58 protein-coding genes are annotated in these 54,662 nt (G+C 60.9%); 37 read left to right on the forward strand and 21 right to left on the reverse strand.

Going from position 1 to position 54,662, the window contains the following annotated elements:
- Positions 1-245: 245 nt before the first annotated feature.
- Both M5B44_RS19860 and M5B44_RS19865 read right to left on the reverse strand, forming a co-directional pair.
- Positions 246-1,466 (reverse strand): CaiB/BaiF CoA transferase family protein, encoded by a 1,221-nt coding sequence (locus M5B44_RS19860; protein WP_192559427.1) that lies wholly within the window; start codon positions 1,464-1,466, stop codon positions 246-248.
- A gap of 13 nt (positions 1,467-1,479) precedes the next feature.
- The gene (locus tag M5B44_RS19865) at positions 1,480-2,661 is read right to left on the reverse strand and encodes an acyl-CoA dehydrogenase (protein WP_064379316.1); all 1,182 of its coding nucleotides are present in this window, start codon (positions 2,659-2,661) and stop codon (positions 1,480-1,482) included.
- A gap of 158 nt (positions 2,662-2,819) precedes the next feature.
- Between M5B44_RS19865 and M5B44_RS19870 the strand changes: the two genes are divergently transcribed.
- The 11 genes from M5B44_RS19870 to M5B44_RS19920 all read left to right on the forward strand — a co-directional run bounded on the left by M5B44_RS19870 (position 2,820) and on the right by M5B44_RS19920 (position 12,933).
- Complete coding sequence (locus M5B44_RS19870; RefSeq protein WP_248740264.1) at positions 2,820-3,719, forward strand: LysR family transcriptional regulator; 900 nt, start codon at positions 2,820-2,822, stop codon at positions 3,717-3,719.
- Between the two features lie 434 nt (positions 3,720-4,153).
- A complete protein-coding gene (locus M5B44_RS19875) occupies positions 4,154-5,275 on the forward strand; it encodes a Re/Si-specific NAD(P)(+) transhydrogenase subunit alpha (RefSeq protein ID WP_248740265.1) in 1,122 nt (373 codons plus the stop codon).
- A 15-nt stretch (positions 5,276-5,290) separates the two neighbouring features.
- Positions 5,291-5,611 carry an NAD(P) transhydrogenase subunit alpha gene (locus M5B44_RS19880; RefSeq protein ID WP_003220416.1) on the forward strand — a complete coding sequence of 107 codons (321 nt, stop codon included), beginning with the start codon at positions 5,291-5,293 and terminating at the stop codon, positions 5,609-5,611.
- A complete protein-coding gene (locus M5B44_RS19885; protein ID WP_134828664.1) occupies positions 5,611-7,044 on the forward strand; it encodes an NAD(P)(+) transhydrogenase (Re/Si-specific) subunit beta in 1,434 nt (477 codons plus the stop codon). The genes M5B44_RS19880 and M5B44_RS19885 overlap by 1 nt, the downstream gene beginning before the upstream one ends.
- 215 nt (positions 7,045-7,259) lie before the next feature.
- Positions 7,260-8,753, forward strand: a complete 1,494-nt coding sequence (locus M5B44_RS19890; RefSeq protein WP_248740266.1) for an acetyl-CoA hydrolase/transferase family protein — start codon at positions 7,260-7,262, stop codon at positions 8,751-8,753.
- A 321-nt stretch (positions 8,754-9,074) separates the two neighbouring features.
- Positions 9,075-9,290 carry a DUF1127 domain-containing protein gene (locus M5B44_RS19895; protein ID WP_003220409.1) on the forward strand — a complete coding sequence of 72 codons (216 nt, stop codon included), beginning with the start codon at positions 9,075-9,077 and terminating at the stop codon, positions 9,288-9,290.
- Between the two features lie 257 nt (positions 9,291-9,547).
- Positions 9,548-9,757 (forward strand): DUF1127 domain-containing protein, encoded by a 210-nt coding sequence (locus M5B44_RS19900; protein ID WP_248740267.1) that lies wholly within the window; start codon positions 9,548-9,550, stop codon positions 9,755-9,757.
- Between the two features lie 135 nt (positions 9,758-9,892).
- Positions 9,893-10,210: a DUF2388 domain-containing protein gene (locus M5B44_RS19905; RefSeq protein WP_085713004.1), complete on the forward strand. Its 318-nt coding sequence runs from the start codon at positions 9,893-9,895 to the stop codon at positions 10,208-10,210.
- Positions 10,211-10,317: 107 nt separating this feature from the next.
- On the forward strand, positions 10,318-10,626 hold the full coding sequence (locus M5B44_RS19910) for a DUF2388 domain-containing protein (protein ID WP_134828660.1): 309 nt from the start codon (positions 10,318-10,320) through the stop codon (positions 10,624-10,626).
- 28 nt (positions 10,627-10,654) lie between these two features.
- Positions 10,655-10,975, forward strand: coding sequence for a DUF2388 domain-containing protein (locus M5B44_RS19915; protein WP_248740268.1), 321 nt, complete (start codon positions 10,655-10,657; stop codon positions 10,973-10,975).
- On the forward strand, positions 10,972-12,933 hold the full coding sequence (locus M5B44_RS19920; protein ID WP_134828659.1) for a DUF4105 domain-containing protein: 1,962 nt from the start codon (positions 10,972-10,974) through the stop codon (positions 12,931-12,933). Before M5B44_RS19915 ends, M5B44_RS19920 begins: the two co-directional genes overlap by 4 nt.
- Before the next feature lie 69 nt (positions 12,934-13,002).
- Here the strand turns inward: M5B44_RS19920 and M5B44_RS19925 are convergent, their stop codons facing one another.
- The 3 genes from M5B44_RS19925 to trpB form a co-directional block, all read right to left on the reverse strand.
- Positions 13,003-13,446 (reverse strand): anti-virulence regulator CigR family protein, encoded by a 444-nt coding sequence (locus M5B44_RS19925; RefSeq protein WP_085713007.1) that lies wholly within the window; start codon positions 13,444-13,446, stop codon positions 13,003-13,005.
- A 120-nt stretch (positions 13,447-13,566) separates the two neighbouring features.
- Positions 13,567-14,379, reverse strand: coding sequence for a tryptophan synthase subunit alpha (trpA, locus tag M5B44_RS19930; RefSeq protein ID WP_085713008.1), 813 nt, complete (start codon positions 14,377-14,379; stop codon positions 13,567-13,569).
- The gene (gene trpB, locus M5B44_RS19935; RefSeq protein WP_248740269.1) at positions 14,379-15,611 is read right to left on the reverse strand and encodes a tryptophan synthase subunit beta; all 1,233 of its coding nucleotides are present in this window, start codon (positions 15,609-15,611) and stop codon (positions 14,379-14,381) included. Before trpB ends, trpA begins: the two co-directional genes overlap by 1 nt.
- A gap of 112 nt (positions 15,612-15,723) precedes the next feature.
- On the opposite strand from trpB, the gene M5B44_RS19940 reads away from it, so the two are divergent.
- The gene (locus M5B44_RS19940; RefSeq protein WP_248740270.1) at positions 15,724-16,641 is read left to right on the forward strand and encodes a LysR family transcriptional regulator; all 918 of its coding nucleotides are present in this window, start codon (positions 15,724-15,726) and stop codon (positions 16,639-16,641) included.
- Here M5B44_RS19940 and M5B44_RS19945 read toward each other — a convergent pair.
- Positions 16,614-16,940: a DUF883 family protein gene (locus M5B44_RS19945; RefSeq protein ID WP_007953918.1), complete on the reverse strand. Its 327-nt coding sequence runs from the start codon at positions 16,938-16,940 to the stop codon at positions 16,614-16,616. The two genes, M5B44_RS19940 and M5B44_RS19945, sit on opposite strands and share 28 nt — an antisense overlap.
- 156 nt (positions 16,941-17,096) lie before the next feature.
- On the opposite strand from M5B44_RS19945, the gene M5B44_RS19950 reads away from it, so the two are divergent.
- On the forward strand, positions 17,097-17,312 hold the full coding sequence (locus M5B44_RS19950) for a dodecin (RefSeq protein ID WP_003220389.1): 216 nt from the start codon (positions 17,097-17,099) through the stop codon (positions 17,310-17,312).
- Between the two features lie 125 nt (positions 17,313-17,437).
- Complete coding sequence (locus M5B44_RS19955; RefSeq protein ID WP_085713011.1) at positions 17,438-17,662, forward strand: DUF1161 domain-containing protein; 225 nt, start codon at positions 17,438-17,440, stop codon at positions 17,660-17,662.
- A 55-nt stretch (positions 17,663-17,717) separates the two neighbouring features.
- On the opposite strand, the gene M5B44_RS19960 is transcribed toward M5B44_RS19955, so the two are convergent.
- A complete protein-coding gene (locus M5B44_RS19960) occupies positions 17,718-18,719 on the reverse strand; it encodes an LLM class flavin-dependent oxidoreductase (protein WP_065260633.1) in 1,002 nt (333 codons plus the stop codon).
- A 243-nt stretch (positions 18,720-18,962) separates the two neighbouring features.
- On the opposite strand from M5B44_RS19960, the gene M5B44_RS19965 reads away from it, so the two are divergent.
- Together M5B44_RS19965 and M5B44_RS19970 are read left to right on the forward strand one after the other, a co-directional pair.
- The gene (locus M5B44_RS19965) at positions 18,963-19,394 is read left to right on the forward strand and encodes an OsmC family protein (RefSeq protein ID WP_011331817.1); all 432 of its coding nucleotides are present in this window, start codon (positions 18,963-18,965) and stop codon (positions 19,392-19,394) included.
- Between the two features lie 102 nt (positions 19,395-19,496).
- Positions 19,497-19,736: a DUF1161 domain-containing protein gene (locus tag M5B44_RS19970; protein WP_085713012.1), complete on the forward strand. Its 240-nt coding sequence runs from the start codon at positions 19,497-19,499 to the stop codon at positions 19,734-19,736.
- A 6-nt stretch (positions 19,737-19,742) separates the two neighbouring features.
- Here the strand turns inward: M5B44_RS19970 and M5B44_RS19975 are convergent, their stop codons facing one another.
- Both M5B44_RS19975 and M5B44_RS19980 read right to left on the reverse strand, forming a co-directional pair.
- On the reverse strand, positions 19,743-20,162 hold the full coding sequence (locus M5B44_RS19975; RefSeq protein ID WP_085713013.1) for a hypothetical protein: 420 nt from the start codon (positions 20,160-20,162) through the stop codon (positions 19,743-19,745).
- A gap of 40 nt (positions 20,163-20,202) precedes the next feature.
- On the reverse strand, positions 20,203-20,625 hold the full coding sequence (locus M5B44_RS19980; protein WP_248740271.1) for a hypothetical protein: 423 nt from the start codon (positions 20,623-20,625) through the stop codon (positions 20,203-20,205).
- Between the two features lie 59 nt (positions 20,626-20,684).
- On the opposite strand from M5B44_RS19980, the gene M5B44_RS19985 reads away from it, so the two are divergent.
- Positions 20,685-21,770, forward strand: a complete 1,086-nt coding sequence (locus tag M5B44_RS19985; RefSeq protein WP_248740272.1) for an aminopeptidase — start codon at positions 20,685-20,687, stop codon at positions 21,768-21,770.
- A gap of 3 nt (positions 21,771-21,773) precedes the next feature.
- Here the strand turns inward: M5B44_RS19985 and M5B44_RS19990 are convergent, their stop codons facing one another.
- Together M5B44_RS19990 and M5B44_RS19995 are read right to left on the reverse strand one after the other, a co-directional pair.
- Entirely contained in the window at positions 21,774-22,424 is a 651-nt protein-coding gene (locus M5B44_RS19990) for an HAD family hydrolase (protein ID WP_248740273.1), read from the reverse strand.
- A gap of 28 nt (positions 22,425-22,452) precedes the next feature.
- Positions 22,453-22,998, reverse strand: coding sequence for a gamma carbonic anhydrase family protein (locus M5B44_RS19995; RefSeq protein WP_064379538.1), 546 nt, complete (start codon positions 22,996-22,998; stop codon positions 22,453-22,455).
- Between the two features lie 88 nt (positions 22,999-23,086).
- Here M5B44_RS19995 and prlC point away from each other — a divergent pair, with 88 nt between their 5' ends.
- From prlC to M5B44_RS20010, 3 genes are all read left to right on the forward strand, one after another.
- Positions 23,087-25,138, forward strand: a complete 2,052-nt coding sequence (gene prlC / locus M5B44_RS20000) for an oligopeptidase A (protein WP_248740274.1) — start codon at positions 23,087-23,089, stop codon at positions 25,136-25,138.
- Positions 25,135-25,425, forward strand: coding sequence for a YheV family putative zinc ribbon protein (locus M5B44_RS20005; protein ID WP_007953955.1), 291 nt, complete (start codon positions 25,135-25,137; stop codon positions 25,423-25,425). The genes prlC and M5B44_RS20005 overlap by 4 nt, the downstream gene beginning before the upstream one ends.
- A gap of 112 nt (positions 25,426-25,537) precedes the next feature.
- Entirely contained in the window at positions 25,538-27,589 is a 2,052-nt protein-coding gene (locus M5B44_RS20010) for a M3 family metallopeptidase (RefSeq protein ID WP_248740275.1), read from the forward strand.
- Here the strand turns inward: M5B44_RS20010 and M5B44_RS20015 are convergent.
- Entirely contained in the window at positions 27,576-28,220 is a 645-nt protein-coding gene (locus M5B44_RS20015; RefSeq protein ID WP_248740276.1) for a dual specificity protein phosphatase family protein, read from the reverse strand. The genes M5B44_RS20010 and M5B44_RS20015 overlap by 14 nt on opposite strands.
- Before the next feature lie 298 nt (positions 28,221-28,518).
- Here M5B44_RS20015 and M5B44_RS20020 point away from each other — a divergent pair, with 298 nt between their 5' ends.
- The 6 genes from M5B44_RS20020 (at position 28,519) to M5B44_RS20045 (ending at position 36,063) form a co-directional block, all read left to right on the forward strand.
- Entirely contained in the window at positions 28,519-29,265 is a 747-nt protein-coding gene (locus M5B44_RS20020; RefSeq protein ID WP_248740277.1) for a gluconate 2-dehydrogenase subunit 3 family protein, read from the forward strand.
- Between the two features lie 2 nt (positions 29,266-29,267).
- Positions 29,268-31,052, forward strand: a complete 1,785-nt coding sequence (locus tag M5B44_RS20025; protein ID WP_248740278.1) for a GMC family oxidoreductase — start codon at positions 29,268-29,270, stop codon at positions 31,050-31,052.
- A gap of 12 nt (positions 31,053-31,064) precedes the next feature.
- On the forward strand, positions 31,065-32,366 hold the full coding sequence (locus M5B44_RS20030; RefSeq protein WP_248740279.1) for a c-type cytochrome: 1,302 nt from the start codon (positions 31,065-31,067) through the stop codon (positions 32,364-32,366).
- 74 nt (positions 32,367-32,440) lie between these two features.
- A complete protein-coding gene (locus M5B44_RS20035; RefSeq protein ID WP_248740280.1) occupies positions 32,441-33,499 on the forward strand; it encodes a PA0069 family radical SAM protein in 1,059 nt (352 codons plus the stop codon).
- A 215-nt stretch (positions 33,500-33,714) separates the two neighbouring features.
- Complete coding sequence (locus tag M5B44_RS20040) at positions 33,715-34,446, forward strand: carbonic anhydrase (RefSeq protein ID WP_114880899.1); 732 nt, start codon at positions 33,715-33,717, stop codon at positions 34,444-34,446.
- Between the two features lie 90 nt (positions 34,447-34,536).
- Positions 34,537-36,063, forward strand: a complete 1,527-nt coding sequence (locus tag M5B44_RS20045; protein WP_248740281.1) for a SulP family inorganic anion transporter — start codon at positions 34,537-34,539, stop codon at positions 36,061-36,063.
- Between the two features lie 52 nt (positions 36,064-36,115).
- On the opposite strand, the gene M5B44_RS20050 is transcribed toward M5B44_RS20045, so the two are convergent.
- The gene (locus tag M5B44_RS20050) at positions 36,116-36,748 is read right to left on the reverse strand and encodes a hypothetical protein (protein WP_065260651.1); all 633 of its coding nucleotides are present in this window, start codon (positions 36,746-36,748) and stop codon (positions 36,116-36,118) included.
- A gap of 369 nt (positions 36,749-37,117) precedes the next feature.
- Between M5B44_RS20050 and coxB the strand changes: the two genes are divergently transcribed.
- From coxB to M5B44_RS20070, 4 genes are all read left to right on the forward strand, one after another.
- Entirely contained in the window at positions 37,118-38,245 is a 1,128-nt protein-coding gene (gene coxB / locus M5B44_RS20055; RefSeq protein ID WP_248740282.1) for a cytochrome c oxidase subunit II, read from the forward strand.
- Positions 38,246-38,327: 82 nt separating this feature from the next.
- Positions 38,328-39,914, forward strand: a complete 1,587-nt coding sequence (ctaD, locus tag M5B44_RS20060; RefSeq protein ID WP_114880897.1) for a cytochrome c oxidase subunit I — start codon at positions 38,328-38,330, stop codon at positions 39,912-39,914.
- A 27-nt stretch (positions 39,915-39,941) separates the two neighbouring features.
- Complete coding sequence (locus M5B44_RS20065; RefSeq protein WP_085713029.1) at positions 39,942-40,493, forward strand: cytochrome c oxidase assembly protein; 552 nt, start codon at positions 39,942-39,944, stop codon at positions 40,491-40,493.
- Positions 40,494-40,518: 25 nt separating this feature from the next.
- The gene (locus tag M5B44_RS20070; protein WP_085713030.1) at positions 40,519-41,406 is read left to right on the forward strand and encodes a cytochrome c oxidase subunit 3; all 888 of its coding nucleotides are present in this window, start codon (positions 40,519-40,521) and stop codon (positions 41,404-41,406) included.
- Between the two features lie 9 nt (positions 41,407-41,415).
- On the opposite strand, the gene M5B44_RS20075 is transcribed toward M5B44_RS20070, so the two are convergent.
- The gene (locus tag M5B44_RS20075) at positions 41,416-41,619 is read right to left on the reverse strand and encodes a twin transmembrane helix small protein (protein WP_065260656.1); all 204 of its coding nucleotides are present in this window, start codon (positions 41,617-41,619) and stop codon (positions 41,416-41,418) included.
- 71 nt (positions 41,620-41,690) lie between these two features.
- Between M5B44_RS20075 and M5B44_RS20080 the strand changes: the two genes are divergently transcribed.
- The 5 genes from M5B44_RS20080 to M5B44_RS20100 are packed head-to-tail and all read left to right on the forward strand — an operon-like array spanning position 41,691 to position 45,599.
- On the forward strand, positions 41,691-42,431 hold the full coding sequence (locus M5B44_RS20080; RefSeq protein WP_248740283.1) for an SURF1 family protein: 741 nt from the start codon (positions 41,691-41,693) through the stop codon (positions 42,429-42,431).
- Positions 42,397-42,990: a hypothetical protein gene (locus M5B44_RS20085; protein ID WP_248740284.1), complete on the forward strand. Its 594-nt coding sequence runs from the start codon at positions 42,397-42,399 to the stop codon at positions 42,988-42,990. Before M5B44_RS20080 ends, M5B44_RS20085 begins: the two co-directional genes overlap by 35 nt.
- Before the next feature lie 10 nt (positions 42,991-43,000).
- The gene (locus M5B44_RS20090; protein ID WP_248740285.1) at positions 43,001-44,080 is read left to right on the forward strand and encodes a COX15/CtaA family protein; all 1,080 of its coding nucleotides are present in this window, start codon (positions 43,001-43,003) and stop codon (positions 44,078-44,080) included.
- A complete protein-coding gene (gene cyoE / locus M5B44_RS20095; RefSeq protein ID WP_085713033.1) occupies positions 44,068-44,967 on the forward strand; it encodes a heme o synthase in 900 nt (299 codons plus the stop codon). Before M5B44_RS20090 ends, cyoE begins: the two co-directional genes overlap by 13 nt.
- A complete protein-coding gene (locus M5B44_RS20100) occupies positions 44,964-45,599 on the forward strand; it encodes an SCO family protein (RefSeq protein ID WP_085733848.1) in 636 nt (211 codons plus the stop codon). The genes cyoE and M5B44_RS20100 overlap by 4 nt, the downstream gene beginning before the upstream one ends.
- A gap of 306 nt (positions 45,600-45,905) precedes the next feature.
- On the opposite strand, the gene M5B44_RS20105 is transcribed toward M5B44_RS20100, so the two are convergent.
- The 3 genes from M5B44_RS20105 to M5B44_RS20115 all read right to left on the reverse strand — a co-directional run bounded on the left by M5B44_RS20105 (position 45,906) and on the right by M5B44_RS20115 (position 48,435).
- Positions 45,906-46,676, reverse strand: a complete 771-nt coding sequence (locus M5B44_RS20105) for a MetQ/NlpA family ABC transporter substrate-binding protein (RefSeq protein WP_192552649.1) — start codon at positions 46,674-46,676, stop codon at positions 45,906-45,908.
- A gap of 77 nt (positions 46,677-46,753) precedes the next feature.
- Positions 46,754-47,428 (reverse strand): methionine ABC transporter permease, encoded by a 675-nt coding sequence (locus tag M5B44_RS20110; RefSeq protein ID WP_065260662.1) that lies wholly within the window; start codon positions 47,426-47,428, stop codon positions 46,754-46,756.
- Positions 47,428-48,435, reverse strand: coding sequence for a methionine ABC transporter ATP-binding protein (locus M5B44_RS20115; RefSeq protein WP_085713036.1), 1,008 nt, complete (start codon positions 48,433-48,435; stop codon positions 47,428-47,430). The genes M5B44_RS20110 and M5B44_RS20115 overlap by 1 nt, the downstream gene beginning before the upstream one ends.
- A 212-nt stretch (positions 48,436-48,647) precedes the next feature.
- Between M5B44_RS20115 and katE the strand changes: the two genes are divergently transcribed.
- Positions 48,648-50,837, forward strand: coding sequence for a catalase HPII (gene katE / locus M5B44_RS20120; RefSeq protein ID WP_318653950.1), 2,190 nt, complete (start codon positions 48,648-48,650; stop codon positions 50,835-50,837).
- A 38-nt stretch (positions 50,838-50,875) separates the two neighbouring features.
- Here the strand turns inward: katE and M5B44_RS20125 are convergent, their stop codons facing one another.
- Genes M5B44_RS20125 through zur form a run of 4 tightly spaced genes read right to left on the reverse strand, consistent with a single transcriptional unit; the run spans position 50,876 to position 53,675 of the window.
- The gene (locus M5B44_RS20125; RefSeq protein ID WP_114880890.1) at positions 50,876-51,589 is read right to left on the reverse strand and encodes a PA5502 family lipoprotein; all 714 of its coding nucleotides are present in this window, start codon (positions 51,587-51,589) and stop codon (positions 50,876-50,878) included.
- A 37-nt stretch (positions 51,590-51,626) separates the two neighbouring features.
- Entirely contained in the window at positions 51,627-52,415 is a 789-nt protein-coding gene (gene znuB, locus M5B44_RS20130; RefSeq protein ID WP_065260666.1) for a zinc ABC transporter permease subunit ZnuB, read from the reverse strand.
- Complete coding sequence (gene znuC / locus M5B44_RS20135; protein WP_065260667.1) at positions 52,408-53,193, reverse strand: zinc ABC transporter ATP-binding protein ZnuC; 786 nt, start codon at positions 53,191-53,193, stop codon at positions 52,408-52,410. The genes znuB and znuC overlap by 8 nt, the downstream gene beginning before the upstream one ends.
- Positions 53,193-53,675, reverse strand: a complete 483-nt coding sequence (gene zur / locus M5B44_RS20140) for a zinc uptake transcriptional repressor Zur (protein ID WP_011331783.1) — start codon at positions 53,673-53,675, stop codon at positions 53,193-53,195. Before zur ends, znuC begins: the two co-directional genes overlap by 1 nt.
- Positions 53,676-53,741: 66 nt before the next feature.
- Here zur and M5B44_RS20145 point away from each other — a divergent pair, with 66 nt between their 5' ends.
- Positions 53,742-54,662 (forward strand): zinc ABC transporter substrate-binding protein, encoded by a 921-nt coding sequence (locus M5B44_RS20145; RefSeq protein WP_248740287.1) that lies wholly within the window; start codon positions 53,742-53,744, stop codon positions 54,660-54,662.

Consider the following 54,662-nt stretch of genomic DNA (forward strand, 5'->3'; position numbering starts at 1 on the left):
TATTTCCAACTCCTTCCAGGCTTCGATGATCTGAAGCCACCCGCTATCGAAACTTACACAACTCGTTGAATCTCAAGGAGTTTTCCGTTTCGACTGCGCCGGAAGTGGGGCGAATTATAGAGACTCAGAATCTGCCGTCAACCCTTAATTTTGCTTTTCTTTCAATAACTTGCAGACAGGCCAAAAAATGTCCGACTCTCTATATAGAAGAAGGATCCACCCCCCTCTATATAGAGAGAGAAGATTCAGAGCACGCCATCCTCTTTCATCGCAGCCACCGCCCCCGCTCCCAGACCCAGCACCCGCTGCAAAACCTCCAGCGTATGTTCGCCCAACAAAGGAGGCGCACGACGATACTCGACAGGTGTCCGAGACAACCGAATCGGACTGGCCACCTGCGGCACCATCCCTGCCAACGCATGAGGCAGCTCAATCGCCAACCCGCGAGATTTCACCTGTGGATCCTCGAACACCTGCGACAGATCATTGATCGGCCCACACGGCACCCCCGCCTGCTCCAGCTGAGCCACCCACTCGGCGGTCGTCTTGAAAACTGTCGCCTGACGGATCAACGGAATCAGCACCGCCCGATTCGCTACACGCAGCTTATTGGTCGCGAAACGCGGATCGTCCGCCCACTGCGGCTGCCCCGCCACTTCGGCGAATTTGCGGAACTGCCCGTCATTACCCACCGTGAGAATGAAGTCACCATCAGCCGTAGGAAAGTCCTGGTACGGCACGATATTCGGATGCGCATTGCCCAGCCGCTTTGGCGCATTGCCCGTCGTCAGGTAGTTCATCGCCTGGTTAGCCAGACATGCCACCTGCACATCCAGCAGCGCCATATCAATGTGCTGACCGCCACCATCGTGATCACGGTGAGCCAGTGCCGCCAGGATCGCCACGGTCGAATACAGACCGGTCAGAATATCCGTGAGCGCCACACCCACCTTCACCGGCCCGGCACCCTCATCACCTTCAGGTCGCCCGGTCAGACTCATCAGCCCGCCGAGACCCTGGATCATGAAGTCATAGCCTGCGCGCTTCGCATACGGCCCGGTCTGACCGAAACCAGTGATCGAGCAATAAATCAGATCCGGATTGATCGCCTTCAGCGACTCATAGTCCAGACCATAAGCCGCCAGTCCACCGACCTTGAAGTTCTCGATCAGGATGTCGGACTTGGCTGCCAGCTCCCGCACAAGCTTCTGACCTTCAGGACGCGTGAAGTCGATCGTCACCGATTGCTTGTTGCGGTTGGCCGACAGGTAATAGGCCGCCTCGCTGGTGTTCTCGCCATAAGCGTCTTTCAGGAAGGGCGGCCCCCAGGCGCGGGTATCGTCACCATTACCCGGGCGTTCGACCTTGATCACTTCCGCCCCAAGGTCGGCAAGAATCTGCCCGGCCCATGGGCCGGCCAGCACTCGCGACAAATCCAGTACCCGCAGATGCGACAGCGCGCCCATGGTCGCTCTCCTGTTAATAGAACGCCTGCAGGCCGGTCTGCGCACGACCGAGGATCAGCGCGTGAACGTCGTGAGTACCTTCATAGGTATTCACCACTTCCAGGTTGACCAGATGACGGGCCACACCGAATTCATCGGAAATGCCGTTGCCACCCAGCATGTCACGGGCCATGCGAGCAATCTCGAGAGACTTGCCGCAAGAGTTACGCTTCATGATCGAAGTGATTTCAACCGCAGCAGTGCCTTCATCTTTCATGCGGCCCAGACGCAGGCAGCCTTGCAGTGCCAGAGTGATTTCGGTCTGCATGTCAGCCAGTTTTTTCTGGATCAACTGAGTAGCGGCCAACGGGCGACCGAACTGCTGGCGATCCAGGGTGTACTGGCGAGCGGTGTGCCAGCAGAACTCGGCCGCGCCCAGCGCGCCCCAGGAGATGCCATAACGTGCAGAATTGAGGCAGGTGAACGGACCTTTCAGACCACGCACGTCCGGGAAGATGTTTTCTTCCGGTACGAACACGTTGTCCATGACGATCTCACCAGTGATCGAAGCCCGCAGGCCGACCTTGCCGTGAATCGCCGGAGCGCTCAGGCCTTTCCAGCCCTTCTCCAATACAAAGCCGCGAATATCGCCGGCGTCGTCCTTGGCCCAGACCACGAACACATCGGCGATCGGGCTGTTGGTGATCCACATCTTGGCGCCGGTCAGGCTGTAGCCGCCTTCGACTTTGCGTGCACGCGTAATCATCGCGCCCGGGTCGGAACCGTGGTTCGGCTCAGTCAGACCGAAGCAGCCGATCCACTCGCCGGAAGCCAGTTTCGGCAGGTACTTCTGCTTCTGAGCTTCGGTACCGAATTCATTGATTGGCACCATCACCAGCGAAGACTGCACGCTCATCATCGAACGATAGCCAGAGTCGACACGCTCGACCTCACGGGCAATCAGGCCGTAGCTGACGTAGTTGAGGCCGCTGCCACCGTACTGCTCGGGAATGGTCGCACCCAACAGGCCAACTTCACCCATTTCACGGAAGATTGCCGGATCGGTCTTCTCATGGCGGAAGGCTTCCAGAACGCGTGGCGCGAGGCTCTGCTGGGCAAATTGCTCGGCAGTGTCGCGGATCATGCGTTCTTCTTCAGTCAGCTGTTGATCCAGCAGCAGTGGATCGATCCAGTTGAAGCTAGCTTTACCGCCCATGAGTGAGTCCTCGCAAATCGGGTGAATTAACGTGGCATTGATCCTAGGCGCGCTTCGCCCTCCCGGCAAACGAGGATTTCGCATCCTGTTGTGCTAATTTCTCACTCCGAAACGTCGCCAAGTGCCTTATATGCGGCGTATTAGTGAGGTTGACGTACATGCGCCGCAAGATACCCAGCACCACCGCCCTGATCAGCTTCGAGGCGGCCGCCCGCCACGAGAGTTTTACCAAGGCCGCCGAAGAACTTTCCCTCACCCAAGGCGCCATCTGCCGACAGATCGCCAGCCTTGAGGAGTTCCTCAGTGTCGAACTCTTCCGACGCTCGCGACGCGGGGTGAAGCTGACGGAAGCGGGGCTTTCCTATAGCCGCCGAGTAGCGACCCAGCTCGATGCCGTTGAGCGCGACACCCTGTCGGTGATGGGTCAGCAGGGCACCAACGTGATCGAGCTCGCTGTGGTGCCCACCTTCGGCACGCAATGGCTGCTACCAAGACTCAAGGACTTCCAGCTCAAACATCCGGAGGTCACGGTCAACCTGACCAACCGAACCCGTCCCTTCCTGTTTGCCGACACCGACTTCGATGCCGCCATCTACTTCGGCGATGCCGACTGGTCCGGTACCGAATCCCACAGGCTGATGGGTGAGAATCCGATGCCGGTGTGCAGCCCCGCCCTGCTCGGCAACGAGACGCATCTGACTCCCGATGAAATCGCCGATTTCCCTCTCCTCCAGCAAACCACCCGCCCCTACGCCTGGCGACAGTGGTTCAACTCGCAGCACCTGAACATCCCCCGCGACATGACAGGTCCGCGCTACGAGCTATTCTCCATGCTGGCCCAGGCAGCCATGCATGACATGGGGATCGCGTTGATCCCACCGTTCCTGATCCAGCGCGAATTGGCCGAGAAACGCCTGGTGATAGCCAACCCGAATGCACTTTCCAGCATCAAGGCGTATTACCTGATGATTCCGGAGCGAAAAGTCGAATCTGCATCACTGAAGGCATTTCGCGACTGGCTGGTAAATCAGGCACACAGCTACAACCTAGAAGGATGAAGGCCTTCAGCGATTGCTAACCCCGTAGTCAGGATATTCAAAGCCCTACAGATATAACTATTTGTCGCAAATCGACAGACTGTATCCGAAAGTCGTACAGACGTCCCACAAGCGCCTGCCAGCGTGGCTTTGCGCCCTAATTCGCGACTCATTGCGGCCTATTCACGTCACCGATGAGAAAATTCTTCAAATTCATCCAGACTCCTTGAAAGGCACGGCCTGCAAGGGATTCAACTGGCCATCTGCGACATTCGGTCACGGGATGACTTGTAGTTAATTTTCCGTCACCCGTCATAATCCCTTGAAGGGCATAAACTTCGCCTGCAAAATGCCGCGCCCCGCCCTGATTTGGCGGGATCGTGCTGATCGGCCGCCCCAGTCGCACCATCCGTAGTGCATGGGTTTACTCAATAAGATCACGCAGGAGATTTGACGTGCACATTGGTGTTCCTCTCGAAACCCAGACCGGTGAAACACGGGTTGCTGCAACCCCGGAAACCATTAAAAAGCTGATCAGCCAAGGTCATAAGGTCACTGTGCAAACCGGCGCCGGCGTTAAAGCCAGCGTTGTCGACAGTGCCTATGAAGCGGCAGGCGCAACCATTGGCAGTGCCAATGACGCGTTTGGCGCCGAGCTGATTCTCAAAGTGGTCGCGCCAAGCGATGCCGAACTGACGCTGATCAAGCGCGGCACGGTGCTGGTGGGCATGCTCAACCCGTTCAACAACGACACCATCGCGAAGATGGCCGAGTGCGGGATTACCGCGTTCGCCCTGGAAGCGGCGCCACGTACGTCCCGGGCCCAGAGCCTCGACGTGCTGTCCTCCCAGGCGAACATTGCCGGCTATAAGGCGGTATTGCTGGCCGCTCACTACTACCCGCGTTTCATGCCAATGCTGATGACCGCTGCGGGCACCGTGAAAGCGGCGCGCGTGCTGATTCTGGGGGCTGGTGTGGCCGGGTTGCAGGCGATTGCCACGGCGAAACGTCTGGGTGCCGTCATCGAAGCGTCCGACGTACGTCCGGCCGTGAAGGAACAGATCGAGTCGCTCGGCGCCAAGTTCGTCGACGTGCCTTACGAGACCGATGAAGAACGCGAATGCGCGGTCGGCGTCGGTGGTTACGCACGCCCGATGCCGGCGAGCTGGATGCAGCGTCAGGCCCAGGCCGTGCACGAGCGCGCCAAGCAGGCTGACATCGTCATCACCACCGCACTGATCCCGGGCCGCAAGGCACCGGTGCTGTTGAGCGCGGACACCGTGGCGCAGATGAAACCCGGCTCGGTGGTCATCGACCTCGCTGCTGCCCAGGGTGGCAACTGCCCGCTGACCGTTGCCGATCAGGTCGTGATCGAGAATGGCGTGACCATCGTCGGCCCGACCAACCTCGCCGGTGAAGTCGCCTCCGACGCCTCGGCGCTGTACGCACGCAACCTGCTGGACTTCCTGAAGCTGGTATTCACCAAAGAAGGCCAGTTCGAAGTGAACCTCGAAGACGACATCGTCGCCGCGTGCCTGATGTGCCGCGACGGCCAAGTCATCCGCAAAAACGCCTAAGCAGGGATTCAGACGATGGAAGAGCTTATCTCCCCCGGTATCTACAACCTGATCATCTTCGTGCTGGCGATTTATGTCGGTTACCACGTGGTCTGGAACGTTACACCCGCATTGCACACGCCGCTGATGGCAGTGACCAACGCCATTTCGGCGATCGTGATCGTCGGCGCCATGCTGGCTGCTGCCCTGACCGTCACCCCGCTGGGCAAGACCATGGGCACCCTCGCCGTGGCACTGGCCGCAGTCAACGTGTTCGGTGGCTTCCTGGTCACTCGCCGCATGCTTGAGATGTTCAAGAAGAAAGCCCCGAAAGCAAAAGAAGAGGCGCCTAAGTAATGAGCATGAACCTCGTCACGACGCTCTACCTGATCGCGTCGATCTGCTTCATCCAGGCCCTCAAAGGCCTGTCGCACCCGACCACGTCGCGCCGCGGCAACCTGTTCGGCATGCTCGGCATGGCGTTGGCGATCCTGACCACCATCGGCCTCATCTATAAGCTCGGGGCTGAGCTGGCCACCGCCGGCATCGGCTATGTGATCGTCGGCCTGCTGATCGGCGGCACCGCCGGTTCGATCATGGCCAAGCGCGTTGAAATGACCAAGATGCCGGAACTGGTTGCGTTCATGCACAGCATGATCGGTCTGGCAGCGGTGTTCATCGCCATTGCTGCGGTGGTCGAGCCGCAGTCGCTGGGCATCGTCAAGCAACTGGGCGACTCGATCCCGGCGGGTAACCGTCTGGAGCTGTTCCTCGGCGCGGCCATTGGTGCAATCACCTTCTCCGGTTCGGTGATCGCATTCGGCAAGCTGTCGGGCAAGTACAAGTTCCGCCTGTTCCAGGGTGCACCGGTACAGTTCAGTGGTCAGCACAAGCTGAACGCCGTGCTGGGTCTGGCGACGCTGATCCTCGGCATCACCTTCATGCTCACCGGCAACCTCGCCGCGTTCGCACTGATGCTGGCCCTGGCGTTCGTCATGGGCGTGCTGATCATCATCCCGATCGGCGGCGCCGACATGCCGGTGGTGGTGTCGATGCTCAACAGCTATTCCGGCTGGGCGGCGGCAGGTATCGGCTTCTCGCTGAACAACTCGATGCTGATCATTGCCGGCTCCCTGGTGGGTTCGAGCGGTGCGATCCTCTCGTACATCATGTGCAAGGCGATGAACCGTTCCTTCTTTAATGTACTGCTCGGCGGTTTCGGCAATACCGCGGACGCCGGTCCTGCCGGTGAGAAGGAAGCCCGTCCGGTGAAATCCGGCTCGGCTGACGACGCAACCTTCCTGCTGACCAACGCAGACACCGTGATCATCGTTCCGGGTTACGGTCTGGCGGTGGCCCGTGCACAGCACGCATTGAAAGAGCTGACCGAGAAGCTGACCCACCACGGCGTGACCGTGAAGTACGCGATCCACCCGGTGGCCGGTCGGATGCCTGGCCACATGAACGTACTGCTGGCCGAGGCCGAAGTGCCGTACGACCAGGTGTTCGAGATGGAAGACATCAACTCCGAATTCGGTCAGGCCGACGTGGTACTGGTGCTCGGCGCCAACGACGTGGTCAACCCGGCCGCCAAGAACGATCCGAAATCGCCGATCGCCGGCATGCCGATCCTCGAAGCGTTCAAGGCCAAGACCATCATCGTCAACAAGCGCTCGATGGCCAGCGGCTATGCCGGTCTGGACAACGAACTGTTCTACCTGGACAAGACCATGATGGTGTTCGGCGACGCGAAGAAAGTCATCGAAGACATGGTCAAAGCGGTCGAGTAAATCGCTCGCTGCCGTACCGGACGCCCCGACTTGTCGGGGCGTTTTTGTTTGCAAAAACCGTCGGACAATTTGCCGCGTTGTTGCAGATCCGGTAACGGTGTTTTACTTGAAACCCGCTAAATAGACGCCTCGTTTGCGACCTTGGTAGCGGGACAGGCGCCCGCGAAATTCACTAGACTGCGCATCCTGCTACTCGCTGCCCGAGAAAATAATCCATGTACCGTGACCGTATTCGCCTGCCTTCGTTGTTGGATAAAGTGATGAGCGCCGCCGACGCCGCTGCGCTGATTGAGGACGGCATGACCGTCGGCATGAGCGGCTTCACCCGTGCCGGCGAAGCCAAGGCCGTTCCCCATGCACTGGCCGAGCGAGCCAAGGTCACGCCGCTGAAGATCAGCCTGATGACCGGTGCCAGCCTGGGCAACGACCTCGACAAGCAACTGACCGAGGCCGGCGTTCTGTCCCGGCGCATGCCGTTCCAGGTCGACAGCACCTTGCGCAAGGCGATCAACGCCGGCGAAGTGATGTTCATCGACCAGCACCTGTCGGAAACCGTCGAACAACTGCGCAACCAGCAACTGAAGCTGCCGGACATCGCAGTGATCGAAGCCGTGGCCATCACCGAACAGGGTCACATTGTGCCGACCACTTCGGTGGGCAACTCGGCGAGCTTCGCGATCTTCGCCAAACACGTGATTGTCGAGATCAACCTGGCACACAACGCCAACCTCGAAGGTCTGCATGACATCTATATCCCGACCTACCGCCCGACCCGCACGCCAATTCCGCTGGTAAAAGTTGACGACCGCATCGGCAGCACCGCGATCCCGATTCCGCCAGAGAAGATCGTCGCCATCGTCATCACCCAGCAGTCGGATTCGCCGTCTACCGTGTCGTCGCCGGATGTCGACACCAAAGCCATCGCCGATCACCTGATCACCTTCCTCAAGCAGGAAGTCGATGCCGGACGCATGACCAACAAGCTCGGCCCGCTGCAGGCCGGGATCGGCAACATTGCCAACGCGGTGATGTGCGGGTTGATCGATTCGCCGTTTGAAGACCTGACCATGTACTCCGAAGTGCTGCAGGATTCGACCTTCGACCTGATCGACGCCGGCAAGCTGAGCTTCGCCTCGGGCAGTTCGATCACCCTGTCGGAACGGCGCAACAGCGACGTGTTCGGCAACCTGGAGAAGTACAAGGACAAACTGGTGCTGCGCCCGCAGGAGATCTCGAACCATCCGGAAGTGGTTCGTCGCCTGGGCATCATCGGCATCAACACGGCCCTTGAGTTCGACATCTACGGCAACGTCAACTCCACTCACGTCTGCGGCACGCGGATGATGAACGGGATTGGCGGCTCGGGCGACTTCGCACGCAACGCGCACCTGGCGGTGTTCGTGACCAAGTCGATTGCCAAGGGCGGCGCGATTTCCAGCGTGGTGCCGATGGTCAGCCACGTCGACCACACCGAGCATGACGTCGACATCCTGGTGACAGAGGTAGGCCTGGCCGACCTGCGTGGCCTGGCGCCACGGGAACGCGCCCGGGTCATCATCGACAACTGCGTGCACCCGGACTACCGCCAGGCGCTGAATGATTACTTCGACAAAGCCTGCGCCATCGGCGGCCACACCCCGCACATTCTGCGTGAGGCCCTGAGCTGGCACATCAATCTGGAAGAAACCGGGCACATGCTGAAGGCTTGATTCGCACAGATATTCCGCTGGCGCAAACACAGTTTCGCCAGCGGAAATTTGAAAATCTCCAACCTCGTCAAAAACTGTACTGCTGTACCGGTCTTTTCCTACGGCTTTTGCCTACTCGCATCATCGAATCGAGCAAAAATGCACCAAATAGGCGCAGACAGGTACAGTTTGCGCGATTTTGACCCGTACACCCCCTATAAACAGTTAACTGGTCACTCACAATACAAGTGAACTGTATCTAGAGAGTCTGGCCAAACGAGAGGATCATGGGCACCAGTTAAACCACTACCTGATCCCGCCACAAGCGGAAGGATGTCAACCATGGAACGTACACTCAGTTCCGAACTGTTCTTCGAAGACAAAGCTGCAAAAACCCAGGCTTCCCTGCCTCTGCGCGTTATCGCCAACCTGATGTTGTGGCAGCGCCGCATCTCCAGCCGCCACCAACTGGCTCGTCTGGACTCGCGTCTGCTGGCTGACGCCGGTATCAGCGAAGCACAACGCTACGAAGAGCTCAGCAAGCCGTTCTGGCGCTAAGTAGCGTCGCTGGCTCTGGTCACCAGACCCACCGCCAGCAACCCGAATTGAACAAACAAGACCCGTCGCGGGAAACCGCGACGGGTCTTGTCGTTTTGGGGTCGGAAAACATGCGATACAGGTGCCTGTATCGCAGACAGGTACAGTTTCGATGAAACCAAAACTGAACCAGTACAATTTTGCCGCGGTGTATCTGCCGTGCTCACTGCATTCAGCTCAACATGACCTTCCGCTCCCGCAGACTTAAGGAAGACGTCATGAATCACTTACAGGATGTTTCAGCAGTTACGATCGATCGCTCTCCCCGCTACGGTCTTCTACGGCGGCTATTCAAAGGCTTCTGGCAAGGCCTGGAGCGCGCCAGGACAAGGCGCCTGCTGGCTCAACTCGATGGGCGGGATCTCGCCGATCTCGGCCTCAGCCACGCGGATCGACTGAACGAACTGGAGAAACCCTTCTGGCGCTAGCATTTTGCCCTCTGTGCGAAACCTCCCACACAGGCCTAATATCCGGGCAGAACGTGGCGAATGCCGTGCGACTGGCGTCTGACTCCCCAGACACCAAGCCACCTCTCAATACGAAATTTCCAGAGGAGTTACACCATGTCCCGTCTTCGCCTGCTCAGCGCTGCCGCCCTGCTGGCCGTGGCTGCCAATGCCAGCGCCACCAGCTTCATCGTGACCACCGACGCCGTTGTTGGCGCGCTGAAGTCCTCTTCGGACGCGACTTCCGACGTCAGCTCTTCGCTGCGTGACAACAAAGTCGTGATCGCTGCCCGTGACGACGCTGCCAGCTTCGTTGCCAGCGAAGGCCAGATTCGCGGCGTGAAACTGGAAAGTGCCCTGGACCTTATCCGCCATCAGGCTCCGCAATTGAATGCAACCGACGCACAACTGGCACAAGCCATCCTGGCGATCTGATCCGATGTTGCTGGAAGGGACACGCCAGCCGTGTCCCGATGTTTCGCCGCTGGCTCTGGACCGGGCATTGCGCTAGCCTTGGGGCTCGCTAACAGCTCCTGAGACCCATGCGTTTTTATCAAAATCTGCTTATCCCTTCTGTTCTGCTCACTGCCTGCTGGGCGACCTCGGTCGATGCCTTTGATGTCTCGACGCAAAACACCGTCGTCAGCGGTTACGCCACCAGCATGGTGTCTTCCGCGCCTTTCGACCGTAAACTGTTGTTCGCCGCCCACGACGATGCCGCGGCATTCGTTGCCAGTGACGGCCAATTGCGAGGCGCCCAGCTGGAATCCGCACTGCATTACCTGCGTAAATCCCGGCCAAAACTTCATGTAAGCGACCTTGAACTGGCACAGGCAATTCTCGTCCAATAGTTATTCTTGTCCCCTCCGGAGTCGTTCCATGCGTAGCCCGCTGATTGCTGCCGCCCTTGGCCTGCTGTTGTTGGCCGATATGGCCCAGGCGCACACCCTGGTAGCCACCAGTAACATCATCGTTCGTGCCTCCCAGCGCACCATCGATTTCACGTCCGACACCACCACGTCGATCCGCGATTCGAAAATCATCCGCGAAGCCCACGACGACGCCGCCAGCTTCGTCGCCAGCAACGGTGATATCCGTGGCGCGCACCTGGAAGCCGCCCTCGACACCTTGCGCACCCGCGTGCCGGAAGCCCGCGACGCAAGTGACCAGGTACTCGCCGAAGCCATCCTCGCATTGTGAAATCTCTCAGCGCCTGGCTGCTGGCCGGGGCGCTGCTGCTGATCGGCAGCAACGCCCACGCCAGCCTGCAACTGCGGCTCAAGACCGAGGGTCTGAGCCCCGCCCAACAACAGGCCAGTCAGGCGCTGCTCGATGAAGCAATGCAGAAACTGCCGCCCAGCTTCATCGAACGTCTGGATCGACGTATCGATGTCGGCTGGACCGACGAGATGCCCGACAATGCCTACGGTGAGGCGGCTCTTGTTTCCGAGCTGGACCTGAACCGCAAACTGCTCGCCAGTCTCACCGACGGCAGCGCAGCCAAACAAAAGACCAGTCGCCCCCACGGCACTGTGCGGCAGGAATTGCTGGCCACGGTGCTGCACGAAATCACCCACATTTACGACCGCGCACGCCTGTGGCCAGCCGCCGAACGCACGCTGATCCAGCGCTGCACCCGCCGCAACAACAGTGCCGGACTGATCGGCCTGCCGGACGAGTGCCGGGGCCAGAACGACCGGCGCTTCACCCTCAGCGATGACCCGCGCCTGCTCGACCTCGCCGGCTGGCAGCAATACGTCGGTCGCCGTGGCGAACGTGAACAGCACAACCGGCAGATCGCCCGCAGCCCGGACCTGTACGAGATCTCCAGTCCGAAGGAATTCGTCGCGGTCAACATGGAGTATTTCCTCCTCGACCCGAGCTACGCCTGCCGCCGCCCGGCGCTGTACCGCTATTACAAGGAACACTTCGGCTGGGCGCCGCCGGAAAAGGACACCTGCGCCAAATCCTTCGCGTTCCTGAATGCCGGCAATGACTTTGCCAAGCAACCACTGGGGCAGGTCGATCCAGAACGTGTCTACGCCATCGACTACCTGCTGGCCGAAGCGAATCAGAACTGGGTCAGCCGCTGGGGACACAGCATGTTGCGCCTGGTGATCTGCGCACCGGGCCGGCCACGCGGGCCGGACTGCCGACTGGATCTGGACCAGCATCTGGTGCTGTCCTACCGCGCATTCGTCGGCGATGTGCAGCTGTCGAGCTGGGACGGACTGGTCGGCAAATACCCGTCGCGCCTGTTTGTCCTGCCGTTGGCCCAAGTGATCGACGAGTACACCAAGACCGAACTGCGCAGCCTCGCCTCGGTGCCGCTGAACCTGTCGCGCAGCGAGATCGAAGACGTGGTCGAACACGCCGCCGAAATGCACTGGAGCTACGACGGCAACTACTTCTTCCTGTCCAACAACTGTGCGGTGGAGAGCCTGAAACTGCTGCGCAGCGGCAGCAACAACTCGCAGCTTGTCGGCCTCGACAGCATCATGCCCAACGGCCTTCTAGAAGTGCTCAAGGGCCGGGGCCTGGCGGACACCAGCGTGCTGGACAACCCCAAAGAGGCGTTGCGTCTGGGGTATCGTTTCGACTCGTTCCGCGATCGTTATCAGGCAATGTTTGATGTGCTGAAAAAGCAATTGCCGATCAAGCAGACCAGCGTCGAGGAATGGCTGTCGCTGTCTGCCGAAGAGCGGCGGCCATGGTTCGAACGCGCGGACCTGCGCACCAGCGCTGCGTTGCTGTTGTTGGAGCAGGCAAGCTTCCGGCGCCAGTTGCTGCTGGCCCAGGATGAGGTAAAGCAACGCTACCTCGGCGCCCGGGAGCTGGAAAACGGCGGTATGGATAAAGCCAACGCGACGCTGCAGCAGATCCTCGCCAACAGCGGCTTCCTCAGCCGCCCGGCGGAACTGCTCGATTCTCGTGGTTACGGCCTGCCGCAACCTAGCGAATTCAGCCGGCTGGAAGCCGAAAGCAGCCAGCGCCAGAAACAGCTACTGGTGCTGAGCGGTGATCTGGACAAGGAAGTGCGTGCACTACTGGAGCCCAAGCGAGCCGCAGAGATTGCCGCCAACGAGGCCAACGTGAAGCAGATCGGCGAGCATTTACGCAAACTGCACAAAGCCTCGGGTGGCCTGGAACTGCCCTGAAAACAACGGCCCTGAAAAACAAAAGACCGCAGCCTAAGCAAGACTGCGGTCTTTTTTATTGCCTGCAAATCAGTACAGAACGCCATCCAGAATTTCGTAGACGATCCCGGTACCGACCGCGATCAACACAATATCGCCACCGGCCCGTCGCCATTCATAGCCCGGATACACCGGCAAACGCCCCAACGCCCGGGGATCCAGCCGCTCGCCGTAATAACCGTGGGGCAACGGCCGGCCGCGTTCCAGACGAATACCCGGAGGCGGCGGTGCACCACGAACGAAGTAGCCGTGATTGTCACGGATCACCTGACGCACCGGCCCGAAGTCTCGAGGTGGCGGGCCGCCCCGATGGCTGCTTTGCCAATCATGGTGATCGCCGCCGCGATCGTCGTAGTGGCCCTGTTGCGGGCCGCCGTGGTCGTGATCGTCGCGTGGGTCGGCGCTGGCCAGCAGCGGCGTGGCGCTGATCATCAGCACGCCCAGACTGGCAATCAGACGTTTCGGCATTTTCATGGGGTTTCCTCACTGCACTGACAGCAAAAAGGGACTCAGAACGTGGTTCTGAATCCCTCGGTCTTGCTGAATTAGTCTGTGCCGCGAGACGCTAATTCCTCTGTATCAGGAACTTTACCTTCAGCTGACGCGGGCCTTACGCACGCCTTCGGACAGCGCCGAGCACAGGCTCAGCACGCCATCGATGGCCTGAGCCGGAGTGGTCGCGTTGGCAATGTGATCAATCAGTGCCGAGCCCACCACCACACCATCGGCCAGACGCGCAATGGACGCGGCTTGCTCCGGCGTACGGATACCGAAACCGATGCTGATCGGCAGGTCGGTATGCCGACGCAGACGCGCCACGGCTTCCTCGACGTGCTCCAGAGTCGCCGCACCGGCACCGGTCACACCGGCGACCGACACGTAGTAAACGAAGCCGGAGCTGCCGTTCAACACTTTCGGCAGACGTGCGTCATCGGTGGTCGGCGTAGTCAGGCGGATGAAGTCAATGCCGGCTGCCTGGGCCGGGTCGCACAGCTCCGAGTTGTGCTCCGGCGGCATGTCGACCACGATCAGGCCGTCAACGCCAGCTTCTTTGGCTTCGGCGATGAAACGCTCGACGCCGAACTTGTGGATCGGGTTGAAGTAACCCATCAGCACCAGCGGCGTGTCGCTGTTGTCCTTGCGGAACTCGCGAACCATTTGCAGGGTTTTGATCAGGTTCTGCTTGGCACCCAAGGCACGGATGTTCGCCAGTTGAATCGCCGGGCCGTCGGCCATCGGGTCGGTGAACGGCATGCCCAGTTCGATCACGTCCGCTCCGGCTTTCGGCAGGCCCTTGAGGATCGCCAGCGAAGTGTCGTAATCCGGATCACCGGCGGTAACGAAAGTCACCAGCGCGGCACGGTTCTGTTCCTTGAGTTCAGCAAAGCGGGTTTGCAGGCGGCTCATCAGTGTTTCTCCTGCTTGGAAGTTTCCATGTGGTGCATGACGGTCTGCATGTCTTTGTCGCCGCGACCGGACAGGTTGACCACCATCAGGTGATCCTTCGGCAGCTTCGGTGCGCGTTTGAATACTTCGGCCAGGGCATGGGCGCTTTCCAGTGCCGGGATGATGCCTTCGAGGCGGCAGCACTGGTGGAATGCAGCGAGGGCTTCGTCGTCGGTCACCGAGGTGTACTGGACGCGGCCGATGTCATGCAACCAGGCGTGTTCAGGGCCGATGCCCGGGTAGTCGAGGCCGGCGGAAATCGAGTGGGCGTCGATGATCTGACCATCGTCGTCCTGCAGCAGGAAGGTGCGGTTGCCGTGCAACACGCCCGGTACACCGCCGTTGAGGCTGGCCGCGTGCTTGCCGGTCTCGATGCCGTAACCGGCGGCTTCGACGCCGATGATTTCCACGCCCTTGTCGTCAAGGAACGGGTGAAACAGGCCCATGGCGTTGGAACCGCCACCGATGCATGCCACCAGGCTGTCCGGCAGACGACCTTCCTGGGCTTGCAGCTGATCGCGGGTTTCCTTGCCGATCACCGCCTGGAAGTCGCGGACCATCGCTGGATAAGGGTGCGGGCCGGCCACGGTGCCGATCAGGTAGAAAGTGCTGTCGACGTTGGTCACCCAGTCACGCAGCGCTTCGTTCATCGCGTCTTTCAGGGTACCGGTGCCGGCGACCACCGGGATCACCTCGGCGCCCAGCAGCTTCATGCGGAACACGTTGGCCTGCTGGCGCTCGATGTCGGTGGTGCCCATGTAGATCACGCAATCCAGACCGAAACGCGCAGCCACGGTGGCGGTGGCCACACCGTGCATGCCGGCGCCGGTCTCGGCGATGATGCGCTTCTTGCCCATGCGCCGCGCCAGCAGGATCTGGCCGATGCAGTTGTTGATCTTGTGCGCGCCGGTGTGGTTCAGCTCTTCGCGCTTGAGGTAGATCTTGGCGCCACCGCAGAACTCGGTCAGGCGCTCGGCGAAGTACAGCGGGCTCGGACGTCCGACGTAGTCGCGCTGGAAGTAGGCCAATTCTTCTTTGAACGCCGGATCTTCCTTGGCCGCTTCATATTCGCGGGCCAGGTCGAGGATCAACGGCATCAGGGTTTCGGCAACGTAACGGCCGCCGAACGAGCCAAACAGGCCGTTGGCGTCAGGGCCGTTACGCAGATCGGAGGTGTTCGAAGTCTGGGTCATGGTTCGCTCCAGCGGATTTCACGAGAAGACAATGGCGTTCACTCTACCCCTGACCTTCCAGACTGAAAACCGATAAGATCGCCACAACCTGTCAGGAAAACTCACAGATATCATGAGCCATGACCTTCCCCCGCTGAACGCCCTGCGCGCCTTCGAAGCCACCGCCCGGCTGAACAGCGTCAGTCAGGCCGCCGAGCAGCTGCACGTCACCCACGGCGCGGTCAGCCGCCAGCTCAAGGTGCTTGAAGAGCACCTTGGCGTCAGCCTGTTCGTCAAGGACGGTCGCGGCTTGAAACTCACAGATGCCGGTATCCGTCTGCGCGACGCCAGCGGCGAGGCGTTCGACCGCTTGCGCAGCGTCTGCGCCGAGCTGACCCAAAGCACCGCCGACGCTCCGTTCGTGCTCGGCTGCTCCGGCAGCCTGCTGGCGCGCTGGTTCATTCCGCGACTGGGAAGGCTGAATGCCGATCTGCCGGACTTGCGTCTGCACTTGTCCGCCGGAGAAGGCGACCTCGACCCGCGCCGCCCGGGACTGGATGCGCTGCTGCTGTTCGCCGAACCGCCATGGCCGGCCGACATGCAAGTCTATGAGCTGGCCAGCGAACGCATCGGGCCGGTCATGAGCCCATTGTTCAGCGGCTATCAACAACTGAAATCAGCACCGCCCGCTGCCTTGCTCGACGAGCCCTTGTTGCATACGACTTCGCGCCCGCAAGCGTGGCCGAGCTGGGCACAGCAAAACGGCCTCGATGCCAAGGCGTTGAAGCTGGGGCAAGGTTTCGAGCATTTGTATTACTTGCTGGAAGCGGCCGTCGCCGGGCTGGGCGTGGCGATCGCGCCGGAACCGCTGGTGACTGAAGACTTGAAGGCCGGGCGCCTGGTCGCGCCATGGGGTTTTTGTGAAACCCCGGCGCAACTGGCGTTGTGGCTACCCAAGCGCGCCGCCGACGGGCGCGCCCGGCAATTGGCGCAGTGGCTCAGGAATGAGCTGCGCCAGGCGGATCACTCGCCGCGCTTGAACAGCAAGTAAGCGGCCAGCAGACCCAGTGCACCGACCGCCACACCGGCGGTCGTCCACGGATGTTCCTGCGCGTAATCGCGGGTGGCGATCCCGGTTTCGCGGGTTTTGACTTTGACTTCTTCGTAGGCATCGCTGAGCAGACTGCGCGAATGTTTCAGCGCACTTTCGGCGTTGCCCTTGAGCGCCTTGAGGGTCTTTCGCGACTCGTCCGAAGCGTCGTCTTTCAGGCTTTCCAACGATTTGAGCAGACTCTCGATCTCCGCTTCCATGCTTTGCAACGAGGCTTTGCGTAACGAGGTGTTGGCCATGGTGGCTCTCCTGCATTGGTGATGAGTGGCGTGTGTTGTTTGGGACTTCACGGGTTCTGGAAAGTGCAGAAAATCTGAACTCCGGTTTCTCCCGGCGACCGAAATCAACAGCGCAAATCGCTGCTAGGCTCAATTCCACACGTCAAGGAGATCGCCATGAGTGACCATCACACCTACAAGAAAGTCGAGCTGGTCGGTTCGTCCACCAGCAGCATCGAAGACGCCATCAACAATGCGCTGGCCGAGGCCAACAAGAGCATCAAGCATCTGGAATGGTTTGAAGTGGTCGATACCCGTGGCCACATCAAGGACGGCAAGGCTGCCCACTTTCAAGTGACCCTGAAAGTCGGGTTCCGGATTGCCAGCAGCTGAGTTTGGGCTACGCTTCTGAACTTGCGCGCTGGCCGAATGCCATAGGAATGGCAAAGCGCTACAGGGTGGACGCATCAAGTGAACTTGGTGCCCGCCTCTTTTAATCCGACCAGGGAGTGCGACCGATGAAGAAGTTCATATTGGCAGTAGGTTTGTTGAGCCTTGCGGGTGGTGCGTTTGCTGCCGGCAAGCCTTGCGAAGAAGTGAAAGCCGAGATCGCGGCAAAACTGGATGCGAAACACGTCTCCGGTTATTCGCTGGAAATCGTCGATAAAGGTGCAGCAGCGGGCGGCAAGGTCGTCGGCAAGTGCGAGGGCGGCACCAAGGAAATCGTCTACAAACGCGGTTGATCGCGCCTGAAATGCAAAAGCCGACGCAATGCGTCGGCTTTTTTGTAGCCGGATGTCAGCCCTTCATCACCTGTGCCAGCAACTCGTAGGAATGCAGGCGATCGGCGTGTTCGTACAGGTCGCAGGTAAAGATCAGCTCATCGGCCTGGGTCTGTTCGATCAGCACCTCCAGTTTCGCGCGAATTTTCTGCGGGCTGCCGACCATCGCCAGACCAAGGAAATCACCCACCGCCTCACGCTCATGAGGCAGCCACAGGCCGTCCATGGTTTTCACCGGCGGACGCTGCACCAGACTTTGCCCACGCATCAGCGCGAGGATTCGCTGGTACACCGAGGTCGCCAGGTAATCGGCCTGTTCGTCGGTGTCGGCCGCCACCAGCGGCACGCCGAGCATCACATAAGGCTTGTCGAGCACCGCCGAAGGCTTGAAGTGATTGCGATAGACGCGAATCGCCTCGTGCATGAAGCGCGGTGCGAAATGCGAGGCAAAGGCGTAGGGCAAACCGCGCTCGCCGGCCAGTTGCGCACTGAACAGACTGGAGCCGAGCAGCCAGATCGGCACATTGGTGCCAGTGCCAGGCATCGCGATCACCCGCTGATCCGGCGTACGCGGGCCAAGGAAGCGCACCAGTTCGGCGACGTCTTCAGGGAAATCGTCGGCGCTGCCGGAGCGCTCTCGGCGCAGGGCGCGGGCGGTCATCTGGTCGGAGCCCGGCGCACGGCCCAGGCCGAGGTCGATCCGCCCCGGATACAGGCTTTCAAGGGTGCCGAACTGCTCGGCAATCACCAGCGGCGCGTGGTTGGGCAGCATCACGCCACCGGAGCCGACACGGATGGTCGAGGTGCCGCCGGCCAGATAACCCAGCAACACCGAAGTCGCGGAACTGGCGATGCCGTCCATGTTGTGGTGCTCGGCGACCCAGAACCGGGTGTAGCCGAACTTCTCGACATGCTGCGCCAGATCCAGCGAGTTGCGCAGCGACTGGGCCGGGCTGCCGTTCTCGCGCACCGGCACCAGATCGAGGGTGGAAAACTTTACGTCGGACAGTTGCTTCATGAACCTGCATCTCCGATTGAGGGCGCCGGTTTGTTCCTGACGAACGCAAACCTGCCCAATTCATAAGCGTGTTCTCTGCAATAAGGGCATATACCCGAGTTTCAATAGTCGATCCGAAATTTCCTACTAAAAAAGTCAACGATTCAACCGGGCTGAACTTTGTTCCGGCGTCTATCCTCAGAAGCCTTGCAGGCAAAAACCACGACGGCGCGGCGTTTCGCGCCCGAATTGAAGGAGGCACACATGGCTATCGTGAAGAAGGCATCCGCACACTGGGAAGGTGACCTGAAAACCGGCATCGGCTCGATCTCCACCGAAACCGGCGTCCTGCGGGAAGCGCCGTACGGCTTCAAGGCCCGCTTCGAGGGCGGCAAGGGCACCAACCCGGAAGAACTGATCGGCGCGGCCCATGCCGGCTGTTTCTCCATGGCGTTCTCGATGATCCTCGGCGATGCCGGGCTGAAGGCCGACAGCATCGATACCCAGGCCGAAGTCACCCTCGATCAGGTTGACGGCGGTTTCGCGATCACTGCAGTGAAGCTGATTCTCAAGGCGAAGATTCCGGGCGCCACCCAGGCGCAGTTCGAAGAACTGAGCAACAAGGCCAAGGAAGGTTGCCCGGTGTCGAAGGTATTGAATGCGAAAATCAGCCTGGATGCGTCGCTGGTCAGCTGATCGACTTGAGCAGAATCAGAACCCGCCAGGCAAAAATGTGGTCGAATAAATGACAGCAGCTTTCGCGCATCGTCGTGCGCACTGCTCCCAGGAGCTTCAACCATGAAACGTTTTGCTTTGGCGGTTATCTGTGGCGTGCTGGCAACTTCGGCCTTCGCGGCACCCAAAGATTGCGAAGAACTCAGGAAAGAGATCGAAATTAAGATTCAGGCGAATGCCGTGCCTTCCTACACGCTGGAGATAGTCTCCAAAGAGGAAGCCGAAAAGCACGACGTCGCCATGATCGTCGGCACTTGCGAGAACGGCACCAAAGCCATCATCTACCAGAAGAACGACAGCTGATTCACGCTAGATGGCGCAATAGGTGTCGCGATCCTCGGCGACGATTTCCCGCTTGGCGTTATACAGCCGGGCACTGGGAGTAAACATCAGGGAGCGACCCTCCAGCACGTACCGCTGACCCGCTTCGAAATGATCGAAGCGGATGGTCAGGTAGCACAGGCGCTCCACAGGGTCGTTCAACATGCCAGCTCCTCCACCGGGTGCCTCGAAATCGAAACGCACCAGCAACTCATGGCTGCCGGGCGTTACCTGGAAAAAACGTCCGTCAGTCAGGCGCTGCTTGTCGAGACGTTCGGCCATCAACAGTTTTCCGCCCGGGGTCGGCGTCGAGAACTCGACCCAGGCCATGTTGGGGTCGACCGGGGGCATCGGCGTCTGACAACCGGCGAGCACACCGGCAACCAGCAACAGCATTGACTTGCGCATGATGAATGTCCGTGGATTCGGACATCCAGCATAACGCCGATCAGGTGCGCTGACAGCCTGCCGGTTTGCCCTGGCCGACTACATTTTTCTGCTGGTCATAGAGCTTGGCCCACGGCCGGAAACCGATATAGCCGGCCTGAAGCTCATAGCGCTGGCCGGCGTTGAAGTCCGTGAATTTCAGGCTCAACTGGCAATCGCGCCACAGGGGCTCGGCGTCCGGGCCGATGTTGGTCGCTTCCACCGGAAACTGGTAGCGCACCTTCAGTTCATGACTGCCGGGTTGTACCTCGAAGTAACGTTTGTCGACGGCGGCCTTCCTGTCGACTTCCAGCGCTTGCAGCGCCGTGTCCTGTTGCCGGGCGTCCAGATCGATCCAGGCTTGCGAGGGGTCAGGCGAAGGTATTCCGAATCCGGCACAACCGGCCAGCGTCAGCAGGCCTCCCGTCAGTATCAAGATGCGCATGGCGGAGCTCCAATGGGCGGGATAGTCTTGCGATCAGACTTTCCAGGGATGTTCTTATTGTGATCAGGCCGTTTCCAAGCCTTGGGTTACTTGATCGCGTTTTGCGGGTTTTGTTTCCGGGTGTGTTGTTTTTGTTGCTCAACGGTTGTTCCAGCGTCAGCTATTACAGCCAGCTGGCCAGCGGTCAGCTGCAATTGCTACGGGCGCGGGAGCCGGTGGCCAAGGTGATTGCCGACCCGAACCGTGACGCAACGCTGCGCGCCCACTTGGCCCAGTCGCAGAAGGCCCGGGATTTCGCCAGCCAACACCTGCACCTGCCGGATAACCAGAGCTATCGCCTGTACGCCGACATCCATCGGCCGTATGTGGTGTGGAACGTGTTCGCCACCCCGGAGTTTTCCCTGAGCCCGCAGAACCACTGCTTCCCGATTGCCGGGTGCGTGGCCTATCGCGGTTACTACAGCCAGAGTGCGGCGCGGGGCGAGGCGGCAATACAGCGCCTGCAAGGCATGGATGTGTCGATTGGTGGCGTCGAAGCCTATTCGACCCTGGGCTGGTTCAATGACCCGATCCTCAACTCGATGATGGGCTGGGGTGACGAACGCCTGGCCACGCTGATCTTCCATGAGCTGGGCCATCAGCGTTTCTATGTGAAGGATGACACCGAGTTCAACGAGTCCTACGCCACCTTTGTCGAGCAGGAAGGCACCCGGCAGTGGCGGGCGTTTCGTGGCCTGCCACCAGAGAACGATGCCCAGCTCAAACGCCGCGATCAGTTCATTCAACTGATCCTCGATACCCGTGCCCGGCTGGAAAAGCTGTACACACAACAGATGCCCGTCGAGCAGATGCGCGAACGCAAGGCTGCCGAGTTCGAACGGTTTCGCCGGGACTATCGGGAGATGCGCGACAGCCAGTGGGCCGGGGACAAGCGTTATGACGCCTGGGTCAATGCGCCTTTGAACAATGCGCGATTGTTGCCGTTCGGACTGTATGACCAGTGGGTGCCGGCGTTTGCTGCCCTGTTCAGGCAAGTGAAGGGCGATTGGCCGCAGTTTTATGCACGGGTTGAACAACTGGGTGGATTGCCGACGGAAAAGCGAAAGGCCGCGCTGCGTGAGCTGACCGCCCTTCGCTCCGATTGACGATCAGCGCCGCAAAAACGCCTGATGCAACTCAGCCAGGGTTTCAAAATGATAAGCCGGCGCCTCGGCGCTCAGCTCTTCATGACTACCGAAGCCATAACCCACGGCTGCCGCATCCAGTCCGTTGCTGCGGGCGCCGATCAGGTCGTGTTTACGGTCACCGATCATCAGCGTTTTGGCCGGATCCAGCCCCTCCTCGGCCATCAGGTGTGCAATCAGCTCGACCTTGTTGGTGCGGGTACCGTCCAGTTCGCTGCCGTAGATCACCTTGAAGTGTTTGGCGAAATCGAAGTGCCGGGCGATTTCCCGGGCGAACACCCACGGCTTCGACGTCGCGATGTAAAGCTGCCGGCCTTGGCCATTCAGGGTTTCCAGCAACGGCGTGACGCCCTCGAACACCCGGTTCTCGTAAAGACCGGTGACCTTGAAGCGCTCGCGATAGAAATTCACCGCCTCCCAGGCCTTGGCTTCATCGAATCCATAAAACTGCATGAATGCCTGCAACAGCGGCGGGCCGATGAAGTGTTCCAGTTTGGTCAGGTCCGGCTCATCAATGCCGAGTTTGGCCAAGGCGAACTGGATGGAGCGGGTGATGCCCTCACGCGGATCGGTCAGGGTGCCATCGAGGTCGAAAAGTACGGTCTGGTAATGCATGAAAAATCCCGGGCAGTAGAGAGAAAAGTCAGAGCTGGTCGTAGCCTTCGGCCAGATGCAGGTCCTTGAGCTTCACGTAGTTCGCCGCGCTGTAGGTGAAAAAGGCGTTTTCCTTGTCGGTCAGCGGGCGAACCTGTTTCACCGGGCTGCCCACGTACAGGAAACCGCTTTCCAGGCGCTTGCCTGGTGGCACCAGGCTGCCGGCGCCGATGATCACGTCGTCCTCGACCACCGCGCCGTCCATGACAATGCTGCCCATGCCGATCAATACGCGGCTGCCGACGGTGCAGCCATGCAGCATGACCTTGTGGGCGATGGTCACGTCATCGCCGATCAGCAACGGGAAGCCGTCCGGGTTGAACGGGCCGGCGTGGGTGATGTGCAAAACGCAGCCATCCTGCACGCTGGTGCGCGCGCCGATGCGGATGCGGTGCATGTCGCCGCGGATCACTGTCAGCGGCCACACGGAGCTGTCTTCGCCGATTTCGACGTCGCCGATCACCACCGCGGAGCCGTCGACAAAAGCGCCTTGGCTCAAGCGTGGGGTGTGATTCTGGTACTTGCGAAGGGACACGATTAGTTCTCTCTCTGTCGCCGATAGCTGCGGTGGGTGTCGATTGTAATTAAGATGGGCGCATGTTTCTTCCAGCCAAGGTGCAACCGTGAGCGTGAACAACCCTCTTCTGCAGTCCTACGACCTGCCGCCGTTCTCCGCGATCCGTGCCGAACACGTGCAGCCGGCCATCGACACCATCCTGGCCGACAACCGCGCCGCCATCGCCGAGATCCTCAAGACCCAGGGCCAGAACCCGACGTGGGCCGGGCTGGTGCTGGCGATGGACGAACTCAATGATCGCCTGGGCGCTGCCTGGAGCCCGGTCAGCCACCTCAATGCCGTGTGCAACAGCGCCGAACTGCGCGAAGCCTACGAGTCGTGCCTGCCGGCCCTGAGCGCCTACTCCACCGAAATGGGCCAGAACCGCGAACTGTTCCAGGCCTATGAAGCCCTGGCCAACAGCCCGGAAGCCGCCGGTTTCGACGTGGCGCAGAAAACCATTCTGGAACACGCCCTGCGTGACTTCCGTCTGTCGGGTATCGACCTGCCGGAAGCCGAGCAGAAGCGCTACGCCGAAGTGCAGAGCAAGCTGTCCGAGCTGGGCAGCCGCTTCTCCAACCAGTTGCTCGACGCCACTCAGGCCTGGACCAAGCACCTGACCGACGAAGCCGCCCTCGCCGGCCTGACCGATTCGGCCAAGGCGCAGATGGCCGCTGCCGCTCAGGCCAAAGGCCTCGACGGCTGGCTGATCACCCTGGAATTCCCGAGCTACTACGCGGTGATGACCTATGCCCAGGACCGTGCACTGCGCGAGGAAGTCTACGCCGCCTACTGCACCCGTGCGTCGGATCAAGGCCCGAACGCCGGCCAGAACGACAACGGCCCGGTGATGGGTGAAATCCTCGACCTGCGTCAGGAGCTGGCCAAGCTGCTCGGTTTCTCCAGCTTCTCCGAGCTGAGCCTGGCGACCAAAATGGCCGAATCCAGCGATCAGGTGCTGAGCTTCCTGCGTGATCTGGCCAAACGCAGCAAACCGTTTGCCGCCCAGGACCTGCAACAGCTCAAGGCTTACGCCGCCGAGCAGGGCTGCGCCGATCTGCAAAGCTGGGACAGCGGTTTCTACGGTGAAAAACTCCGTGAACAACGCTACAGCGTCGCCCAGGAAACCCTGCGCGCCTACTTCCCGATCGACAAGGTACTGGGCGGCCTGTTCGCCATCGTTCAGCGCCTGTACGGCATCGAAATCGCCGAACTGAAAGGCTTCGACACCTGGCATCCGGACGTGCGCCTGTTCGAGATCAAGGAAAACGGCCAGCACGTCGGCCGCTTCTTCTTCGACCTCTACGCCCGCGCCAACAAGCGCGGCGGTGCCTGGATGGACGGCGCCCGCGATCGTCGCCGCACCATCGACGGCGTGCTGCAAAGCCCGGTGGCCAACCTGGTGTGCAACTTCACCCCGGCCGACAGCGGCAAGCCTGCGCTGCTGACCCACGATGAAGTCACCACCCTGTTCCACGAATTCGGCCACGGCCTGCATCACCTGCTGACCCGCGTCGAACATGCCGGTGTATCCGGCATCAACGGCGTGGCATGGGACGCGGTCGAGCTGCCGAGCCAGTTCATGGAAAACTGGTGCTGGGAGCCGGAAGGCCTGGCGCTGATTTCCGGCCACTACGAAACCGGCGAGCCGCTGCCACAGGATCTGCTGGAAAAAATGCTCGCGGCGAAGAATTTCCAGTCCGGCCTGATGATGGTGCGTCAGCTGGAATTCTCGCTGTTCGACTTCGAACTGCACGCCACCCACGGTGACGGCCGTAGCGTTGCGCAGGTTCTGGAAGGCGTTCGCAACGAAGTCTCGGTGATGCGTCCTCCGGCCTACAACCGCTTCCCGAACAGCTTCGCCCACATCTTCGCCGGCGGTTACGCGGCGGGTTACTACAGCTACAAATGGGCGGAAGTGCTGTCGGCGGATGCCTTCTCCAAGTTCGAAGAAGACGGCGTGCTCAATGCCGACACCGGTCGCGCCTTCCGCGAAGCAATCCTGGCCCGCGGCGGCTCGCAGGAGCCGATGGTGCTGTTCGTCGACTTCCGTGGCCGTGAGCCATCGATTGACGCACTCTTGCGCCACAGCGGCCTGAGTGAGGACGCGGCAGCATGAGTGAGGCACCTGTGAAAACGAAAAAACGCTTTATCGCCGGGGCGGTCTGCCCGGCGTGCAGCGAGCCGGACAAGCTGATGATGTGGAGCGAGGACGATGTTCCGCACCGCGAATGCGTGGCGTGCGGCTACAGCGATACGCTCAATGCCCAAGGGTTGTCGGTTCCGAAGGAACTGGGCACGCGGGTCAACACCAGCGCGCTCAAGCCTGCACCGGACAAGACGGTTCAGGCAGTGCAGTTCTTCCCGAACCCGAAGCTGAAGAAAAAGCCCGACGAGCAACACTGATCCGGCACCACCTTCCACCGATTTCCGGTGGAAGGTGGTATTGGTTTAACACCTGTCCCTTGCACTTGCTTCGTAGGCTGGCCGTTTCCGCCATGCCTCGAAGGAAGCTGCCATGCCTGACTCCAATCCCCTCCTGCAACACTGGACCCTGCCGCCCTGGCCGGCGATTCGCGCCGAGCATTTGCTGCCGGCGATCAACAGCATCATTGCCGACCACCGACGAATCATTGCGCAAGTGCTCGCCACTCAGCGCGAGCATCCCTGCTGGGACGATCTGGTACTGAGCATCGACGAAGCCGATGCCCGCATCGGTGAATTCCGGTCGATTCTCGAAACACTGTCCATGGTCAGATCCGACGATGCCGACTGGCTCGTGGAAAGCGCCAAGGCTCTGCTCGCGATCAACCAGTATCGCTCCGAAAAAAGCCGCAATCGCCCGTTGTACGAGGCTTACCAGCATTTGGCGCAGAGCTCGATCGCGGCCAGTTTCGATGAATCGCGCAAGACCGTGCTGGCGCGGATACTGCGCAAATTCAGGCAGTCGGGCATCGAGCTTTCCATCGCGCAGCAGCAGGAACAGTCCCGGTTGAACCTTGAGATCGGCGGCCTGGAATCCAGGTTCTTGACCCACCTTGAACTCTGGACCGAGACCTGGAGCAAACGCGTCGACGATATTGCACAGCTTGCGGGTCTGTCCCCGTCGATGAAGGATCGCCTGGCGCGCGCCGCACACGAGGCCGGGCATGAAGGCTGGCTGATTCGCCTGGACCAGAACACCTGCCAGCACATCCTCAAATACGCCGAGAATCGTGCGTTACGCGAGGAATGCTGTGTGGCCTACGCGACCCGCGCTTCCGATCAGGGGCCGCTGGCCGGGCGCTTCGACAACGGCCCGGTACTGACAAAGCTGCTTGCCTTGCGCCGACAGAAAGCCCGCTTGCTTGGCCACGAAAACGCCGCGCAACTGAGTCTGGCAAAAAGCATGGCCGGAACGACGGCCTGGGTCAGGGATTTTCTAGAGTGCCAGGTTGCGCAATTGACCCCCATCCTGGAGCAGGACGCAAAACAACTGGCCGCCTTCGCCCGGCAACGCGGAATCGACCGGGTCCAGCCATGGGATGAAGATTTCCTCGCTGAACAATGGCGGCAGCAACAGTTTCCCGGAGCGCTGGATAATCTGCGCGACTACTTCGCGTTCGATGGCACCTTGCGCCGGCTCTGTCTGTTCTGCGAACGCATGTTCGGGATCCGTATCGTCGAACAGGTCGGCGGGAAACACTGGCATGAGGATGTGCGACTGCTGGAAATCAGCGAGCATGAACAGGTCATCGGTTATATCTACCTCGACCCGTTTCATCGCGACAACGCTGCTGATTTCGCCGGAACATCCACACTGCGCAACCGTCGGATCAATGTCGAAGGCCGACCGGCGCTACCCATTGCCGTGCTCTACAGCAATTTCACACCGGCCACCGACGGCCACCCCTGCCGACTCGACCTCACTGATCTGCGGGTACTTTTTCATGAGTTCGGTCACTGCCTTCAGCACGTATTGACGCGCTCGCCCCATCACACCCTTTCCGGCATCCTGCAACTGGGCCATGAGGCGGCGGAGTTTTCCGGGCAATTGTTCGAGCAGTGGTGTCAGTCGCGGGAGTTCGTGCTGTGGCTCGGCGCGCATTTCCAGACTGGAGAACGCTTGAGCGCTGCACGGGTCGACGCCGCACTCTCGGCCAGCCAGGCCCACTCCAGTCGGCAACAGGCCTTGATACTGATGGGAGCGCTCATCGATTTCGAACTGCACGCCACCCACGGCGACGGGCGCTCTGTCGAAGAGGTTTGCGCCGACGTGCAGCGCAAGATGGCTCACCTGCAACTGCCCGACAGTCACCGGTTCGCCAATGGTTTCGATTACATGGTGACCCAGTACGACGCTTCGGTTTACGCCTATGTCTGGTCGGGGGTGCTGGCTCAGGAAGCGTTCAAACGCTTCAGTCGTGACTGGGTGTTCAGGGCGCAGACCGGCCGGGCTTTCCGGGAAACGTTCTTTGCGCCCGGAGCCGGTCGCCCGTTGCTGGAAGCGGTGGAGGCGTTCGTTGGCCAGCCGATCAGTGAAGAACTGTGTGTCAGCCGGCCAATCAACCGACGGGTTACTTCAGATTGACGGTCTGGAACCAGCTCTTCATCGAGCAGGTAGCGAAGGCACTGGTGCTGCAATCGCCATTGGCCAGCGCGGTACGCAGCTTGTCGACGTCAGCCTGCATCACGTAGCGCACGCCGTCCTTGAAGTGGCCGCTTTCACCGAAACCGCCCTGGGTCATTTCGTTCAGGGCGTCTTCCTTGCTCCAGCCCTGCACCACGATGCGGTACATCGCAGCCATCAGGCCGGTGCGGTCGGAGCCATGCTTGCAATGCATCAACACCGGGCCGTTGGCTTCGGCGGTCTGGATTGCACGCAGGGTCTTGAGGACGTCGGCGTCATCGACATGATTGGTGCGATACGGCAATTGCACCTGGTTGATGCCCGGGGTTTTCAACCAGCTTGAGTCCGCTTCCGGCAGGAAGTTGATGACCGTGGCCACTTTCAGGTTCTGCAGCAACGGCACGGCGCCGGCGTCAGGCAGCGCACTGCGATAGAGCGTGGGCGACATCTGGAAGAAGTTGTATTTCGCTTCGACCGGTTGTGCCCATTCCGGAGGGCGAGAAACCGGCGCATCTGCGGCATGGGCCGAAATCGAGCCGAGCAGGGCAAACAGCGAAAAACAGATCGCGGAGGAAAAACGCTTCAAGGACATGCTGTGCGGTGACCGTATGGGATTCATCAGTGAGGGCGGCAGCTTGCGGGTTGTCCAGTCAAATCCCTGTGAGGCGATTGTCAAAGAAACGTGAAGCCGAGGACTTCCTTCGTCGTATTTCTGGGCTTTTTTCGGCTGAATCGGTTCATCCGGTTGGTTAGGCTGCTACCATTTGTCACATCATGTTGCAGACGCGTCCCCCTTTTCCGGGTCATTTCCGGCCACGTCGCAACCGAACACTCAAAAAGCCGTCCCCAGAAACGGCTGATAACCATCAATGCCTGATGAGGTGCACCCCATGTCTGATCAAGATCGAGACAACCCGCGGCGTGAGTTCTTGCGCAAATCCCTGACCCTGATCCCGGTGGTCACCCTCGCCGGCACCGGCCTGGGCAGCAGCGTGCTGCAAGCAGCTCCCGAAAGTTCGCCAGCCCCGGCCCCCGCCAAACCGGTTGCCGCAGAGACAAGCGCCTACCAGCCGAGCTACTTCACCGCCGAAGAGTGGGCGTTCATCAATGCCGCCGTCGCGCACCTGATCCCCAACGATGCCCAGGGCCCCGGCGCTCTCGAGGCTGGCGTGCCGGAATACATCGACCGTCAGATGAACACCCCGTACGCCGCTGGTGCCCTGTGGTACATGCAAGGCCCGTTCAACGCCGACGCTGCGCCCGAGATGGGCTGGCAGAGCAAACTGGTTCCCAAAGAAATCTATCGCCTCGGCATCGCCGCCACGGATCAGTGGACAAAATCCCTCAACGGTAAAACATTTGCCGAGCAAGACAGCGCTACCCGAGACGATTTGCTCAAGCAACTCGAAGCCGGGAAACCGCAATTCGACAGCGTTCCGGCGAAGATTTTCTTCAGTCTTTTGCTGCAAAACACCAAGGAAGGGTTCTTCTGCGACCCGATCCACGGCGGCAATAAAGGCATGGTCGGCTGGACCATGATCGGCTTCCCCGGCGCCCGCGCCGATTTCATGGATTGGGTGGAACGCAACGAGCAATACCCCTTCCCGGCAGTTTCGATTCGCGGCGAGAGGGCGTGAGCATGGCAACGGTAATGAAGAAGGTCGACGCGGTGATCGTCGGTTTCGGCTGGACAGGCGCAATCATGGCCAAGGAGCTGACCGAGGCTGGCCTCAACGTGCTGGCGCTGGAGCGCGGCCCGATGCAGGACACCTACCCTGACGGCAACTATCCCCAGGTGATCGACGAACTCACCTACAGCGTGCGGAAAAAACTCTTCCAGGACATCTCCAAAGAGACCGTCACCATCCGCCACAGCGTCAACGACATCGCCCTGCCGAACCGCCAGTTGGGCGCGTTCCTGCCGGGCAATGGCGTGGGCGGCGCCGGCTTGCACTGGTCCGGCGTGCACTTTCGCGTCGATCCGATCGAGCTGCGCATGCGCAGCCACTACGAAGAACGCTACGGCAAAAGCTTCATTCCCAAGGACATGACCATCCAGGACTTCGGCGTCAGCTATGAAGAGCTGGAACCGTTCTTCGATTTCGCCGAAAAAGTCTTCGGCACCTCCGGCCAGGCCTGGACCGTGAAAGGCCAACTGGTCGGCCAGGGCAAGGGCGGCAACCCGTACGCGCCGGATCGCTCGAACCCGTTCCCGCTGGAAGCGCAGAAGAACACGGTTTCCGCACAGCTGTTCGGCAAAGCGGCTACAGAGGTCGGTTACAAACCCTACAACCTGCCTTCCGCGAATACGTCAGGGCCGTACACCAACCCTTACGGCGCGCAGATGGGCCCATGCAACTTCTGCGGTTTTTGCAGCGGCTACGTTTGCTACATGTATTCCAAGGCCTCGCCGAACGTGAACATTCTGCCGGCGCTGAAACCGCTGCCGAATTTCGAACTGCGGCCCAACGCCCACGTGCTGCGGGTCAACCTCGACAGCACGAAAACCAAAGCCACCGGCGTCACCTACATCGATGGCCAAGGCCGGGAGATCGAGCAACCGGCGGATCTGGTGATTCTCGGTGCGTTCCAGCTGCACAACGTGCGCCTGATGCTGCTCTCCGGCATCGGCAAGCCGTATGACCCGGTCAGTGGTGAAGGCGTGGTCGGGCGTAACTTCGCCTACCAGAACATGGCGACCATCAAGGCGTTCTTCGACAAGGACACCCACACCAACAACTTCATTGGCGCCGGCGGCAACGGCGTGGCGCTGGACGACTTCAACGCTGATAACTTCGATCACGGGCCGCACGGCTTCGTCGGCGGCTCGCCGATGTGGGTCAATCAGGCCGGCAGCCGACCGATTGCCGGCACCTCCAACCCGCCGGGCACTCCGGCCTGGGGCAGTGCGTGGAAGCGCGCGACCGCCGATTACTACACCCACCAGGTGTCGATGGACGCTCACGGTGCGCATCAGTCCTACCGTGGCAACTACCTCGATCTGGACCCGGTGTACCGCGATGCCTACGGCCTGCCGCTGCTGCGGATGACATTCGACTGGCAGGAAAACGACATCAAGATGAATCGCTTCATGGTCGAGAAAATGGGCAAGGTCGCGCAAGCCATGGGCCCGAAAGCCATTGCCGTGCTTGGCAAGAAAGTCGGCGAACATTTCAACACGGCGTCGTACCAGACCACCCACCTCAACGGTGGCGCAATCATGGGCACTGACCCGAAGACCAGCGCGCTGAATCGCTATTTGCAGAGCTGGGACGTGCACAACGTATTCGTCCCGGGTGCCTCGGCATTCCCACAGGGTCTGGGTTACAACCCGACCGGGCTGGTTGCAGCACTGACCTACTGGTCGGCGAAAGCGATCCGTGAGCAATACCTGAAAAACCCCGGCCCGCTGGTTCAGGCTTAAGGAGCGATGACCATGAAGACTCTCGTTATCGCGACCCTGGCGCTGCTTGGCAGTGCATCCCTTTATGGTGCCGAAGTTGATCAATCCTTGATCAAGAAAGGCGAATACCTCGCACGTGCCGGGGACTGCGTGGCTTGCCACACGGCCAAGGACGGCAAGCCGTTCGCCGGCGGTCTGCCGATGGAGACGCCGATCGGCACGATCTACTCGACCAACATCACCCCGGACAACACTGGGCTGGGCGGCTACAGTTTCGAAGAATTCGACCAGGCCGTACGTCATGGCGTCGCCAAAAACGGTAGTACGTTGTACCCGGCGATGCCCTACCCGTCCTACGCCCGCGTCAGCCAGGATGACATGCAGGCGCTGTACGCCTACTTCATGCACGGCGTTGAACCGGTGGCACAGGAAAACAAGGCCAGCGACATCCCGTGGCCGTTGAGCATGCGCTGGCCGTTGATGGGCTGGCGCTGGTTGTTCGCGCCGAAGGTCGAGGACTACAAACCCGTGTCGGACGATGCCGTCGTCAGCCGTGGGGCGTATCTGGTGGAAGGTCTCGGACATTGCGGCGCCTGCCATACGCCACGAGCCCTGACCATGCAGGAAAAATCCCTGAGTGCGGCCGAAGGCAGCAGTTTTCTGTCAGGCAGTGCGCCGCTGGAAGGCTGGATCGCCAAGAGCCTGCGCGGCGACCACAAGGACGGCCTCGGCAGCTGGAGCGAAGAGCAGCTGGTGCAGTTCCTCAAGACCGGCCGCAGCGACCGCAGTGCGGTGTTCGGTGGCATGAGCGACGTGGTCACCCACAGCATGCAGTACATGACCGATGCCGACCTGACCGCGATCGCGCGTTACCTGAAATCGCTGCCGGCCAACGATCCTGCCGACCAGCCGCACCAGTATGACGAGAAAGCTGCCAAGGCCTTGTGGAACGGTGACGACAGACAGCGTGGCGCCTCGGTGTACATCGACAACTGCGCGGCCTGCCACCGCACCGACGGCCACGGCTACACCCGGGTGTTTCCGGCGTTGGCGGGCAATCCGGTGCTGCAATCGGAGGATCCGACGTCGCTCATCCACATCGTGCTTAAGGGCGGCACATTGCCCGCGACGCACACGGCACCGTCCACCTTCACCATGCCGGGTTTCGCCTGGCGTCTGTCGGATCAGGAAGTGGCGGATGTGGTGAGCTTTATTCGCGGAAGTTGGGGTAACAAGGGCGCGCCGGTCAAGGCCGCCGATGTGGCAGAGTTGCGCAAGGAAGATATGAAGCACACCTCCAGCGACGACCTCGGCCAAGTCACGCCACACAACTGACCAGTCGCCCGACGGCACTAGCCAGATGCAAAGCGCCTCGATACTGTATATGCAAACAGTATCGAGGCGCTGCCATGTCTACCCCTCTTCCCCCGCGCGGTCGCGGCACCGCCACCAATCCGCACAACCGCTTTGCGCCGAGCCGATCGGTGGCCGAGGACGACGGCTGGGTTCAGGAAGTGCCGCTGACCCAGGGCACCGAAGTCAGTTTCGAGACGGCGAAAACCATCATCACCCGCAACACCTCGCCGGACCTGCCCTTCGACCGCTCGATCAATCCCTATCGTGGCTGCGAGCATGGCTGCATCTATTGCTACGCACGACCGAGCCACGCCTATTGGGACATGTCGCCGGGGCTGGATTTCGAAACGAAGCTGATCGCCAAGACCAACGCCGCCCAAGTGCTGGAGGAACAGCTTGGCAAGAAAGGCTATCAGTGCGCGCCGATCAATCTGGGCTCCAACACCGATCCGTATCAGCCGATCGAACGCGAACACAGAATCACCCGCCAGACCCTCGAAGTGCTGCTGCGCTATCGACATCCGGTGACCATCGTCACCAAGGGCTCGCTGATCCTGCGCGACCTCGACCTGCTCACCGAACTGGCGCAGCAACGGCTGGTGGCGGTGATGATCAGCCTGACCACCCTGGACGATGAACTCAAACGCATCCTAGAACCCCGGGCCGCCGCGCCCAAGGCCCGGTTGCGGGCGATCCGGGTGATGCGCGAGGCGGGGATTCCGGTCGGCGTGCTGTGCTCGCCGATGATTCCGATGATCAACGACAGCGAAATCGAAAGCCTGCTGACCGAAGCCCACGTGGCTGGTGCCCAGAGCGCCGCGTACATGATGTTGCGCCTGCCGCTGGAAGTGGCGCCGTTGTTCGAGGAATGGCTCGAGGCGCATTACCCGCAGCGCGCCGCCCATGTGTTGAGCCTGATCCGCCAGAGCCGTGGCGGCGAACTGTACGACAGCCGTTTTGGCGCCCGGATGCGCGGTGAAGGGCCGTTCGCCGACCTGCTCGCGCAGCGCTTCGCCAAGGCGTTGAAACGCCTGGGACTCAATCACCGCGAAGGTTTCAATCTCGACTGCACAGCCTTTTGCCCGCCGGGTCGCCAGATGGCGCTGATTTAAGGAGGAAATGACTGACCAGGTTCACCCCAGTCACGTTTTTTGTGACCTGGAACACACGTTCTAGAGCCTTTGATTCAGTTTGAGTTAAGTTTCGGCGGTTACCGTGTTCATCGAGTGACTGATGGGTCAGGACGGCCCGGATGTTTTAAACAGCCACTGGCTTCATACCGGAATACACGGGAATGACTCCCCGAATCCGCCAAAGAGGATGAATCATGAGTGACAAGGATAAACAGCCGTTGGCTGCGTCGGCGCAAGCCGTCCCTGGGGCGGTTTCCGCCGATGCAGCACTGCGACATATCGTTGACGGCTTTTTGCATTTTCATCATGAGGTCTTTCCGCAACAGGAAGAACTCTTCAAGAAACTCGCCACGGCCCAGTCGCCACGGGCGATGTTCATCACTTGCGCCGACTCGCGCATCGTTCCCGAACTGATCACCCAGAGCTCTCCCGGCGATCTGTTCGTGACCCGTAACGTCGGCAACGTGGTTCCCCCCTACGGCCAGATGAACGGCGGCGTTTCCACCGCCATCGAATACGCGGTCCTGGCCCTTGGCGTGCAACACATCATCATTTGCGGCCACTCCGATTGCGGCGCCATGCGCGCGGTACTCAATCCGGGCAGCCTGGAAAAGATGCCGACGGTCAAAGCCTGGCTGCGCCACGCCGAAGTCGCGAAAACCATGGTGCATGACAACTGCAACTGCACCGACGAAAAAGAGAGCATGCCGATCCTCACCGAGGAAAACGTCATAGCCCAACTACAGCACTTGCGTACCCATCCTTCGGTAGCCTCGCGCATGGCGAACGGTCATCTGTTCATCCATGGCTGGGTCTACAACATCGAAACCAGTGAAATCAAAGCTTACGACGCGGATCAGGGACGCTTCCTGCCGCTCGACGGCAGCCATCCGATTCCGGTGGCGACGCCCAAAGCGCGCTTCTGAATCCTCCTAAAAATCCGTGTGGTCTGACGCCGGTCGCCGTTCAAGCGACCCGGCTTCGCCACGCCTGAAGAAAACTTCGGGAGAGTCATCATGCGTGCGGCTCAATTGAAAGCGGTGTTGCCACGGGAGCTGCTGGCTTCGGTGGTTGTGTTTCTGGTCGCCCTGCCACTGTGCATGGGCATTGCAATTGCTTCAGGGTTGCCGCCGGCCAAAGGCCTGATTACCGGGATCATCGGTGGTCTGGTGGTGGGTTGGCTGGCGGGGTCGCCGTTGCAGGTCAGCGGGCCGGCGGCAGGGCTGGCGGTGCTGGTGTTCGAACTGGTGCGCCAGCACGGGATCGAGATGCTCGGGCCGATCCTGCTGCTCGCCGGTTTTCTGCAACTGGTGGCCGGGCGACTGAAGCTCGGTTGCTGGTTCCGGGTCACGGCGCCAGCGGTGGTCTACGGCATGCTCGCGGGGATCGGTGTACTGATCGTGCTGTCGCAAGTGCATGTGATGCTGGATGCCGCGCCGAAACCCTCCGGGCTGGACAACCTGACGGCGTTCCCCGGCGCGGTGGCGCAGGCCTTGCCGTCTTTTGGCTGGCAGGCCGGATTGCTCGGATTGTCGACCATCGCCGTTATGTGGCTGTGGGAGAAGTTCCGTCCACACTCGCTGCGTTTCATTCCCGGTGCGCTGCTCGGTGTCGGGTTGGCGACCGGCGCCAGTCTGCTGCTGGCATTGCAGGTCAAACGGGTTGAAGTACCGGCGAATCTGGCCGAAGCCATCGACTGGCTGAAGCCGGCGGACCTGCTGAGTCTGGCCGACCCGACGCTGCTGATCGCCGCGTTCGCCGTGGCCTTCATCGCCAGCGCCGAAACCCTGCTGTCCGCTGCCGCGGTGGATCGCATGCACAGCGGTCCGCGTTCGGACTTCGACCGTGAACTGTCGGCGCAAGGAGTCGGCAACATGCTCTGCGGGCTGGTGGGCGCACTGCCGATGACCGGGGTGATCGTGCGCAGTTCGGCCAACGTCCAGGCCGGTGCGACCACGCGCTACTCGACGATTTTCCATGGTCTGTGGCTGCTGGCTTTCGTGCTGTTGCTGTCGAGTCTGCTGCAAAGCATTCCGGTGGCGAGTCTGGCCGGGGTGCTGGTCTACACCGGTTTCAAACTGGTGGATCTCAAGGCGTTTCGTGGCCTGGGGCGTTATGGCCGGATGCCGATGTTCACCTACGCAGCGACAGCGCTGGCGATCATTTTCACTGACCTGTTGACCGGTGTGCTGATCGGTTTCGGCCTGACCCTGGTGAAACTGGCGTTCAAGGCTTCGCGACTGAAGATCAGCCTGATCGATCTGCCACAGGACGGGGAAATGGAATTGCGCCTGGTGGGCGCGGCGACATTCCTCAAGGTGCCGGCACTGACTCAGGTGCTGGGCAGTATTCCACCGGGCACGACGGTGCATGTGCCGCTCAACAACCTGAGCTACATCGACCATTCGTGTCTGGAGTTGCTGGAAGAGTGGGGCCGGGCCAATGCGGCCAAGGGTTCGAAGCTGTTGATCGAGTCGCGCGGACTGAAACGCAGGCTTGAGGGGAGAATCCGTACCACCACCGGCATCGGTGCGGCAGGCTGAAAAAAACCTGGGGGAACAGAGCAATCTGTTCCCCCAAACGTTTGCGCAGAGATCAAGCCGCAGGCTGATCCAGTTCCAGGCCCACGCCCAGACGGCGGCTCATGCACGGCCAGCGTTTCCACGCCGCACCGGTGTCCGGGCTGCTGAGTTTCTCGCGGTAGGCTTCCACCGACTCCAGCGCAAAGCTGTCGTCGTCGAGCATGCTGTCCACCGCGTGATGCACCACTTCATCGAGTTGATTGGCAAATTCCTCACCGAGCAACTGGTGAGCAATCAGATTGGCGACCGTCATGTCCAGGGGGATCAGTGGCTGGCCGAAATGCTTGATGTACAGGTCGTTGACCTCTTCGACAAAGCGGTGGGCCAGATAGGCTTCGTCCAGCAGACTGTCCAGACCGACCGGCGGCTGGAGAAAGTACTGTTCGGCGATTTTCAGCACCGGTTTGATCTGTGACTCGATTCCCGCTTCCCTGGCGACTTCATTGGCTGCATCCAGCAGGTCTGGCACTTCATCGATGTAGGCGGCGACAAAACGCGTCAGCACGCCGTTGGCGTCGGTTTCCGGCAACTGGATGGCCGGGTGCAGGTGTTGCAGTTGATTTTCGAGCTGACGGGTCAGCTTTCCGGTTTCGATCTCGTGTTGTCGGGCTATGTGGATCTGCTCGCGCAATGCGGCGGTGTTCATGAAAACTCCAGGAAACAAGGCAATGAAATAGGGAAGACATAACTTAGCTGGCTTACGAAAAATGCTAAGACGCATTTGTCATAATTATTTCATCCTTGATACACCTGCGTTATATCGGTTTGCCACCACTCGTCTGCATCCTTCTCCATTCGTGCCCTGGAACGCAAGTGCCAGCTGTTTCATTCGATTTACGTCCGCACATTGCATTTTTCCGCCGCTGTCTATACTCGCCATTGAATGGAGTTAGCTGATGACGCCCGACTGCACCCGCAGCAAGGCCCGGCGATTCAAGTTCGTAGTCTGATGCAGCCGCTCCCTTGCCGCAGGCGAAAGCCGGCGGGATAACAAGAACGATAAGGGGAACCCGCAATGATGCGACATCCACACGTCTGGATGGGCCTCCTGTTGTGGTCGATTTTCAGCCCGGTGCAAGCTGCCTGGACTGTGAATATGGCGCCTGGAGCGACTGAAATCAGTCACGCAGTATTCGACCTGCACATGACCATTTTCTGGATCTGTGTGGTGATCGGGATCATCGTCTTCGGCGCCATGTTCTGGTCGATGATGGTGCACCGCCGTTCTACCGGGCAGGTCGCCGCAAAATTCCACGAAAGCACCACCGTCGAGATTCTCTGGACCGTCGTCCCGCTGCTGATTCTGGTGGCGATGGCCGTTCCGGCGACCGCCACGCTGATCCGCATGTACGACACCAGTGAGCCGGATATCGATATCCAGATCACCGGCTATCAGTGGAAGTGGCACTACAAATACCTGGGCCAGGACGTCGAGTTCTTCAGCAACCTGGCCACCCCCGCCGAGCAGATCCACAACAAGGAAGCCAAGGGCGAGCATTACCTGCTCGAGGTCGACAAGCCACTGGTGCTGCCGATCGGCGCCAAGGTGCGCTTCCTCGTTACTTCCGCCGACGTGATCCACTCCTGGTGGGTGCCGGCCTTCGCGGTCAAGCGCGATGCGATCCCCGGATTCGTCAACGAAGCCTGGACCCGCATCGACAAGCCCGGCATCTACCGTGGCCAGTGCGCCGAGCTGTGCGGCAAGGATCACGGCTTCATGCCGATCGTGGTCGACGTCAAGGAAAAGGCCGACTACGAAAAATGGCTGGCCGACCGCAAGGCCGAGGCTGCGCAGCTCAAGGAGCTGACCAGCAAGGAATGGACCCTCGACGAGCTCAAGGAACGCGGCGACAAGATCTACCACACCACCTGCGTGGCCTGTCACCAGGCCGAAGGCCAGGGCCTGCCGCCGATGTTCCCGGCACTCAAGGGCTCGCCGATTGCCACCGGGCCGAAAGCCGATCACCTGCACCGCGTGTACTTCGGCAAACCGGGCACCGCCATGGCGGCGTTCGGCAAGCAACTCTCGGAAGTCGATATCGCAGCGGTCGTGACCTACGAACGTAACGCCTGGGGCAACAACAAGGGCGACATGGTCACGCCAAAAGAAGTGCTGGAGCTGAAACAGGCGGAAAGCAAATGAGCCGGTCTATTGCGTACTTCGTGAACCGGCCGGGGCGCCTTGCCCCGGCCTGCCAAGTCCACTCACTTGAAGGAGACCGGCCATGAGCGCTGTCATCGATGACCACGGTCATGCCGACCACGCCCACGGCCCCGCCAAAGGCCTGATGCGCTGGGTGCTGACCACCAACCACAAGGACATCGGCACGCTGTACCTGTGGTTCGCGTTCTGCATGTTCCTGCTCGGCGGCTCGTTCGCCATGGTGATCCGTGCCGAGCTGTTCCAGCCCGGCCTGCAGATCGTCGAACCGGCGTTCTTCAACCAGATGACCACCATGCACGGTCTGGTGATGGTGTTCGGTGCGGTGATGCCGGCGTTCGTCGGCCTCGCCAACTGGATGATCCCGTTGATGATCGGCGCGCCGGACATGGCTCTGCCACGGATGAACAACTTCAGCTTCTGGCTGCTGCCGGCGGCGTTCCTGTTGCTGGTGTCGACCCTGTTCACCCCCGGTGGCGGGCCGAACTTCGGCTGGACCTTCTACGCGCCGCTATCCACCACCTACGCACCGGAAAGCGTGACCTACTTCATCTTCGCCATCCACTTGATGGGGATCAGCTCGATCATGGGCGCGATCAACGTGATCGCCACCATCCTCAACCTGCGCGCCCCCGGCATGACGTTGATGAAAATGCCGTTGTTCGTCTGGACCTGGCTGATCACCGCGTTCCTGCTGATCGCGGTGATGCCGGTGCTGGCCGGGTGCGTGACGATGATGCTGATGGACATCCACTTCGGCACCAGTTTCTTCAGTGCCGCCGGTGGCGGTGACCCGGTGCTGTTCCAGCACGTGTTCTGGTTCTTCGGCCACCCCGAGGTGTACATCATGATCCTGCCGGCCTTCGGTGCCGTCAGCCAGATCATCCCGACCTTCTCGCGCAAACCGCTGTTCGGCTACACCTCGATGGTCTACGCCACGGCGAGCATCGCGTTCCTGTCGTTCATCGTCTGGGCGCACCACATGTTCGTGGTGGGCATTCCGCTGGTGGGCGAGTTGTTCTTCATGTACGCGACGATGCTCATTGCGGTGCCGACCGGGGTGAAGGTGTTCAACTGGGCCAGCACCATGTGGCAAGGCTCGCTGACCTTCGAAACGCCGATGCTGTTTGCCGTGGCGTTCGTGATCCTGTTCTCCATCGGCGGTTTCTCCGGGCTGATGCTGGCCATCGCCCCGGCGGACTTCCAGTACCAGGACACCTACTTCGTGGTGGCGCACTTCCACTACGTGCTGGTACCGGGGGCGATCTTCGGGATCTTCGCCTCGGCCTACTACTGGCTGCCGAAATGGACCGGCCACATGTACGACGAAACCCTGGGCAAGCTGCATTTCTGGCTGTCCTTCGTCGGCATGAACCTGACCTTCTTCCCGATGCACTTCGTGGGACTGGCGGGGATGCCACGGCGGATTCCGGACTACAACCTGCAGTTCGCCGACTTCAACATGGTCTCGTCGATCGGCGCGTTCATGTTCGGCGCCACGCAGATCTTCTTCCTGTTCATCGTGATCAAGACCATTCGTGGCGGAGAGCCGGCACCGGCCAAACCGTGGGATGGGGCCGAAGGTCTGGAGTGGAGCGTGCCGTCGCCGGCGCCGTATCACACCTTCACCACGCCGCCGGAAGTGAAATGAACCCTGTAGCCCTTGAGGGCCGCCGCCATGGCTGACTCGATTTCGCTGAAGAAACTGGTGACCCGACTGCTGGGCGTGGTGGTGGCGATGTTTGTTTTCGGTTTTGCTTTGGTGCCGATCTACGACGTGATGTGCAAGGCGTTCGGCATCAACGGCAAGACTGCCGGGCAGTACGAGGGCGAGCAGGTTGTGGATAACTCGCGACAGGTGCGGGTGCAGTTCCTGTCGATGAACAACGCCGACATGCCCTGGGAGTTCTACCCCAAAGGCGAAGAGCTGGTCGCCCATCCGGGTGGGGTGAACGAGATGATCTTCATCGCCCGCAATCCCACCGACAAACCGATGAGCGCCCAGGCCGTGCCGAGCATCGCCCCGAGCGAAGCGGCGGCGTATTTCCACAAGACCGAATGCTTTTGCTTTACCCAGCAGGTGCTGCAGCCCGGTCAGCAGATCGAGATGCCGGTGCGCTTCATCGTTGACCGCGACATGCCCAAGGACGTGAAGCACCTGACGCTGTCCTACACGCTGTTCGATATCACCGCCCGACACCCTCCGGTGGCTGCAAACACTGGCGGTTAAGCGTGCCCGATAAGGAGAACAATAAATGGCAACTCATGAGCACTATTACGTACCGGCCCAGAGCAAGTGGCCGATCATCGCCACCTTCGGCATGGTCATCACCGTTTACGGCCTGGCCACCTGGTTCAACGATCTGAAGGCGGCACGCCCGGAATCCCACGGCCCGTACATCTTTTTCGTCGGCGGGCTGTTGCTGGCGTACATGCTGTTCGGCTGGTTCGGCGCGGTGATCAAGGAAAGCCGTGCGGGGTTGTACAGCCCGCAGCTGGATCGCTCGTTCCGCTGGGGCATGAGCTGGTTCATTTTCTCCGAGGTGATGTTCTTCATCGCCTTCTTCGGTGCGCTGTTCTACGTGCGGCACATTTCCGGCCCGGCGCTGGGCGGCGAAGGCACCAAGGGCATTGCGCATATGCTCTGGCCGAACTTCCAGTTCACCTGGCCGCTATTGCACACGCCGGATCCGAAACTGTTCCCGCCGCCCAAGGAAGTCATCAGCCCTTGGGGCCTGCCGCTGGTCAACACGATTCTGCTGGTGAGTTCCAGCGTAACCATCACCATCGCCCACCATGCGCTGAAGAAAGGCCATCGCGGGGCGCTGAAAATCTGGCTGGCGATTACCGTGCTGCTGGGTTGCGGCTTTCTCGCCTTACAGGCCGAGGAGTACATGCACGCCTATCACGAACTGGGCCTGACCCTCGGTTCAGGGATCTACGGCGCGACGTTCTTCATGCTCACCGGGTTCCACGGCGCCCACGTGACCATCGGCACGATCATCCTGTTCGTGATGCTGATGCGCATCATGAAGGGCCACTTCGACAACGAGCACCAGTTCGGCTTCGAAGCCGCGAGCTGGTACTGGCACTTCGTCGATGTGGTGTGGATCGGCTTGTTCATCTTCGTTTACGTGCTCTGAAGGACAGAGCTACCAGGGCGCGTGCGACACCAGTTGGCCGCTGTAGAAACCCCAGGCAATCAAGCCGACGGTGCAAGCGGCCAATGCCACCCGAACACTCAAGGCGATGACCAGGCGATTTGAACTGCTGTCGTCCTTGACCAGGAAAAACAGGCCGCTGAACAGGCTGATCACCGTGGCAATCAGCATCAGGACGATAGCTGCTTTGAGCATGGGAAGACTCCGGGGGTACAGGCGATGCAATCAAGTATAGCGGTCGCATTCACTGCTTTTCTGGCGCGGCCATGAAGCGCTTCCGGCCGGGCGTCGTGCCGACGCTGGTGGTCGCCTTGCTGCTGCCGCTGCTGATTTCGCTGGGCTTCTGGCAACTGGGCCGGGGCGCGGAGAAAACCGCCCTGCTCGCCAGTTACGCCGAGCGCCGCGCTGCCGAGCCGATGGCCAGCACCGAGTTGCTGCACAGTGCCGATCCGGCCTTTCGCCGGGTGCATCTGCATGGCCAGTTCGATGCGGCACACAGCCTGCTGCTGGACAACCGGCAGCGTGACGGCAAGGTCGGCGTCGAATTGCTGCAACCGTTTCAGGATCAGCGCACCGGCCTGTGGCTGCTGGTCAATCGCGGCTGGCTGCCATGGCCGGACCGCCGCGTTACCCCGCAATTCAAGACGCCGGCCGAGGCCGTGAATGTCGATGCCTGGGTGTATGTCGCCCCCGGCGCGACCTTCCAGTTGCACGCCGACCCGGTCAGCAGCACCTGGCCACAAACCGTCACCGCCGTCGAACCGGCCAAATTGTGGAAAACCCTCGAGCGCGACGGCTTCGCTTACGAGCTGCGCGCAGAACCTGGTCCCGCCAGCTATCAGGCCGACTGGCCGGTCGTCGCCATGGGCCCGGAAAAACACCTCGGCTACGCCGTGCAGTGGTTCGCCATGGCCACCGCCCTGTTCGGTCTCTACATCTACCTCGGATTGCACAACGCGAAGGAGAAACACCATGGGAGCGGCCATGAATCCACCCAGCATGTCTGAAGCCAAAGTCCCGGCCGGTCGCCGCCGCGGACGCATTCAACTGCTGCTGATCCTGCTCGGCGTGATCGGCCCGATGATCCTCGCCACCGGCATGTACAAGCTGCAGTTCTGGGTGCCGGACGGTCGCAGCTATCACGGTGAACTGATCGGCAACGGCCAGAGCCGCGCCGACCTCGGCGTGACGGCCGACGAAGAACGCTGGCAGATGCTGGTAACCGCGCCGAAAGACTGCGCGGTGGATTGCCAGCAACTGGTGTACCTGGCGCGGCAAATCCAGATCGGCCTCGGCCGCGATGCCGGCCGCGCCAGCCACGCCCTCGCCGCCGCACAACCGTTGAGCGCCGACTACGAAGCCAAACTCACTCGCGAATATCCGCAACTGCAACGCTATCCGCTGGACGCCGCCGCATTCAGCAAGGCCACCGGCGACAAGGCCACGCCGCAGCTGTGGATCATCGATCCCCACGGCAATCTCGTATTGCGCTACGACCCGAGTGTGAAGGGCAAGGATCTGCTCAACGACCTGCGCCACCTGCTGAAACTGTCGAACATCGGATAAGGGCATCGTCATGGCCAAACCTGGATTTCGCCTCGCGCTGTTTGCCACCCTGCTGGCACTGATCGTGGTGCTGCTCGGCGCCTACACCCGCCTGACCCACGCAGGCCTCGGCTGCCCGGACTGGCCCGGCTGCTACGGGTTTATCAGCGTGCCGAAAAGCGAAGCCCAACTGGCCCATGCCGAACTGCATTACCCGGACTCGCCGGTGGAGGCGCACAAAGGCTGGAACGAGATGATCCACCGCTACTTCGCCGGCACCCTGGGCATGCTGATTTCGATTCTGGCCGGGCGTGCGTGGGTTAACCGCCGTCATCCGGGGCAACCGCTGAAGCTGCCGCTGTTTCTGCTGGCGGTGGTGTTCGCCCAGGCCGCGTTCGGCATGTGGACGGTAACGCTCAAGCTCTGGCCGCAAGTGGTGACCGGGCATTTGCTTGGAGGCTTCGCGACCTTGAGCCTGCTGTTTCTGCTGACGCTGAGACTGTCCGGTGTCCTGCCGGCCCTGACCGTGCCCAAGCGTCTGCAATATTGGGCCACCGCCGGGCTGCTATTGGTAATAGGTCAGATCGCCCTCGGCGGCTGGGTCAGTTCCAACTATGCGGCGGTGGCCTGCATCGACTTCCCGACCTGCCACGGCCAATGGCTGCCGCCGGCGGACTTCGCCAACGGCTTTCACCTGACCCAGCACATCGGCCCCAATTACCTCGGCGGGCAACTCGACAGCGATGCGCGCACGGCGATTCACCTGACCCACCGCATCGGCGCCCTGCTGGTGACGATTGTCCTGCTCGGTCTGGCGTGGCAACTGAAAGTGGTGGGTATGACGCGACTGGCCGGGCTGGTGCTGGTTGCGCTCGGCGCGCAGATCACCCTCGGTATCAGCAACGTGCTGTTTCATCTGCCGCTGCCGGTGGCCGTGGCGCACAACGCCGGCGGCGCAGCGCTGCTGCTGACCATGGTACTGGTCAACTATCACGCGCGAACCAGTCTGGTCCGGGTCAAGCAACCGATACTCGCGCGCTGGCGCCTGAGCCCGCGTAAACCCTCGGCCGCGCCCATCACCCTAAAAGGAGAGACGCCATGGCGATTCTGATCGGCGAGCGTCATGCACAGGCGTTGTGGCGGGACTATCTTGAGCTGACCAAACCGAAAGTCGTGGTGCTGATGCTCATCACCTCGCTGGTCGGCATGTTCCTCGCGACCCGCGCCGGCGTGCCGTGGACGGTACTGGTGTTCGGCAACCTGGGAATCGCGCTGTGTGCCGGAGGTGCGGCGGCGGTCAATCATGTGGTGGACCGGCGCATCGATGCCGTCATGGCGCGCACCCACAAACGGCCGCTGGCCGAGGGCCGGGTTTCGCCCACGGCGGCGCTGACCTTTGCGCTGGTGCTGGCGCTGCTCGGTCAGGCCTTGCTGCTGACTTTCACCAATCCGCTGACCGCGTGGCTGACCCTGGCCTCGCTGCTCGGCTACGCGGTGATCTACACCGGTTTCCTCAAACGCGCGACGCCGCAGAACATCGTCATCGGCGGCCTCGCCGGCGCCGCACCGCCGCTGCTCGGCTGGACCGCCGCTACCGGCCATATCGGCGCTGAACCACTGCTGCTGGTGCTGATCATCTTCGCCTGGACCCCGCCGCACTTCTGGGCGCTGGCGATCCACCGCAAGGAGGAATACGCCAAGGCCGACATCCCGATGCTGCCGGTCACCCACGGCGAGCACTACACCAAGGTGCACATTTTGCTGTACACCTTCGCCCTGCTGGCGGTCAGCCTGTTGCCGTACGTGATCCACATGAGCGGCGCGCTATACCTGATCTGCGCCCTCGGGCTGGGCGCAAGGTTTCTGCAATGGGCCGTGGTGCTGTACCGTGGCACTCGGCCGCACGCGGCGATCAACACCTTCAAGTACTCTATCTGGTACCTGTTTCTGCTGTTCATCGCCCTGCTCGTAGACCACTACTTACTGTTGAACCTATGACTCGAACCCAGAAAACCGTCTTCATCCTCGTGGCCGTGATCGCGCTGATCCTCGGCCTGACCGTCAACAAAGTGCTGAGCGGCAAGGGCCAGGGCGACCCGACCGCGCTGATCGACGCCGGCATCATCCTGCTGCCGCAGAGCCGCAACCTGCCGGACGTGACGATGACCAACCAGGACGGCCAACCGGTCACGGTCAACGAGCTCAAGGGCAAGTGGAGCCTGCTGTTCTTCGGTTACACCTTCTGCCCGGACATCTGCCCGACCACCCTCGCCCAGCTGCGCCAGATCAAGAGCGAACTGCCGAAGGATGCTGTGGATAAACTGCAGATCGTGCTGGTCAGCGTCGACCCGAACCGCGACAACCCTGCGCAGTTGAAGCAGTACCTGGGCTACTTCGACCCGCAATTCATTGGTCTGACGCCGAAGTCGATCGAGGAGCTGCAGAAGGTGGCGAACGCGGTGAGCATTCCGTTCATTCCGGCGGATACCAGCAAACCGAATTACACGGTGGATCACAGCGGGAATCTGGCGGTGATCGGGCCGGACGGGACGCAGCGTGGGTTTATTCGGGCGCCTTTGAATAATGCCAAGTTGGTTGCGCAGTTGCCGGTGATGCTGAACCGCAAGTAAGAAGATCAAAAGCGCCCTCACCCTAACCCTCCCGAAACGTCGGACCGCCCGGAGGGAGAGGGGACTGACCGAGTGATATTAAAGAATTACGCCGACGTGAAATTGCTGCTTGGAATCCATAATCGACTCAATCTTTCAGGTCGATGTAAGGCTCAAGACACCTCGGTCGGCTCCCTCTCCTGGGGGAGAGGGCTGGGCGGGCGGCGTTCCGATGAGGGGAGAGCTCACCGCAGGTCCAAAGCCGAACTCTCGGCCACAAAAAAGGGGACGCCAATGGCGTCCCCCTTTTCATTGCAGCTATCTGAATCAGAACGCCGGCAACACCGCACCTTTGTACTTCTCGGTGATGAATTTCTTCACTTCCGGGCTGTGCAGTGCAGCGGCCAGTTTCTGCATGGCGTCGCTGTCCTTGTTGTCCGCACGGGACACCAGGATGTTCACGTAAGGCGAGTCGTTGCCTTCGATGACCAGCGCGTCCTTGGACGGATCCAGTTTGGCTTCCAGCGCGTAGTTGGTGTTGATCAGCGCCAGGTCGACCTGGGTCAGCACACGCGGGATGGTCGCAGCTTCCAGTTCACGGATCTTCAGGTCTTTCGGGTTTTCGGCGATGTCTTTGACAGTCGACAGGATGTTTTTCGAATCCTTCAGCTTGATCACGCCCGCCTTGTCCAGCAGCAACAGCGCACGGCCGCCGTTGGTGGCGTCGTTCGGGATCACCACGTTGGCGCCGCCTGGCAGGTCTTCGATTTTCTTGATCTTGCTCGAGTAGGCGCCCAGCGGCTCCAGGTGCACACCGGTCACGGCGACCAGGCTGGTGCCCTTGGCCTTGTTGAACTCATCGAGGTACGGCTGGTGCTGGAAGAAGTTGGCGTCCAGACGCTTCTCGGCCACCTGCACGTTCGGCTGGATGTAGTCGGTGAAGACTTTGACCTTCAGATCCACGCCTTCTTTGGCCAGGACAGGCTTCACGAATTCGAGGATTTCCGCGTGCGGCACCGGGGTGGCAGCAACGGTCAGGGTTTCAGCGTGAGCCGAAAAAGCGGCTACGGCAGCGAAAGCAGCGATCAGTTTTTTCATTCAGCTAACTCCTTTTGAGGTGCCCGTGTGGCACCTGCCAGCGAATGGCCGGCTCATTTTTTGATTACCAAACCGGGTTATTTGCGCGAGAAATGCACGACCAGTCGGTCGCCGACCATTTGCAGCACTTGCACCAGAATCAGCAGCAACACCACGGTGACGATCATCACGTCGGTCTGGAAACGCTGGTAACCGAAACGGATCGCCAGGTCACCCAGACCACCGGCGCCAACCACACCGGCCATCGCCGTGTAGGAAACCAGTGTAATCGCCGTCACCGTAATCGCTGCGAAAATGCCCGGACGAGCCTCCGGCAGCAAGGCGTTCATGATGATCTGGCGAGTGGTCGCGCCCATGGACTGGGTCGCCTCGATGATGCCGCGATCGACTTCACGCAGGGCGGTTTCCACCAGACGCGCGAAGAACGGCGTCGCACCCACCACCAGCGGCGGAATCGCGCCGGCCACTCCCAGCGAGGTGCCGGTGATCAGCACGGTGAACGGGATCATCACGATCAACAGAATGATGAACGGCAACGAACGCAGGATGTTCACCACCAGCGACAGCAGCGCATATACGCCCTTGGCTTCGAGCAACTGACGCGGGCTGCAGAGGAACAGCAGCACGCCCAGCGGCAGGCCGAGCAACACGGTGAACAGCAGCGAACCACCGAGCATCATCATGGTGTCGCCGGTGGCCAGCCAGATTTCGTACCAGTCGATATTGGTGAAGAAACTCATCAGGTCTGCCATTAGCGCAACACCTCCATGTGAACGTCAGCGGCGGTGAAGCGGGCAAAGGCCGCTTCCATGTCGCCACCGGTGACGGCGAGGGTCAATTGCCCGTAAGGAATGTCTTTGATGCGGTCGATGCGACCGGCCAGGATGCTGTAGTCCACGCCGGTTTCCCGGGCGACGGTACCCAGCAGCGGCGCGTAGGTCGCTTCGCCCTGGAAGGTCAGACGCACGATGCGGCCCGGCACATGAGCGAAGTCATCGCGCTGCTCGCTTTCGTCGATCTGCTCGTCTTCCTGCACGAAACGCTTGGTGGTCGGATGCTTCGGATGCAGGAACACCTCGGCCACCGAACCTTGTTCGACGATGACGCCGGCGTCCATCACCGCCACCTGATCGCAGACACGGCGGATCACGTCCATCTCGTGGGTGATCAGCACGATGGTCAGTTTCAGCTCGCGGTTGATCTCGGCCAGCAATTGCAGCACCGACGCGGTGGTCTGCGGGTCGAGGGCGCTGGTGGCTTCGTCGCACAGCAGGATTTTCGGCTTGGTCGCCAGGGCGCGGGCGATGCCGACACGCTGCTTCTGGCCACCGGACAACTGTGCCGGATACTTCTTCGCGTGATCGGACAGACCGACCCGCGCCAGCAATTCGGCTACACGCTGGTCGATCTCGGCGCGGGACAGTTCACCGGCCAGGGTCAGCGGCAGCGCGACGTTATCGGCCACGGTCTTGGATGCCAGCAGATTAAAGTGCTGGAAGATCATCCCGACCTGCTGACGGAATCGGCGCAGGCCGTTGGCGTCCAGCGCGGTGACTTCTTCGCCGTCGACGATGATCTTGCCGCCACTGGAATCTTCCAGGCGATTGATCAGACGCAGCAGGGTACTTTTTCCCGCGCCGGAATGGCCAATCAGGCCGAACACCTGACCGTTCTCGATGGAGAGACTGGTCGGATGCAGCGCGGTGATGTCCTTACCGGCGACGCGGTAAGTCTTATGGACGTTTTGAAACTCGATCACGTAGCGAACCTTGTGGGGCGCGTTAGAAAAGGATCAGCGGTTAGCCGGGCGCGCATTTTAGCCTGTCCGTATAGAGGTTCTTAGCATTTATTTCGCAATTAACCTTCGATTTGGCAATAACAGGATCAAAGGTCATAAAAAAGGAACGCCCAAAACCCTCGTCAGTCACTAGGTAAGCGACTTGAAAACCCTGGGTGCCGTGCCCGGGAACCATTCGAGCGTCCCGGCGCAACGCCGGGGCAGACAGGAGTTCACGACTGATGAGTACGAAAAAACCTGCCACAGACAAAAGCCAACTGGCCGGCACCGACACCCCGGATCGCGCCAACACCAACGCCAAGCTCGACAGCCTGGAAAAATTCCGTTCCGACGCCACCGGCCAGGCCCTGCGCACCAATCAAGGCGTGAAGGTCGCGGACAACCAGAACACCCTCAAGGCCGGGCCGCGCGGGCCGTCGCTGCTGGAAGACTTCATCATGCGTGAGAAAATCACGCACTTTGACCATGAGCGGATTCCCGAGCGCATCGTCCATGCCCGCGGTACCGGCGCCCATGGTTTCTTTCAGACCTACGAGAATCATTCGGCGCTGACCAAGGCCGGTTTCCTGCGGGATCCGGGGAAGAAAACGCCGGTGTTCGTACGCTTTTCCACGGTGCAGGGGCCACGGGGCTCCGGCGATACCGTGCGTGACGTACGCGGTTTTGCCGTGAAATTCTTCACCGACGAAGGCAACTTCGACCTGGTCGGCAACAACATGCCGGTGTTCTTCATCCAGGACGCGATCAAGTTTCCCGACTTCGTCCACGCGGTAAAACCCGAACCGCACAACGAAATGCCTACCGGGGGTTCGGCCCACGACACGTTCTGGGACTTCGTGTCGCTGGTGCCGGAATCGGCGCACATGGTCATCTGGGCCATGTCCGACCGGGCCATCCCGAAAAGCTTGCGCAGCATGCAGGGGTTCGGCGTGCACACCTTCCGGCTGATCAACGCCGAGGGCAAATCGCGCTTCGTCAAATTCCATTGGCGCCCCACCGCCGGCACCTGTTCGCTGGTGTGGGACGAAGCGCAGAAGCTGGCCGGTAAAGACACCGACTACCATCGGCGCGATCTCTGGGAGGCCATCGAGACCGGGGACTACCCGGAATGGGAACTTGGCGTACAGGTCATCGAGGAGGAAAACGAGCACGACTTCGATTTCGACATCCTCGACCCGACCAAGCTGATTCCCGAGGAAATCGTCCCGATCACACCGCTGGGCAAGATGACCCTCAATCGAAACCCGGACAATTTCTTCGCCGAAACCGAGCAGGTCGCGTTCTGCCCCGGCCATATCGTGCCGGGCATCGACTTCTCCAATGACCCGCTGCTGCAAGGTCGGCTGTTTTCCTACACCGACACGCAGATCAGCCGACTCGGCGGGCCGAACTTTCATGAGCTGCCGATCAATCGTCCGGTGGCGCCTTTCCACAATGGCCAGCGCGATGCCCAGCACCGCACGGTGATCGACAAGGGCCGTGCGTCCTACGAGCCGAACTCGATTGATGGTGGCTGGCCGAAAGAAACCCCGCCAGCCGCGCAAGACGGCGGGTTCGAGAGCTACGCGGAGCGCATCGACGCCAACAAGATCCGCCAGCGCAGCGAGTCGTTCAGCGATCACTTCTCCCAGGCGCGACTGTTCTTCAACAGCATGAGCAAGCACGAGCAGGAACACATCATTTCGGCCTACAGCTTCGAACTGGGCAAGGTTGAGCGGGAACACATTCGGGCGCGGGAGGTGAACGAAATTCTGGCCAATATCGATCTGGAACTGGCCAAGCGCGTGGCGCACAACCTTGGGTTGCCGGCGCCGGCCAAGGGTACGGTCGAGGTGCGCAAGATATCTTTCGACCACTCACCGTCACTGAGTCAGGCCAACCTGTTGCCGGAGAATATCAAGACGCGAAAAGTGGCGATTTTGGCAGCCAACGGCGTCGATAGTGCGGCGATTGATGCAATGAAGAAGGCGCTGGCGGCAGAAGGTGCGCACGCCAAACTGCTCGGCCCGACCTCGGCGCCTGTGAAGACCGCCGATGGCAAAAGCCTGGCGGTGGATGCGTCGATGGAAGGTTTGCCTTCTGTGGCGTTCGACGCGGTGTTCGTGCCGGGTGGCGCGGCGTCGGTCAAGGCGTTGAGCGGAGACGGCGTGGCGTTGCATTACCTGCTGGAGGCGTACAAGCACCTGAAGGCGATTGCCCTGCACGGCGAGGCGAAACAGTTGCTGGATGTGCTGAAGCTGGAGGCGGATGCCGGATTGATCGAGGGCAAGGATGTGAAATCGCTGACCAAGCCGTTCTTTGCGGCGATCGGGCAGCATCGGGTCTGGGATCGGGAGGCGAAAGCCAAGGCAATTCCGGCCTGAAGAAAACCGCAGCCTGCGAAAAGCAGGCTGCGGTTAATTCAAGGTTTGCGCGGGCTCAGAACCATCTGCGCCGGCACTGTGCGCAGAATCTGCTTCTCGATCTGCAGATCGAAATCCGGATCGAGCTTCTTCACGCGCTTGGTGATCAGCGTCGCCAGCCAAGGGTAATCATTGGTGCGCGGCGCCTGAATGCTCACCGCACAGTCATAATTCACCACATCGGCGGCGATCGCATCGAGTTGACGGCGAAGTTTGCGACTATCGTTGATATTCAGCGCAACCGTGGTGCTCTCGGCAGTCGGATCAATCACCTTGGCTTTCGGCTTGGCTTCGGCGGCCAGGAGCGCTGCTTCGGCTTTTTCCAGCTCAGCCTTGCGCGCTTCGGTGATGGCGCCGTTGACGCCACCGGTCAGCGCCGGAGCCTTGGGCATTAGCGCACGGGCACGGGCCAGAGCGGTTGCGGCAGCATTCACATCGCCCTTCTGCAGGACGATCTGGCTGCGGCGCAGATAGGCTTCGGCCAACTGGCGCTGGTATTGCTCAAGGGACTGATCGTTGGGTGTTTCGGCCTGCAAGGCTGCCAACTGGTCTTCGGCAGTGGCCAGTTCGCTGCTGGCCAGGCTTTGCTCCAGCTGTGCGATGGCCGTGGCCCGCGCATCGGGGGCTTCGGCCACCGGCGGCGTGCTTTGGCAGGCGCCCAGCAGCACTGAAAATGCGACAAGGAGCAGATAACGGGAGGCGAACGGCTTCATTCCTGCGACTCTCTATTTGCGCAAAAAACGAGCAAGTCTACACCCCTCGACGGGGCAGAACAAAACTCAGCAGAAACAGTGCGGCCGCCGTCACAACGATTGACGGGCCGGCCGGGGTGTCCTTGAACCAGGACAGCGCCAGCCCGCCACACACGGCGAGCATGCCCAGCAGGCTCGCGCCCAGCGCCATCTGCTCCGGCGAACGGGCGTGACGTTGTGCCGCAGCTGCCGGGATGATCAACAGCGACGTAATCAGCAATACACCGACGATTTTCATCGCCACCGCGATCACCACCGCGATCAACAGCATCAGCGCCATGCGCAAACCGGCCACCGGCAGGCCTTCGACCCTGGCCAGTTCTTCGTGCACGGTAATCGCCAGCAACGGCCGCCACAGCGTCACCAGCAACACCAGCACCGCAGCGCTGCCGCCGAGGATCCAGGCAAGGTCAGTCGGGCTGATCGCCAGCAAGTCACCGAACAGATAGGCCATCAGGTCGATCCGCACTTCATGCATGAAGCTTAGTACCACCAGCCCGAGAGAGAGCGTGCTCGGCGCAAGAATGCCCAGCAACGTGTCGGACGCCAGCGGCTGACGCTGTTGCAGGGTCACCAGCAGCACCGCCAGCAGCAGGCAGCCCACGGTGACCGCAACGGTCGGGCTGACATCCAGCAGAAAGCCCAGCGCCACGCCGAGCAGCGCGGCGTGGGACAGGGTATCGCCGAAATAGGCCATGCGCCGCCAGACCACGAACGAGCCCAGCGGCCCCGCGACCACCGCCAGCGCCAGACCTGCAAGCAGGGCGTAGAACAGAAAATCAGCCATGCTTGCAGCTATCTCCGTGAACGTGAGGTTGGCCTTTTACAGGCCCCTTGACCACCGAACCGTGCAGGTCGTGGGCGTGGTCGTGATGGTGGTGATAGACCGCCAGGCTTGGCGCGTGGTTGCCGAACAGCTCGACGAAGGCCGGATCGCCGCTGACCTGCTCGGGGTGCCCGGAGCAGCAGACGTGACGGTTGAGGCACACCACCTGGTCGGTGGTGCTCATCACCAGATGCAGATCATGGGAGACCATCAACACGCCACAACCGTGGCGGTCGCGCAGCCGGGTGATCAGGCTGTACAGCTCGGCCTGCCCGGCCACATCGACGCCTTGTACCGGTTCGTCGAGCACCAGCAGTTCCGGCTCGCGCAACAGCGCCCGGGCCAGCAGCACGCGCTGCATTTCACCGCCGGACACGCTTTGCACTGGGCTGTCGATGACGTGCTCGGCGCCGACCTCCTTGAGTGCCGCCAGCGCACGCGGACGATCGACGCCCGGCACCAGCCGCAGGAAGCGCAGCACGGACAGCGGCAGGGTCGGATCGACGTGCAGCTTTTGCGGCATGTAACCGACGCGCAGTTTCGGCTTGCGCCAGACGCTGCCGCTATCGGGTTTCAGCAGCCCGAGCACGGCGCGCACCAGCGTGGTCTTGCCGGCGCCGTTGGGGCCGATCAGGGTGACGATCTGCCCCGGCTCGACGCTCAGGTGAATGTTGTCCAGCACGTTCTGCCCGGCAAACCGGACAGCCACCTGCTCCAGACGGATCAACGCATCGCTCATCAAGCCCCCCGGCAACCGGAGCAGAGGCCGACCACTTCGACGGTCTGGGCCTCGACGATGAAGCCGACGTCCTTGGCGCTGTGGACGATGGCGTCGCTGATGGTTTTTTGCTCAAGCTCGATCGCCGCATGGCACTCGCGGCAGATCAGGAACTGGCCCTGGTGCGAATGCTTCGGATGAACGCAACCGACGAAGGCGTTCAGCGAGGAGATGCGGTGTACCAGACCGTTTTCCAGCAGGAAATCCAGCGCGCGATATACGGTCGGCGGCGCAGCGCGGCGCCCGTCCTGCTCGCTGAGCACGGCGAGGATGTCGTAGGCACCCAGCGGCTTGTGGCTCTGCCAGACCAGTTCCAGCACCCGCCGACGCAATGCGGTCAGGCGCAGGCCTTTCTGTGCACACAAGGCATCGGCCTCGGACAGGGCGCTGTGGACGCAATGAGAGTGGTCGTGGGGACGGCTGGCAATCGGGGTAATAGGCATGAGCGGCGACGAGTTTGGTTAGAGACGTTATTATGTTACCCGTTCTCGCCTCCTTGAGTGGTCATCGTGTCCCGACTTTTTTCTGTTTTTGTGGCCTTTGTCGCCAGTTTTCTGCTGATCGGTTCGGCCCAGGCCGAAGTCAGAGTCCTCACCAGCATCAAGCCGCTGCAATTGATTGCCGCTACGGTACAGGACGGTGTGGCGATTCCGGAGGTGTTGCTGCCGCCGGGGGCCTCGCCGCATAACTATGCGCTACGCCCTTCCGACGTGCGCAAGGTGCAATCGGTGGATCTCTTGTACTGGATCGGCCCGGACATGGAAGGTTTCCTGCCCCGCGTGTTGAATGGTCGTACGCTGCCGAGCGTTGCCGTGCAGGACCTGCCGGGCATGAAGCTGCGCCGCTTCGCCGAAGACAGCCACTCCCACGCCGAAGACGCCGACGAGCATGATCACGATCACCGCCCAGGCACCCTCGATGCGCATTTGTGGCTATCGCCGGTGAACGCGCGGGTTATTGCCGACAAAATGGCCGCTGACCTGAGCGCTGCCGACCCTGCCAATGCCGAGCGCTACCAGAGCAACGCCAAGGCGTTCGACGAGCGTCTCGATGCACTGGATCAACGCTTGAAGAAACGTCTGGCCAGTGTTGAAGGCAAACCCTACTTCGTCTTCCACGAAGCCTTCGACTATTTCGAAGATGCCTACGGCCTAAAACACACCGGTGTGTTCAGCGTGGCGGCGGAAGTACAGCCGGGCGCTCAGCATGTGGCGGCGATGCGTGCGCGGTTGCAGGAAGTCGGCAAGACGTGCGTGTTCAGCGAGCCGCCATTGCGCCCACGTCTGGCGGAAACCCTGGTGGCGGGCCTGCCGGTGAAGCTGGCGGAACTGGATGCACTGGGCGGGTATACGCCAGCGACGGCTCAAGGTTATGAGCAGGTGCTGGAGAAGCTGGGGAATGATCTGGCGGGTTGCCTGGAGTCGCTCTGA

It is taken from the genome of Pseudomonas sp. MWU12-2029 (assembly GCF_023242425.1).
Taxonomy (GTDB): domain Bacteria; phylum Pseudomonadota; class Gammaproteobacteria; order Pseudomonadales; family Pseudomonadaceae; genus Aquipseudomonas; species Aquipseudomonas kribbensis.

What these genes read in the sequence shown, in the direction of transcription:
- M5B44_RS20020 (WP_248740277.1), top strand. Translation starts at nt 28,519, where the DNA reads ATGTCTGATCAAGATCGAGACAACCCGCGGCGTGAGTTCTTGCGCAAA.
- znuC (WP_065260667.1), bottom strand. Translation starts at nt 53,193, where the DNA reads ATGAGCGATGCGTTGATCCGTCTGGAGCAGGTGGCTGTCCGGTTTGCC.
- znuB (WP_065260666.1), bottom strand. Translation starts at nt 52,415, where the DNA reads ATGGCTGATTTTCTGTTCTACGCCCTGCTTGCAGGTCTGGCGCTGGCG.
- M5B44_RS20075 (WP_065260656.1), bottom strand. Translation starts at nt 41,619, where the DNA reads ATGCTCAAAGCAGCTATCGTCCTGATGCTGATTGCCACGGTGATCAGC.
- M5B44_RS20035 (WP_248740280.1), top strand. Translation starts at nt 32,441, where the DNA reads ATGTCTACCCCTCTTCCCCCGCGCGGTCGCGGCACCGCCACCAATCCG.
- M5B44_RS19990 (WP_248740273.1), bottom strand. Translation starts at nt 22,424, where the DNA reads ATGCATTACCAGACCGTACTTTTCGACCTCGATGGCACCCTGACCGAT.
- M5B44_RS20065 (WP_085713029.1), top strand. Translation starts at nt 39,942, where the DNA reads ATGGCTGACTCGATTTCGCTGAAGAAACTGGTGACCCGACTGCTGGGC.
- M5B44_RS20050 (WP_065260651.1), bottom strand. Translation starts at nt 36,748, where the DNA reads ATGAACACCGCCGCATTGCGCGAGCAGATCCACATAGCCCGACAACAC.
- M5B44_RS19885 (WP_134828664.1), top strand. Translation starts at nt 5,611, where the DNA reads ATGAGCATGAACCTCGTCACGACGCTCTACCTGATCGCGTCGATCTGC.
- M5B44_RS19915 (WP_248740268.1), top strand. Translation starts at nt 10,655, where the DNA reads ATGCGTAGCCCGCTGATTGCTGCCGCCCTTGGCCTGCTGTTGTTGGCC.
- trpA (WP_085713008.1), bottom strand. Translation starts at nt 14,379, where the DNA reads ATGAGCCGCCTGCAAACCCGCTTTGCTGAACTCAAGGAACAGAACCGT.
- M5B44_RS19940 (WP_248740270.1), top strand. Translation starts at nt 15,724, where the DNA reads ATGAGCCATGACCTTCCCCCGCTGAACGCCCTGCGCGCCTTCGAAGCC.
- M5B44_RS19860 (WP_192559427.1), bottom strand. Translation starts at nt 1,466, where the DNA reads ATGGGCGCGCTGTCGCATCTGCGGGTACTGGATTTGTCGCGAGTGCTG.
- M5B44_RS19890 (WP_248740266.1), top strand. Translation starts at nt 7,260, where the DNA reads ATGTACCGTGACCGTATTCGCCTGCCTTCGTTGTTGGATAAAGTGATG.
- M5B44_RS20070 (WP_085713030.1), top strand. Translation starts at nt 40,519, where the DNA reads ATGGCAACTCATGAGCACTATTACGTACCGGCCCAGAGCAAGTGGCCG.
- M5B44_RS20100 (WP_085733848.1), top strand. Translation starts at nt 44,964, where the DNA reads ATGACTCGAACCCAGAAAACCGTCTTCATCCTCGTGGCCGTGATCGCG.
- coxB (WP_248740282.1), top strand. Translation starts at nt 37,118, where the DNA reads ATGATGCGACATCCACACGTCTGGATGGGCCTCCTGTTGTGGTCGATT.
- M5B44_RS20040 (WP_114880899.1), top strand. Translation starts at nt 33,715, where the DNA reads ATGAGTGACAAGGATAAACAGCCGTTGGCTGCGTCGGCGCAAGCCGTC.
- M5B44_RS19925 (WP_085713007.1), bottom strand. Translation starts at nt 13,446, where the DNA reads ATGAAAATGCCGAAACGTCTGATTGCCAGTCTGGGCGTGCTGATGATC.
- M5B44_RS20015 (WP_248740276.1), bottom strand. Translation starts at nt 28,220, where the DNA reads ATGTCCTTGAAGCGTTTTTCCTCCGCGATCTGTTTTTCGCTGTTTGCC.
- M5B44_RS20005 (WP_007953955.1), top strand. Translation starts at nt 25,135, where the DNA reads ATGAGTGAGGCACCTGTGAAAACGAAAAAACGCTTTATCGCCGGGGCG.
- M5B44_RS20010 (WP_248740275.1), top strand. Translation starts at nt 25,538, where the DNA reads ATGCCTGACTCCAATCCCCTCCTGCAACACTGGACCCTGCCGCCCTGG.
- M5B44_RS20085 (WP_248740284.1), top strand. Translation starts at nt 42,397, where the DNA reads ATGGGAGCGGCCATGAATCCACCCAGCATGTCTGAAGCCAAAGTCCCG.
- M5B44_RS20025 (WP_248740278.1), top strand. Translation starts at nt 29,268, where the DNA reads ATGGCAACGGTAATGAAGAAGGTCGACGCGGTGATCGTCGGTTTCGGC.
- M5B44_RS19910 (WP_134828660.1), top strand. Translation starts at nt 10,318, where the DNA reads ATGCGTTTTTATCAAAATCTGCTTATCCCTTCTGTTCTGCTCACTGCC.
- M5B44_RS20080 (WP_248740283.1), top strand. Translation starts at nt 41,691, where the DNA reads ATGAAGCGCTTCCGGCCGGGCGTCGTGCCGACGCTGGTGGTCGCCTTG.
- M5B44_RS19945 (WP_007953918.1), bottom strand. Translation starts at nt 16,940, where the DNA reads ATGGCCAACACCTCGTTACGCAAAGCCTCGTTGCAAAGCATGGAAGCG.
- M5B44_RS19865 (WP_064379316.1), bottom strand. Translation starts at nt 2,661, where the DNA reads ATGGGCGGTAAAGCTAGCTTCAACTGGATCGATCCACTGCTGCTGGAT.
- M5B44_RS19880 (WP_003220416.1), top strand. Translation starts at nt 5,291, where the DNA reads ATGGAAGAGCTTATCTCCCCCGGTATCTACAACCTGATCATCTTCGTG.
- M5B44_RS19980 (WP_248740271.1), bottom strand. Translation starts at nt 20,625, where the DNA reads ATGCGCATCTTGATACTGACGGGAGGCCTGCTGACGCTGGCCGGTTGT.
- M5B44_RS19965 (WP_011331817.1), top strand. Translation starts at nt 18,963, where the DNA reads ATGGCTATCGTGAAGAAGGCATCCGCACACTGGGAAGGTGACCTGAAA.
- M5B44_RS19960 (WP_065260633.1), bottom strand. Translation starts at nt 18,719, where the DNA reads ATGAAGCAACTGTCCGACGTAAAGTTTTCCACCCTCGATCTGGTGCCG.
- M5B44_RS20125 (WP_114880890.1), bottom strand. Translation starts at nt 51,589, where the DNA reads ATGAAGCCGTTCGCCTCCCGTTATCTGCTCCTTGTCGCATTTTCAGTG.
- M5B44_RS20090 (WP_248740285.1), top strand. Translation starts at nt 43,001, where the DNA reads ATGGCCAAACCTGGATTTCGCCTCGCGCTGTTTGCCACCCTGCTGGCA.
- M5B44_RS20030 (WP_248740279.1), top strand. Translation starts at nt 31,065, where the DNA reads ATGAAGACTCTCGTTATCGCGACCCTGGCGCTGCTTGGCAGTGCATCC.
- zur (WP_011331783.1), bottom strand. Translation starts at nt 53,675, where the DNA reads ATGCCTATTACCCCGATTGCCAGCCGTCCCCACGACCACTCTCATTGC.
- M5B44_RS19950 (WP_003220389.1), top strand. Translation starts at nt 17,097, where the DNA reads ATGAGTGACCATCACACCTACAAGAAAGTCGAGCTGGTCGGTTCGTCC.
- M5B44_RS19895 (WP_003220409.1), top strand. Translation starts at nt 9,075, where the DNA reads ATGGAACGTACACTCAGTTCCGAACTGTTCTTCGAAGACAAAGCTGCA.
- M5B44_RS19955 (WP_085713011.1), top strand. Translation starts at nt 17,438, where the DNA reads ATGAAGAAGTTCATATTGGCAGTAGGTTTGTTGAGCCTTGCGGGTGGT.
- M5B44_RS19900 (WP_248740267.1), top strand. Translation starts at nt 9,548, where the DNA reads ATGAATCACTTACAGGATGTTTCAGCAGTTACGATCGATCGCTCTCCC.
- M5B44_RS19970 (WP_085713012.1), top strand. Translation starts at nt 19,497, where the DNA reads ATGAAACGTTTTGCTTTGGCGGTTATCTGTGGCGTGCTGGCAACTTCG.
- M5B44_RS19905 (WP_085713004.1), top strand. Translation starts at nt 9,893, where the DNA reads ATGTCCCGTCTTCGCCTGCTCAGCGCTGCCGCCCTGCTGGCCGTGGCT.
- M5B44_RS20105 (WP_192552649.1), bottom strand. Translation starts at nt 46,676, where the DNA reads ATGAAAAAACTGATCGCTGCTTTCGCTGCCGTAGCCGCTTTTTCGGCT.
- M5B44_RS20045 (WP_248740281.1), top strand. Translation starts at nt 34,537, where the DNA reads ATGCGTGCGGCTCAATTGAAAGCGGTGTTGCCACGGGAGCTGCTGGCT.
- M5B44_RS19870 (WP_248740264.1), top strand. Translation starts at nt 2,820, where the DNA reads ATGCGCCGCAAGATACCCAGCACCACCGCCCTGATCAGCTTCGAGGCG.
- ctaD (WP_114880897.1), top strand. Translation starts at nt 38,328, where the DNA reads ATGAGCGCTGTCATCGATGACCACGGTCATGCCGACCACGCCCACGGC.
- cyoE (WP_085713033.1), top strand. Translation starts at nt 44,068, where the DNA reads ATGGCGATTCTGATCGGCGAGCGTCATGCACAGGCGTTGTGGCGGGAC.
- M5B44_RS19975 (WP_085713013.1), bottom strand. Translation starts at nt 20,162, where the DNA reads ATGCGCAAGTCAATGCTGTTGCTGGTTGCCGGTGTGCTCGCCGGTTGT.
- trpB (WP_248740269.1), bottom strand. Translation starts at nt 15,611, where the DNA reads ATGACCCAGACTTCGAACACCTCCGATCTGCGTAACGGCCCTGACGCC.
- M5B44_RS20110 (WP_065260662.1), bottom strand. Translation starts at nt 47,428, where the DNA reads ATGGCAGACCTGATGAGTTTCTTCACCAATATCGACTGGTACGAAATC.